The 56,627-nt window shown below is 35.5% G+C and carries 63 protein-coding genes and 1 pseudogene (1 of these 64 only partly in view); 46 read left to right on the top strand and 18 right to left on the bottom strand.

Annotated features, from left to right (window positions below; translation table 11 throughout):
- From cdr to NSS97_RS04210, 11 genes are all read left to right on the top strand, one after another.
- A protein-coding gene (cdr, locus tag NSS97_RS04160; RefSeq protein ID WP_107887855.1) for a CoA-disulfide reductase crosses the window boundary here: on the top strand, positions 1–869 show its 3' portion. The gene continues 796 nt to the left of window position 1, outside the view; the window shows 869 of its 1,665 coding nt (coding positions 797–1,665); the start codon falls outside the window, past its left edge; its stop codon occupies positions 867–869.
- 185 nt (positions 870–1,054) lie between these two features.
- Positions 1,055–1,318 (top strand): metal-sensitive transcriptional regulator, encoded by a 264-nt coding sequence (locus NSS97_RS04165; RefSeq protein ID WP_000456201.1) that lies wholly within the window; start codon positions 1,055–1,057, stop codon positions 1,316–1,318.
- Between the two features lie 88 nt (positions 1,319–1,406).
- The gene (locus NSS97_RS04170; RefSeq protein ID WP_044444623.1) at positions 1,407–1,967 is read left to right on the top strand and encodes a sulfurtransferase TusA family protein; all 561 of its coding nucleotides are present in this window, start codon (positions 1,407–1,409) and stop codon (positions 1,965–1,967) included.
- 38 nt (positions 1,968–2,005) lie between these two features.
- The gene (locus tag NSS97_RS04175) at positions 2,006–3,136 is read left to right on the top strand and encodes an MBL fold metallo-hydrolase (protein ID WP_107887857.1); all 1,131 of its coding nucleotides are present in this window, start codon (positions 2,006–2,008) and stop codon (positions 3,134–3,136) included.
- Between the two features lie 27 nt (positions 3,137–3,163).
- Positions 3,164–3,394: a sulfurtransferase TusA family protein gene (locus tag NSS97_RS04180; RefSeq protein ID WP_002087464.1), complete on the top strand. Its 231-nt coding sequence runs from the start codon at positions 3,164–3,166 to the stop codon at positions 3,392–3,394.
- A 24-nt stretch (positions 3,395–3,418) separates the two neighbouring features.
- Entirely contained in the window at positions 3,419–3,646 is a 228-nt protein-coding gene (locus NSS97_RS04185) for a sulfurtransferase TusA family protein (RefSeq protein WP_002087463.1), read from the top strand.
- A 66-nt stretch (positions 3,647–3,712) separates the two neighbouring features.
- Entirely contained in the window at positions 3,713–4,072 is a 360-nt protein-coding gene (locus NSS97_RS04190; protein ID WP_107887858.1) for a sulfurtransferase, read from the top strand.
- A 4-nt stretch (positions 4,073–4,076) separates the two neighbouring features.
- Positions 4,077–4,442, top strand: coding sequence for a rhodanese-like domain-containing protein (locus NSS97_RS04195; RefSeq protein ID WP_107887859.1), 366 nt, complete (start codon positions 4,077–4,079; stop codon positions 4,440–4,442).
- A gap of 14 nt (positions 4,443–4,456) precedes the next feature.
- Positions 4,457–4,753 carry a rhodanese-like domain-containing protein gene (locus NSS97_RS04200; RefSeq protein WP_107887860.1) on the top strand — a complete coding sequence of 99 codons (297 nt, stop codon included), beginning with the start codon at positions 4,457–4,459 and terminating at the stop codon, positions 4,751–4,753.
- A 72-nt stretch (positions 4,754–4,825) separates the two neighbouring features.
- Complete coding sequence (locus NSS97_RS04205) at positions 4,826–5,305, top strand: DsrE/DsrF/DrsH-like family protein (RefSeq protein WP_044444628.1); 480 nt, start codon at positions 4,826–4,828, stop codon at positions 5,303–5,305.
- Between the two features lie 33 nt (positions 5,306–5,338).
- The gene (locus tag NSS97_RS04210; protein ID WP_341111670.1) at positions 5,339–6,112 is read left to right on the top strand and encodes a sulfite exporter TauE/SafE family protein; all 774 of its coding nucleotides are present in this window, start codon (positions 5,339–5,341) and stop codon (positions 6,110–6,112) included.
- A 33-nt stretch (positions 6,113–6,145) separates the two neighbouring features.
- Here the strand turns inward: NSS97_RS04210 and NSS97_RS04215 are convergent, their stop codons facing one another.
- Together NSS97_RS04215 and NSS97_RS04220 are read right to left on the bottom strand one after the other, a co-directional pair.
- Positions 6,146–6,586: a hypothetical protein gene (locus tag NSS97_RS04215; RefSeq protein ID WP_002029912.1), complete on the bottom strand. Its 441-nt coding sequence runs from the start codon at positions 6,584–6,586 to the stop codon at positions 6,146–6,148.
- A gap of 149 nt (positions 6,587–6,735) precedes the next feature.
- Positions 6,736–7,938 carry an LCP family protein gene (locus NSS97_RS04220; RefSeq protein ID WP_131929390.1) on the bottom strand — a complete coding sequence of 401 codons (1,203 nt, stop codon included), beginning with the start codon at positions 7,936–7,938 and terminating at the stop codon, positions 6,736–6,738.
- Between the two features lie 314 nt (positions 7,939–8,252).
- Between NSS97_RS04220 and NSS97_RS04225 the strand changes: the two genes are divergently transcribed.
- Positions 8,253–9,251: a YhdH/YhfP family quinone oxidoreductase gene (locus NSS97_RS04225; protein WP_341111674.1), complete on the top strand. Its 999-nt coding sequence runs from the start codon at positions 8,253–8,255 to the stop codon at positions 9,249–9,251.
- Positions 9,252–9,285: 34 nt separating this feature from the next.
- On the opposite strand, the gene NSS97_RS04230 is transcribed toward NSS97_RS04225, so the two are convergent.
- The 3 genes from NSS97_RS04230 to NSS97_RS04240 form a co-directional block, all read right to left on the bottom strand.
- Positions 9,286–10,941: a Na/Pi symporter gene (locus NSS97_RS04230; protein WP_107887863.1), complete on the bottom strand. Its 1,656-nt coding sequence runs from the start codon at positions 10,939–10,941 to the stop codon at positions 9,286–9,288.
- A 511-nt stretch (positions 10,942–11,452) separates the two neighbouring features.
- Entirely contained in the window at positions 11,453–12,442 is a 990-nt protein-coding gene (locus tag NSS97_RS04235; RefSeq protein ID WP_044444632.1) for an NAD(P)-dependent alcohol dehydrogenase, read from the bottom strand.
- 183 nt (positions 12,443–12,625) lie between these two features.
- Positions 12,626–13,828, bottom strand: a complete 1,203-nt coding sequence (locus NSS97_RS04240) for an MFS transporter (RefSeq protein ID WP_002029919.1) — start codon at positions 13,826–13,828, stop codon at positions 12,626–12,628.
- A gap of 319 nt (positions 13,829–14,147) precedes the next feature.
- Between NSS97_RS04240 and NSS97_RS04245 the strand changes: the two genes are divergently transcribed.
- The 8 genes from NSS97_RS04245 (at position 14,148) to NSS97_RS04280 (ending at position 21,741) form a co-directional block, all read left to right on the top strand.
- Positions 14,148–15,236 carry a MupG family TIM beta-alpha barrel fold protein gene (locus NSS97_RS04245; RefSeq protein ID WP_107887864.1) on the top strand — a complete coding sequence of 363 codons (1,089 nt, stop codon included), beginning with the start codon at positions 14,148–14,150 and terminating at the stop codon, positions 15,234–15,236.
- A gap of 78 nt (positions 15,237–15,314) precedes the next feature.
- The gene (locus NSS97_RS04250; protein WP_341111680.1) at positions 15,315–17,255 is read left to right on the top strand and encodes a BglG family transcription antiterminator; all 1,941 of its coding nucleotides are present in this window, start codon (positions 15,315–15,317) and stop codon (positions 17,253–17,255) included.
- Positions 17,256–17,366: 111 nt separating this feature from the next.
- A complete protein-coding gene (locus tag NSS97_RS04255; protein WP_002125414.1) occupies positions 17,367–17,687 on the top strand; it encodes a PTS lactose/cellobiose transporter subunit IIA in 321 nt (106 codons plus the stop codon).
- 1 nt (position 17,688) lies between these two features.
- Positions 17,689–17,994 (top strand): PTS sugar transporter subunit IIB, encoded by a 306-nt coding sequence (locus NSS97_RS04260; protein WP_002087440.1) that lies wholly within the window; start codon positions 17,689–17,691, stop codon positions 17,992–17,994.
- Between the two features lie 76 nt (positions 17,995–18,070).
- A complete protein-coding gene (locus NSS97_RS04265) occupies positions 18,071–19,381 on the top strand; it encodes a PTS sugar transporter subunit IIC (RefSeq protein ID WP_001013048.1) in 1,311 nt (436 codons plus the stop codon).
- Positions 19,357–19,635 (top strand): hypothetical protein, encoded by a 279-nt coding sequence (locus NSS97_RS04270; RefSeq protein WP_002087437.1) that lies wholly within the window; start codon positions 19,357–19,359, stop codon positions 19,633–19,635. Before NSS97_RS04265 ends, NSS97_RS04270 begins: the two co-directional genes overlap by 25 nt.
- Positions 19,625–20,710 carry a DUF871 domain-containing protein gene (locus NSS97_RS04275; protein ID WP_044444637.1) on the top strand — a complete coding sequence of 362 codons (1,086 nt, stop codon included), beginning with the start codon at positions 19,625–19,627 and terminating at the stop codon, positions 20,708–20,710. The genes NSS97_RS04270 and NSS97_RS04275 overlap by 11 nt, the downstream gene beginning before the upstream one ends.
- A gap of 107 nt (positions 20,711–20,817) precedes the next feature.
- Positions 20,818–21,741: a HEAT repeat domain-containing protein gene (locus NSS97_RS04280; protein ID WP_107887866.1), complete on the top strand. Its 924-nt coding sequence runs from the start codon at positions 20,818–20,820 to the stop codon at positions 21,739–21,741.
- A 54-nt stretch (positions 21,742–21,795) separates the two neighbouring features.
- On the opposite strand, the gene entC is transcribed toward NSS97_RS04280, so the two are convergent.
- The 4 genes from entC to NSS97_RS04300 form a co-directional block, all read right to left on the bottom strand.
- Positions 21,796–23,232, bottom strand: a complete 1,437-nt coding sequence (entC, locus tag NSS97_RS04285; protein ID WP_107887867.1) for a cell wall-binding protein EntC — start codon at positions 23,230–23,232, stop codon at positions 21,796–21,798.
- A gap of 717 nt (positions 23,233–23,949) precedes the next feature.
- On the bottom strand, positions 23,950–25,101 hold the full coding sequence (locus tag NSS97_RS04290; protein WP_002029935.1) for an ABC transporter permease: 1,152 nt from the start codon (positions 25,099–25,101) through the stop codon (positions 23,950–23,952).
- Positions 25,102–25,127: 26 nt separating this feature from the next.
- The gene (locus NSS97_RS04295; protein WP_002087431.1) at positions 25,128–25,802 is read right to left on the bottom strand and encodes an ABC transporter ATP-binding protein; all 675 of its coding nucleotides are present in this window, start codon (positions 25,800–25,802) and stop codon (positions 25,128–25,130) included.
- Positions 25,799–26,902: an efflux RND transporter periplasmic adaptor subunit gene (locus NSS97_RS04300; protein WP_193652614.1), complete on the bottom strand. Its 1,104-nt coding sequence runs from the start codon at positions 26,900–26,902 to the stop codon at positions 25,799–25,801. The genes NSS97_RS04295 and NSS97_RS04300 overlap by 4 nt, the downstream gene beginning before the upstream one ends.
- Positions 26,903–27,232: 330 nt before the next feature.
- Between NSS97_RS04300 and NSS97_RS04305 the strand changes: the two genes are divergently transcribed.
- Positions 27,233–29,155, top strand: coding sequence for an ABC transporter permease (locus NSS97_RS04305; RefSeq protein ID WP_341111685.1), 1,923 nt, complete (start codon positions 27,233–27,235; stop codon positions 29,153–29,155).
- Between the two features lie 38 nt (positions 29,156–29,193).
- Here the strand turns inward: NSS97_RS04305 and brnQ2 are convergent, their stop codons facing one another.
- From brnQ2 to NSS97_RS04325, 4 genes are all read right to left on the bottom strand, one after another.
- Positions 29,194–30,510: a branched-chain amino acid transport system II carrier protein BrnQ2 gene (brnQ2, locus tag NSS97_RS04310; protein WP_002029943.1), complete on the bottom strand. Its 1,317-nt coding sequence runs from the start codon at positions 30,508–30,510 to the stop codon at positions 29,194–29,196.
- A gap of 219 nt (positions 30,511–30,729) precedes the next feature.
- Positions 30,730–31,299: a spore coat protein CotJC gene (cotJC, locus tag NSS97_RS04315; RefSeq protein ID WP_002140479.1), complete on the bottom strand. Its 570-nt coding sequence runs from the start codon at positions 31,297–31,299 to the stop codon at positions 30,730–30,732.
- Between the two features lie 12 nt (positions 31,300–31,311).
- Positions 31,312–31,575 (bottom strand): spore coat protein CotJB, encoded by a 264-nt coding sequence (locus NSS97_RS04320; protein WP_002140482.1) that lies wholly within the window; start codon positions 31,573–31,575, stop codon positions 31,312–31,314.
- Between the two features lie 8 nt (positions 31,576–31,583).
- The gene (locus tag NSS97_RS04325) at positions 31,584–31,799 is read right to left on the bottom strand and encodes a spore coat associated protein CotJA (protein WP_002140483.1); all 216 of its coding nucleotides are present in this window, start codon (positions 31,797–31,799) and stop codon (positions 31,584–31,586) included.
- Positions 31,800–31,908: 109 nt separating this feature from the next.
- Here NSS97_RS04325 and NSS97_RS04330 point away from each other — a divergent pair, with 109 nt between their 5' ends.
- From NSS97_RS04330 to NSS97_RS04355, 6 genes and pseudogenes are all read left to right on the top strand, one after another.
- A complete protein-coding gene (locus NSS97_RS04330; RefSeq protein WP_107887870.1) occupies positions 31,909–32,274 on the top strand; it encodes a VOC family protein in 366 nt (121 codons plus the stop codon).
- A gap of 20 nt (positions 32,275–32,294) precedes the next feature.
- A complete protein-coding gene (locus NSS97_RS04335; protein ID WP_043331297.1) occupies positions 32,295–33,074 on the top strand; it encodes a DUF2935 domain-containing protein in 780 nt (259 codons plus the stop codon).
- 312 nt (positions 33,075–33,386) lie between these two features.
- Positions 33,387–33,668 carry a YkvA family protein gene (locus NSS97_RS04340; protein ID WP_107887871.1) on the top strand — a complete coding sequence of 94 codons (282 nt, stop codon included), beginning with the start codon at positions 33,387–33,389 and terminating at the stop codon, positions 33,666–33,668.
- An 11-nt stretch (positions 33,669–33,679) separates the two neighbouring features.
- Complete coding sequence (locus tag NSS97_RS04345) at positions 33,680–34,285, top strand: DedA family protein (RefSeq protein WP_088035206.1); 606 nt, start codon at positions 33,680–33,682, stop codon at positions 34,283–34,285.
- Between the two features lie 110 nt (positions 34,286–34,395).
- Positions 34,396–34,764 (top strand): annotated as a pseudogene (locus NSS97_RS04350) (DUF3992 domain-containing protein).
- A 20-nt stretch (positions 34,765–34,784) separates the two neighbouring features.
- The gene (locus NSS97_RS04355; protein WP_107887872.1) at positions 34,785–35,129 is read left to right on the top strand and encodes an S-Ena type endospore appendage; all 345 of its coding nucleotides are present in this window, start codon (positions 34,785–34,787) and stop codon (positions 35,127–35,129) included.
- Positions 35,130–35,189: 60 nt separating this feature from the next.
- Here the strand turns inward: NSS97_RS04355 and NSS97_RS04360 are convergent, their stop codons facing one another.
- Positions 35,190–35,615: an S-Ena type endospore appendage gene (locus NSS97_RS04360; RefSeq protein WP_002087412.1), complete on the bottom strand. Its 426-nt coding sequence runs from the start codon at positions 35,613–35,615 to the stop codon at positions 35,190–35,192.
- Positions 35,616–35,969: 354 nt separating this feature from the next.
- Between NSS97_RS04360 and NSS97_RS04365 the strand changes: the two genes are divergently transcribed.
- Both NSS97_RS04365 and NSS97_RS04370 read left to right on the top strand, forming a co-directional pair.
- The gene (locus tag NSS97_RS04365; protein WP_341111689.1) at positions 35,970–38,432 is read left to right on the top strand and encodes an FN3 and LamG domain-containing metallophosphoesterase family protein; all 2,463 of its coding nucleotides are present in this window, start codon (positions 35,970–35,972) and stop codon (positions 38,430–38,432) included.
- Positions 38,433–38,512: 80 nt separating this feature from the next.
- Complete coding sequence (locus tag NSS97_RS04370; RefSeq protein ID WP_000391506.1) at positions 38,513–38,716, top strand: hypothetical protein; 204 nt, start codon at positions 38,513–38,515, stop codon at positions 38,714–38,716.
- Positions 38,717–38,848: 132 nt separating this feature from the next.
- On the opposite strand, the gene NSS97_RS04375 is transcribed toward NSS97_RS04370, so the two are convergent.
- Positions 38,849–40,252, bottom strand: a complete 1,404-nt coding sequence (locus tag NSS97_RS04375; protein ID WP_107887874.1) for an amino acid permease — start codon at positions 40,250–40,252, stop codon at positions 38,849–38,851.
- Positions 40,253–40,615: 363 nt separating this feature from the next.
- On the opposite strand from NSS97_RS04375, the gene NSS97_RS04380 reads away from it, so the two are divergent.
- From NSS97_RS04380 to NSS97_RS04425, 10 genes are all read left to right on the top strand, one after another.
- Positions 40,616–41,743 carry a cation:proton antiporter gene (locus tag NSS97_RS04380; protein WP_002010790.1) on the top strand — a complete coding sequence of 376 codons (1,128 nt, stop codon included), beginning with the start codon at positions 40,616–40,618 and terminating at the stop codon, positions 41,741–41,743.
- Between the two features lie 124 nt (positions 41,744–41,867).
- Positions 41,868–42,197 (top strand): outer surface protein, encoded by a 330-nt coding sequence (locus NSS97_RS04385; RefSeq protein ID WP_107887875.1) that lies wholly within the window; start codon positions 41,868–41,870, stop codon positions 42,195–42,197.
- A 17-nt stretch (positions 42,198–42,214) separates the two neighbouring features.
- The gene (locus NSS97_RS04390) at positions 42,215–43,078 is read left to right on the top strand and encodes an SIS domain-containing protein (protein ID WP_107887876.1); all 864 of its coding nucleotides are present in this window, start codon (positions 42,215–42,217) and stop codon (positions 43,076–43,078) included.
- Positions 43,079–43,233: 155 nt separating this feature from the next.
- Positions 43,234–44,118, top strand: a complete 885-nt coding sequence (gene murQ, locus NSS97_RS04395) for an N-acetylmuramic acid 6-phosphate etherase (protein WP_002166328.1) — start codon at positions 43,234–43,236, stop codon at positions 44,116–44,118.
- 23 nt (positions 44,119–44,141) lie between these two features.
- On the top strand, positions 44,142–45,506 hold the full coding sequence (locus NSS97_RS04400) for a PTS transporter subunit EIIC (RefSeq protein ID WP_107887877.1): 1,365 nt from the start codon (positions 44,142–44,144) through the stop codon (positions 45,504–45,506).
- Positions 45,507–45,557: 51 nt separating this feature from the next.
- A complete protein-coding gene (locus NSS97_RS04405) occupies positions 45,558–46,616 on the top strand; it encodes a MupG family TIM beta-alpha barrel fold protein (protein WP_107887878.1) in 1,059 nt (352 codons plus the stop codon).
- A 168-nt stretch (positions 46,617–46,784) separates the two neighbouring features.
- A complete protein-coding gene (locus NSS97_RS04410; protein ID WP_107887879.1) occupies positions 46,785–47,189 on the top strand; it encodes a DoxX family membrane protein in 405 nt (134 codons plus the stop codon).
- Positions 47,190–47,371: 182 nt separating this feature from the next.
- Positions 47,372–48,172: an MBL fold metallo-hydrolase gene (locus NSS97_RS04415; RefSeq protein ID WP_002125460.1), complete on the top strand. Its 801-nt coding sequence runs from the start codon at positions 47,372–47,374 to the stop codon at positions 48,170–48,172.
- Positions 48,172–48,576: a nuclear transport factor 2 family protein gene (locus tag NSS97_RS04420; RefSeq protein ID WP_193652626.1), complete on the top strand. Its 405-nt coding sequence runs from the start codon at positions 48,172–48,174 to the stop codon at positions 48,574–48,576. Before NSS97_RS04415 ends, NSS97_RS04420 begins: the two co-directional genes overlap by 1 nt.
- 88 nt (positions 48,577–48,664) lie before the next feature.
- A complete protein-coding gene (locus NSS97_RS04425; protein ID WP_002087394.1) occupies positions 48,665–49,147 on the top strand; it encodes a PRK06770 family protein in 483 nt (160 codons plus the stop codon).
- A 33-nt stretch (positions 49,148–49,180) separates the two neighbouring features.
- On the opposite strand, the gene NSS97_RS04430 is transcribed toward NSS97_RS04425, so the two are convergent.
- Complete coding sequence (locus NSS97_RS04430) at positions 49,181–50,092, bottom strand: DMT family transporter (protein WP_107887881.1); 912 nt, start codon at positions 50,090–50,092, stop codon at positions 49,181–49,183.
- A gap of 205 nt (positions 50,093–50,297) precedes the next feature.
- On the opposite strand from NSS97_RS04430, the gene NSS97_RS04435 reads away from it, so the two are divergent.
- Positions 50,298–50,792: an Lrp/AsnC family transcriptional regulator gene (locus NSS97_RS04435; protein WP_002063953.1), complete on the top strand. Its 495-nt coding sequence runs from the start codon at positions 50,298–50,300 to the stop codon at positions 50,790–50,792.
- 290 nt (positions 50,793–51,082) lie between these two features.
- Entirely contained in the window at positions 51,083–51,538 is a 456-nt protein-coding gene (locus tag NSS97_RS04440; protein ID WP_107887883.1) for an N-acetyltransferase, read from the top strand.
- Positions 51,539–51,616: 78 nt separating this feature from the next.
- Here the strand turns inward: NSS97_RS04440 and NSS97_RS04445 are convergent, their stop codons facing one another.
- Entirely contained in the window at positions 51,617–52,387 is a 771-nt protein-coding gene (locus NSS97_RS04445; protein WP_107887884.1) for an SDR family NAD(P)-dependent oxidoreductase, read from the bottom strand.
- Positions 52,388–52,527: 140 nt separating this feature from the next.
- On the opposite strand from NSS97_RS04445, the gene NSS97_RS04450 reads away from it, so the two are divergent.
- From NSS97_RS04450 to NSS97_RS04470, 5 genes are all read left to right on the top strand, one after another.
- Positions 52,528–52,887, top strand: a complete 360-nt coding sequence (locus NSS97_RS04450; protein ID WP_002087388.1) for a MerR family transcriptional regulator — start codon at positions 52,528–52,530, stop codon at positions 52,885–52,887.
- A gap of 493 nt (positions 52,888–53,380) precedes the next feature.
- The gene (locus NSS97_RS04455) at positions 53,381–53,737 is read left to right on the top strand and encodes a DMT family transporter (RefSeq protein ID WP_002010813.1); all 357 of its coding nucleotides are present in this window, start codon (positions 53,381–53,383) and stop codon (positions 53,735–53,737) included.
- Between the two features lie 2 nt (positions 53,738–53,739).
- Positions 53,740–54,054, top strand: a complete 315-nt coding sequence (locus tag NSS97_RS04460) for a DMT family transporter (protein ID WP_000539672.1) — start codon at positions 53,740–53,742, stop codon at positions 54,052–54,054.
- Between the two features lie 138 nt (positions 54,055–54,192).
- A complete protein-coding gene (locus NSS97_RS04465) occupies positions 54,193–54,771 on the top strand; it encodes a TetR family transcriptional regulator (RefSeq protein WP_002063960.1) in 579 nt (192 codons plus the stop codon).
- Positions 54,772–54,981: 210 nt separating this feature from the next.
- Positions 54,982–56,184 carry an MFS transporter gene (locus NSS97_RS04470; RefSeq protein WP_107887885.1) on the top strand — a complete coding sequence of 401 codons (1,203 nt, stop codon included), beginning with the start codon at positions 54,982–54,984 and terminating at the stop codon, positions 56,182–56,184.
- 53 nt (positions 56,185–56,237) lie between these two features.
- Here NSS97_RS04470 and NSS97_RS04475 read toward each other — a convergent pair whose 3' ends face one another.
- Positions 56,238–56,576 carry a winged helix-turn-helix transcriptional regulator gene (locus NSS97_RS04475; RefSeq protein WP_002188429.1) on the bottom strand — a complete coding sequence of 113 codons (339 nt, stop codon included), beginning with the start codon at positions 56,574–56,576 and terminating at the stop codon, positions 56,238–56,240.
- Positions 56,577–56,627: the final 51 nt, after the last annotated feature.

Here is a 56,627-nt window from a genome sequence, read left to right on the forward strand (position 1 = left end):
TAAAAGTAAATGAGAAATTTCAAACATCGGACCAACATATATATGCAATTGGTGATGCGATTGAGGTGAAAGATTTTGTTACAGAAACAGAAACAATGATTCCTTTAGCGTGGCCGGCTAATCGTCAAGGCCGCATGTTAGCAGATATTATTCATGGTCATACGGATTCTTTATATAAAGGTACGATGGGAACTTCAGTGGCTAAAGTTTTTGATTTAACAGTTGCTTCGACTGGAGTAAATGAAAAAATATTAAAACGATTAAATATACCCTATGAGGTAGTACATGTACAGGCCAATTCTCATGCTGGATACTATCCAAATGCTACGCCAGTACTAATAAAATTAATTTTTAATAAAGAGAGTGGAAAAATTTATGGGGCACAGGCTTTAGGACGTGACGGGGTAGATAAGCGTATCGATGTTATTGCAACGGCAATGAAGGCGAATTTAACTGTAATTGATTTACCGGATTTAGAATTATCATATGCACCACCGTATTCTTCCGCAAAAGATCCAGTAAACATGGTAGGGTATGCGGCAAGTAATATAGTAGATGGTTTTGTTGATACAGTACAATGGCATGAAATTGATCGTATTGTTGAAAATGATGGATATCTGATTGATGTTCGAGATCCTAATGAATTAAAGCAAGGAATGATCAAAGGTTCTATTAATATTCCATTAGATGAATTACGTGATCGCTTGGATGAAGTGCCATTAGATAAAGAAATATATATTACTTGTCAGCTTGGTATGAGGGGATATGTTGCAGCACGTATGTTAATGGAAAAAGGATATAGGGTAAAAAATGTAGATGGTGGCTTTAAATTATACGGAACAGTATTACCAGACCGGATTGTATATTGATATTTGTTCATCTTTCACTTCAAAATTTGGTGGAGGATGAACCCCCATGGATTAAGGTTTCACTTTTTGTTTTGCGAACATGTAAGATGAAAAATAAAAATAAGGGTTTACAAAATACCCTGTAGGGTATAATATATTGTCATAAGTTATAAATGGTGACATAATGGTAATGAGGTGATTATAGAATGGAATATAATCAAGATATGAAAAATAGATTGAAACGTATTGAAGGTCAAGTTCGTGGTGTGCTTCGCATGATGGAAGAGGGAAAAGATTGCCGAGATGTTATTACACAGTTAACTGCATCCCGTTCTGCACTTGATCGTACAATTGGACTCGTTGTTGGAACAAATTTAGAGCAATGTTTGCGCGAGCAGTTTGAGACAGGTAATGGCTCAAATGAAGAGTTAATTAAAGAAGCTGTTCAATTACTTGTAAAAAGCCGATAATCTGTCAAACGTATGTGTTGACAGATTTTCAAAAACATTCTATCATACCCCTACGGGTATATGTATAATGATTAGGGAGGAAATGATTATGAGTATAAAAGTGGATATGAGTTTAGATTGTAAAGGTTTGGCCTGTCCGATGCCGATTGTGAAGACGAAGAAGGCGATGGAAAGTCTCGCATCAGGGCAAGTGATTGAAGTTCAGGCAACAGATAAAGGGTCTACTGTAGATATACAAAGTTGGGCGAGTAAAGTAGGTCATCAATATATCGGTACGAAACACGAAGGCGATTTATTGATGCATTACGTTAGAAAAGCACATGAACATGAAATGAATGAAATAGTGAAATATCCTCATACAATTACGAATTCGGAATTGGAAGAGATATTATTAAGTGGTGAAGAGTGTATTATATTAGATGTTCGTGAAGCGGCGGAATTCGCTTTTGGTCATATTCCATCGGCTATTTCAGTTCCATTAGGCGAACTGGGCAGTGCAGCGTTAGATCAGACGAAGCAAATTTATGTTGTTTGTCGAACTGGTAACCGTAGTGATGTAGCTTGCCACATGTTGAAAGAGAAAGGTTATGCAAATGTGAAAAATGTCATTCCAGGCATGTTAGAGTGGCAAGGGAATGTGGAAAAATAAAATTTTTTAAACAAAAACATACCTATGGGGGTAATAAGATGAATGTTAAACCGTTACAAGCAAAAGATGTTGCAGAGAAAGTTTTATTCGGAGAGTTATTTATTTTAGATGTTCGTAATGAGGCGGATTATGAAGATTGGAAAATTGAAGGAAAAGAAGTTACTTCAATGAATGTGCCGTACTTTGATTTATTAGAGGGTGTAGATCATATTGTTAGTGAACTACCTAAAGATAAAGATGTTTTAGTAGTATGTGCAAAAGAAGGGTCTTCTATATTTGTGGCAGAGCAATTAACAGAGGCTGGATTAGAAAATATTTATTATTTATCTGGTGGTATGAAGGCTTGGAGTGAATATGTAAAGCCTATAAAGGTTGGAGATTTAAAAGATGGCGGAAGTATGTATCAGTTTAACCGTCTTGGAAAAGGTTGCTTATCATATATGGTCATTTCTAAAGGACAAGCTGCTGTTATTGATGCAGTACGAACAGTTGAGGCATATGAGGAATTTGCAAAAGAACAAGGTGCTGTAATTACAAATGTAATGGATACACACTTACATGCGGATCATATTTCAGGAGGTCGTAAGCTAGCTGAGAAAGTAAACGGGACGTATTGGTTACCGCCGAAAGATGCGGAAGAAGTTGTATTTTCTTATGAGCCACTTGTAGAGGGTGCTGTAATTACTGTTGGACAAACAAAGATTGATATTGAGGCAATCTATTCGCCTGGACATACAATTGGTAGTACTTCATTTATTGTAGATGATGAGTATTTATTATCAGGCGATATTTTATTTGTGGATTCAATTGGGCGTCCAGATCTTGCTGGAAAGGCTGAAGATTGGGTAAGTGATTTACGTAATACTTTATATAGCCGATATAAAGAGCTATCTCAAAGTTTAATTGTGTTACCGGCTCATTATTCAAAAATAAGTGAAATGGATGAAAATGGTGTTGTGAGCGCAAAGTTAAAAGATTTATTTGTGTATAATGCAGGGCTAAATATTGAGGATAAGGAAGAGTTTCGTAAAGTTGTAACGGAGAATTTACCACCTCAGCCAAATGCTTACGAAGAAATTCGTCAAACGAATATGGGTAAAATTCATCCGAGTGCAGATGAAGAGCGTGAAATGGAGATTGGTCCAAATCGTTGTGCAGTTCATGAATAATAAAATAAATGAAACATGGAGGAATAGATGATGAATGTAAAACAAGTATTAGATGCGAAAGGATTAGCATGTCCAATGCCGATTGTAAGAACGAAGAAGGCAATGGAAGCATTACAATCAGGGGAAGTGTTAGAAGTACACTTAACAGATAAAGGTGCGATTAAAGATATTCCAGCATGGTCACAAACAAGCGGTCATGAAGTGTTAAAGCATACAGAAGAAGACGGCGAATTAAAGTTCTGGATTAAGAAAGCTTAATTATAAAAATAGGAGGCATATAAGATGAAAGTGAAAGAAGTATTAGATGTAAAAGGATTAGCATGTCCAATGCCAATTGTAAAAACAAAGAAGGCAATGGAAGTATTACAATCAGGAGAAGTATTAGAAGTACACTTAACAGATAAAGGTGCAATTAAAGATATTCCAGCATGGTCACAAACAGGCGGTCATGAAGTGTTAAAACACACGGAAGAAGCTGGTGAATTAAAGTTCTGGATCAAGAAAGCATAGCAGTTCAATAATAAGTGGAAGATTACATCCTCTGCTTATTATTGAAAGTAAAGAGGATAATCATATATGTCTTATATAGTTATATCTCTAATAGTATTGATGCTGGGAAGTTTAGTAAAACGTTACATTCCGGTTTTAAACGTTGCATATATTTCGTTAGAACAAGTAAGGGAAATTGAAAGTGTTGTTGTAGATGTACGCAATTATACAGAGAGTCACAGTGATAACAATTCTAGAATTATGTGTATACCGTATGCGTATTTAAAACGGTATTATCATGAAATACCAAATAAGCCTTTGCATCTTATTGTTCATAATAAAGTGGATCGGAATTTAAGCGTTCGTTTTTTAAGAAAGAAAGGGTTCCATATTCAAAGTTATAGTATATATTTGGACGGGAAAAAAGCACAGAAGGAGTTTAAATAGCTTTATGGATGTAAAGACAATATTGAATGTAATCTTAATTGTACTTGTATCGTGGTTTATTATTTCTCGCCTCTTACCAGTTAGAGGAGTGAAAAATATTACAGGGAAAGAATTAAAACGTATGATGGAGCAAAAGAATAAACAATTTATCGATGTTCGTACAGTAGGTGAGTATAGAGGGAATCATATGAAAGGATTTCAAAATATCCCGTTAAATGAGTTAGCGAGTAAAGCAAATCAGTTAGATAAAAATAAGGAAGTAATCGTTATTTGCCAGAGCGGGATGAGAAGTAAGCAGGCTGCAAAAGTATTAAAAAAATTAGGATTTCAGCACGTTATCAATGTTTCAGGCGGTATGAATGGTTTGTGAGGAGGGAATTTAAAATGAAAGAAATGAAAGCAAAAGAATTAGAAGGAAAATTGTTACGTAAAGAAGCAGTAAATATTGTGGACGTACGTGAAGTAGAAGAAGTAGCTGAAGGGAAAATTCCAGAAGCGTGTAATATTCCACTAGGACTATTAGAGTTTCGTATGCATGAGTTGGATAAAAAGAAAGAGTATATTATCGTTTGTCGTTCTGGCGGAAGAAGTGCACGAGCAGTTCAATTTTTAGAGAGCTACGGTTTTCAAGCAATCAATATGGTAGGCGGTATGTTAGCGTGGGAAGGTAAAGTCGTATAGTACAGAGATAAATGATTTGAGCCTTTTTATAAATGATAAAATACCCCTATAGGTAATTAGGAGGAGAAAAACATGGAACAACAGAAGAAAACAACAATCGTTTTATTTAGCGGAGATTATGATAAAGCGATGGCTGCTTATATTATTGCAAATGGTGCAGCGGCGTACGATCATGAAGTGACTATTTTTCATACTTTCTGGGGTTTAAATGCTCTTAGGAAAGATGAGCATGTGAAAGTAAAGAAAACATTTATAGAGAAAGTGTTTGGAAAAATGATGCCGCGCGGCGCTGATAAGATGGGATTATCAAAAATGAATTTTGCCGGTATGGGACCAAAGATGATTAAAGGTATTATGAAAAAACATAATGCGATGCCTTTACCAGATTTAATCGATTTGGCGAAAGAACAGGGAATTAAACTTGTAGCTTGTCAAATGACAGTAGATTTATTAGGGTTAAAAGAGGAAGAGATTATGGATGGGGTAGAGTTTGCAGGAGTAGGAGCTTATTTAGCAGATGCTTCGGATGGGAATGTAAACTTATTCATTTAATTCACCTTCTTTTTAGAAGGGAGGGGATGTAAGATGAGCTTAGTCGTATTACTTTTTATAATTGGGTTTATAGGATCGTTTATATCAGGAATGGTTGGAATTGGTGGTGCAATTATTAATTATCCGATGATCTTATACATTCCGGTATTGCTAGGATTTGCTGGATATACATCACATGAAGTGAGCGGTATTACAGCGATTCAAGTATTCTTTGCAACTTTTGCAGGCGCGTGGGCGTATAGGAAAAGTAACGATATGGATAAAACTTTAGTTGTGTATATGGGAGCTAGTATATTGATAGGAAGCTTTGTAGGTAGCTTTAGTGCGAATCTATTAAATGAGCATGCTGTAAACGTTGTTTACACAGTACTAGCTACTATTGCGTCTATTATGATGTTTATACCGAAGCGAAGCAATCGTAAGGGGACAGAAGGAATTACGTACAATAAGTGGCTCGCTAGTTTGCTAGCTTTTATTGTAGGAAGTGTTTCCGGCATTATTGGGGCTGGTGGTGCATTTCTTTTAGTACCGATTATGCTAGTTGTTTTAAAACTACCGATACGTACAACAATAGCAACATCTATCGCTATTACTTTTATTTCCTCGATAGGAATTACTACTGGGAAAGTGATTACTGGACAAATAGTTGTTATTCCGGCTCTTATCGTTGCGATAGCAAGTTTATTTGCCGCTCCTCTTGGAGTGAGAGTAGGGAAGAGAGTGAATCAAAAAGTTTTGCAATACGTATTGTCTACTTTAATTGTAGGAACTGCGATAAAGATGTGGGTTGATATGATATCGAAATAAAAAGATGGTGCTCTTGTAGCACCATCTTTTTATTTACGCCCAAATAACTTTCATTAAGTTCTTATATTCATCGTTTGCCAGTTTATATAGCATTCTCGTATGTTCAAAGACAAGTGCGGGATTAAAGTTTGGTTCTGAGAATGCAAGAGATGTTGAAATATCAATTGCATTTTGTTTGTTTAGCGTGAATTTTGCAAATCGATAAGATGTGTTTAATTCATTGATGACATGTAAAATATCATTTGTTGATGTTGAATCAGGTACAAGAGCAACATTGAAGCAGTATATATCCACAGCAGGATGTTCGCTTTGGAAAGCAGCGATAAGTTGAATTTTTGCGCCAGCTTCTGTTTCTAATCCTACTGAAAAATGTACCGAACCATCATTTTCATCTATATTTTCTTCCATGTATATATCGTTTGATTTTAAGTACTCTTTAAAATCTGAAATGTTATGTTTTACTGCAGCTTTCATATGCGTAGGCCCCCTGATAATTGGAATAGATTACTATTATTTATTATAATTTAAAAATATTAAAAAAGATAGTTGGAAAGTTCTGATTTTTTTGTTTTGAAAGCATTAAAAAGAAGCAGTGCTCTACCTCCATAGAGCACTGCTTCACTTTATTCATTGTCATTAGACGATGTTTCTGTATCTTCACTGTTATTCTTATTTTGAGTTTCATCGTTACTTGATTCGCGTTCACTCGTATTTTCAGACTTAGATTCTTTTGTTTTCTCTGAGCTTGTTTTTTTCGAATCAGAATCAGATTTTGTATAGGCAGGTAGTCCAAGGTGACTACGAAGTTCGTTTGTAACATTAGCTAATTCTTTTTTATCTGGATTGTAGTAGTAAGTTCGACCACCACCAGCTGACTTACTACATGTATCATCACCTTTTGCCATGTAACAATCTTCACCTTGAAGTTGTAATTTCTCAATTTCCGAATCCGATCCATATTTATAGAATGAAAGCATGTCATCGAATGTTAAGTTTGTAACGAATTGTCCGTTAATATCATCAATTATGTTACCAACTTTTGTTACGGATCCAACGCTTGTTAGTTTCTTTAAAATGGCTTCAATAACGAGTTGCTGACGTTGACCACGCATCGCATCACTATCAACGTGTCGTGTTCTAGCAAGAGCAAGAGCTTCTTCACTATTTAACTTTTGAACACCTTTTTTTAAGTGAATTGCTTCGGCGTTATCATTACTATCTTGTTCAGTAAACTCAACTGGTACGTCAACTTCAATGCCGCCTAAATCATCAACGATTTTCATGAATGATTTAAAGTTGAATTTTACAAAGTAATCGACGGGAACATTCATTAATTTTTCAACTGCATCAATACTAGCTTGTGGTCCACCATCTTTTCCGTTTTTAGTAGAACCAAATGCATGAGCGTGTGTAATTTTATCTTTTTTCTTTTCTACTGGAATATAAGTATATGTGTCTCGTGGAATACTTAATAGTTTTACAGTTTTGCTATCTTTATTAAACGTTGCAAGTAATAGTGCATCCGTTCTTATAGCTTCACCATATTCTTTTCCGCGGACATCGCTTTCATCAACGCCCATTATTAAGACAGAGACGTTATTTGTAATAGGTTTTACAGCTTTAGCACGTAAATCAGACTTATCACCGCGTGCTAAATCGTGAGCGGCGTTTCGAACAGCAGAAGATGCTTTATTTACTAAAAACCATGTATAACCGCCACCTATTATTAAAACTAATAGAATAACGCTTATAATAATTTTTGTTTTTTTCTTACCTTTTTTCGGTTTATTGCGTGTATTTTCTTGCAAAGATGGGTTTTGCTCCATTTCTTGTACTCCTTCATTTGAATTGAAATACGACACTCATATCCACTTATTATAATGAAATTTAGCGAAAAAAAACATTACAAATCATTTACATTTCGTAAAAATTCAATTTATTTATAAAAAGTCAGATTTTCTATATTTTATTTTTAAGATGTAGAACAAGTATAATGTGTTTTAGTAGAAATGAAAATATGTAATGTGAGAAAGTGATAGAGAAGTAAGATTTGTTGAAATATAGCCAAGAAGATGTGATTAGCTGTATATGTACTTCTTATATAATAAAGAAAGATTTTACGGATGAAGGAGAGAGCATAATGAATCATACATCATTCCGAGCAATTGTCGTGAACGAAAAAGAAAATAATCAATTTGAAAGAAAGCTTGTTGAGAGAGAAGTCAATAGTTTACCTGAAGGAGACGTATTAATACGTGTTTATTATTCTTCATTAAATTATAAAGATGCCCTTTCAGCTACTGGTAATAAAGGTGTAACGAGAACATATCCTCATACACCAGGCATCGATGCAGCGGGAGAGGTTGTTAGTAGTAGGAATACCGCCTTTCAGGAAGGCGATCAAGTTATTGTAACTGGATATGATTTAGGTATGAATACTTCTGGTGGTTTCGGAGAATATATTCGCGTGCCATCATCTTGGGTTGTTCCTTTACCGAAAGAAATGTCTTTGAAGGAAAGTATGATGTACGGGACAGCCGGTTTTACAGCTGCCTTATCGGTATATAAGCTCATTAGAGCGGGAATTACGCCTAGTATGGGAGATGTTTTAGTAACGGGTGCTACGGGCGGAGTAGGCAGTGTAGCAGTTAGCATTTTAGCGAAGCTAGGATATGACGTAGTAGGATCAACTGGGAAAATGGAAGAGGAACAGATGCTGCTACGTTTAGGTGCAAAAAAGATGATTCATCGCGCGGAGTTGAGTGATGAATCAGGAAGACCGATGCTTAAAGGAATATACGCTGGGGTTGTCGATACCGTAGGCGGAAGCATGTTAGAAAGTTCTTTAAAGGTAGTTAAGTATGGAGGCTGTGTAACAACGTGTGGTAACGTAGCAGGGCATGAATTAAATACAACTGTATACCCATTCATATTACGAGGGATTAGCCTTTTAGGAATAGATTCAGTTCAATGTCCAGTAGATGTGAGAAGAGACGTGTGGGCATTGCTAGCAGGTGAGTGGAAAAATTCAGAGCTATTATCTTATACAGAAGAATGTACATTAAAAGAATTAGATGAGAAGTTTGCACTTATACTGCAAGGAAAGTTAAAAGGAAGAACGGTTGTAAAGATGAAATGAAAAAAGAGACGCTTACATTAGCGTCTCTTTCCTATTATAATGATTGTTTTAAATTTACTTTTCCTTGTTCGCCTAAAACACCATCAGCGATATTTACAGCGTGATCACCGATACGCTCTAAGTTACTTACCATATCAACGTAGATGATGCTTGCATCACCTGAACAGCTACGTTCGTTCAGACGTAATACGTGACGTTTACGTAGAACACGTTCCATTTGGTCAATTTTACGTTCTTTTGCAATAACCGTTTGTGCTAGTTCAGTATCGAAGTTTGTTAAAGCATTGATTGCATCTTGTAATGTTGAAATTGTTAATTCAAGCATTTCATTTAATTCAGCTAGTGCTTCATCTGATAGTGAAACGCGGTTTGAAATTTGGAAATCTACAAGTTCTACAAGGTTTTCTACATGATCACCGACACGTTCAATATCTCCAACAACACCTGCTAAAACTGAATGTTTTTCAGAGTCTGTAGGTGAAAGTGGTTTTTCTGATAGTAAAACTAAATACTCAATAATTTTTTTATCTAAATTGTTAATAGCTCCTTCTAATTGAGTAGCCATGTCAGCATGTTTTTTATCTTGTGTATTTAAAAATTGGTTTGCTTCTTTTAATCCATGTAATGAAAAATCAGCCATACGAATGATTTCTTTTTGAGCCTCTGTTAAAGCGATAGCTGGAGATTGCTCAATAAAGATTGGATTTAAATGTTGCGGTTTGAAGTTAATAGATGCATCTTCACCACGAATAATTTTTGTTACAATCCAGGCTAATACTGCAATGAATGGGAACTGAATGATTGTATTCGTTACGTTAAACGTCCCGTGTGCAAATGCAATTGTCATTTCTGGATTTAAGTTTAATGACGTTTGGAAATATTGAATTAAACTTGTAAATGGTATTAATATAATCGTAAAGATAATGGTACCGATAATATTAAAGATAACGTGAACTAATGCTGCACGTCTTGCTGCAATTGAAGTACCGATTGCTGCTAATACGGCTGTAATTGTCGTACCGATGTTATCACCGAACAATACAGGAAGAGCAGCTTGTAAATCGATTGCACCTTGACCGAATAGTTCTTGCAAAATACCGATTGTCGCACTTGAACTTTGTACAATTAAAGTGAAGACTGTACCAACAACAATTCCTAAAATTGGATTATCACTCATGCTAACCATTAACTCTTGGAATGACTCTAAAGAACGGAGAGGTTTCATACCTGCGCTCATTAATTCTAAACCGAAAAATAACATACCAAAACCGAATACGACTTGACCTACAGAATGTACTTTTTTATTTTTAAAGAAGAATAGTAAGATAGCCCCAACTGCCATAATTGGGAGAGCGTATTCTCCGATTTTAATCCCGATAATAAATGCAGTAACTGTCGTACCAATGTTCGCACCCATAATAACACCAATTGCTTGTCTTAATGTCATAAACCCGGCACTTACAAGTCCGACTGTTAAAGCGGTTGTTCCTGAACTTGATTGAATTAATACTGTAACTAACATACCTGCTAGTACACCCATAAGAGGATTTGTTGTAAAACGATCTAGAATATCGCGAAGACGATCTCCAGCTGCTTGTTGCAGTCCATCGCCCATGTATTTAATCCCGAATAAGAAAATACCTAATCCACCAATGAACTGGAAGATCATATCTTGAATATTGTATTCCACGCATTCCACTCCTTAAATTTCATGTACGATGTAATTATTAACTAAACCTTGAGGCACTGTAAACGGTTTATCAGTAAAATTTACACTAAATTTACAAAGGGATAAAAAGTTTACAAATCTTTAAAGAAACACCTGGATTTAATTGGTTTTTTAGATGATATATCTGATCGGTTTGTAAAGAAGTCACATTCATCACACTATTTGCGGATAGTAAAAATAGGAGAGGTAAACTATCCAAATTGGATGCGCTAAGTAAAGTGTCACCTTATTTATAATAATGGTTCTTTGCATATTTTTTGATTAAAGTTAGAAAAATATGTAGGGAAACGGGGGAGGTTTGAAATGGATTTATTTAATGAAAGTAAAAAACGATTAAATTATTTTAAACTGTTTTCTTTTGAGATGCTCACAACAATAAAAAAGAGCAATTCGCATATGAATTTGCTCTGCCTTTTTATGTTAAAAACTTTCGGTGCTTTGCATTTTAACAATTATGCAAAGTGTTTTTTCTTTATTTAGAATCGTCATTATGCTCCATAGTGATGACGACATTTCCCTTCTTATGTCCTTTTTCAACATATATGTGAGCTTCAATAATTTCCTCAAAAGTGTATTGCCTATCAATGACCACTTTTATTTTACCGTCCTCAACAAGTTCTTTAAGGAAATTTAATGCTTCGGAAGTTTCAGGTGCGTTTTGACTTAATATGAGTTTCACGCGACTTGTCAATTTAGTCCAGAACATTTGAGCACTTGGTAACGGTTCAACGATATTTATATAGGTACCATCTTCCTTTAACATTTTAATACACTCTGAAAAGGAGCTCCTGTTTACCGCTTCAAAGATAACATCATAAGTTTCGTCTGTAGTAGAAAAATTTTTTGTGGTGTAATCAATTACTTCGTCAGCTCCTAGAGATTTGACCAATTCTAAATTGGAGCTACTGCACACAGCTGTAACTGTTGCGCCGAAATACTTGGAAATTTGTACTGCATAACTTCCGACACTTCCAGAAGCTCCGTAAATAAGAATGTTTTGACCGCTTTGAACGTTAGCTTTCCTAAGGAAAAACAAAGCTGTACGTGCTCCAATTGGGATGGCTGCGGCTTCTTCATAGGATATATTGGAGGGCTTCATGCACACTGCTCCATCTTCAGGTAGACAAATATACTCAGCATAAGAACCAAAATTTACTTGGGTAGCTGCAAAAACTTGGTCTCCTTTTTTAAATCGTGTGACGTCTTTTCCTACCAATTCAACTTCACCAGCTAATTCCATTCCAAGTATTTGTTTTTTCGGTTGCTTAAAGCCAAGTGCGATTCGAGCGGGTAGCCAAACAGAAGAGGGGACCGTAAAACTTCGTGAGCGAATATCTCCTGCTGTTACGGTTGTCGCTTTTATTTTTACTAGTATTTCATTGTCCTTAGGAGCAGGTTTTTCTATCTCTTTCAGTTGAAGAACGTCGGGGAGACCGTATTTTGTATACACTATTGCTTTCATTAATATTTCCTCCAATTCGTTCTATATATTAATATCATACGAACAACATGAATAAATAGAACAGCGGTTCACTCTTCAATACAATGCAAAAAGCAGTGTGATTTTTTTAGGAATCCACTGCTTTTTACAAATGTGTATACATGATTTTTTGGTCTAAGTACTTCGAAAAAGAACCAATTAGCATTACCCAACGGCTTTTTCTTTTGTTTTATCCCCCTGTTTTTGCTTCCGTAAGCTTGTGATGTAAATGAAAAGAAAAGCGATAAGTAATAGAGAGGAATATCGATATACAGTTGCATAGTTTGTAAAGTGTGCAATGAATCCAAAAATAATCGCTCCAGCACCAATTCCAAGATCAAATGCTGAGAAGAATGTTGCTGTTGCTACTCCTCTCCGGTGCGGTGCTACTCGGTCAATCATCCATGCTTGTAGTGCCGGTTGAATTGCTCCGAAACCACTGCCGTAGCACGCTGCGGCAATAATTAAACTCGGAATTGTAGTTGTATACGACAGCAAGATAATACCTGTAAACGTAATAATAACTCCTGGAATGATGACGAATGTATGGCCTTTCGTATCATATAATCTTCCAGAAAACGGGCGAGTTACAGCGATTGCAAGTGCGTTAAATAAAAAGAAGAGACTGATATCAGCAATCCCGACTTCCGTAGCAAATAATGTGATAAAGCTCCCAATTCCCCCGTACATTAATGTAATACATAATATTAATAATGAAGGAAGTAAAGCTTTACGCTCAATAAATCCATCGAGAAAGGTACCAGATGTTTGCTGTGGTGGTTGCGGCGATTTTTTGATTTGAAGTAGTTTCGTTAATATTAATGAAACTATTGTGCATGAAAGTGCACATAAAAAAAGAATCGTGAAGTTATATGCTTGCATAAGCCAAAGTCCGATAAGCGGACCGAGCGCCATGGCGATAGTTCCAGAAAGACCGAAATACCCCATGCCTTCACCGCGGCGAGCTTGCGGAATTAAATCTGAAACGACAGTTCCGTATGTAGTCGTTGTAATACCAAAACCAGCTCCGTGTAAAATTCGAACGGCAAGCAATAGAAAAACGGTTGAAGCGAAAAGATAACTGCCCATAGCGAGTAAACAAATAGCGGTACCGATCATTAAAATGATTTTTTTGTTGAATTTCTGCAAGGCATTTCCAGTTAGTGGCCTAATAAAAAGTGCTGCAACGGTAAACATGCCGACAACGAATCCGATATTTGAACTTGTGCCCCCAATTTCTTTCACATAAACAGGTAAAGTTGGAATTAACATTTGAAATCCTAAAAACATACATAAGTTTGCTAGAATTAGCGCAATAAACTCTTTTGTCCATAACGGTTCTCGTTTTACGAGTACTGCCTCTCCCATATATTCATCCCCTATATAAAAGTTTTCTCTATTCTTTCGAGTATATGTATTGGTCAACGTAACAGTCAAGGAAGGTGCCTTGAAAACGTATAACAATTTTCGAGGCAAAAAAACTGACAAATTTGTGTAAAAGCTACACAACTATGAAAAAAAGATGTAAAGTATAGATGTATAGACTAGTAGTTGTTATGAATGATAGAAATTGTTTTTTCTTTAAAGAAAGCGGATTCAAATTGTAGTGGAAGAAAAGGGATACATACTTTTTCGCTACATATATTTGAAAAGGTTTACAATATGATGGAGAAAGAGGCGTGTACATATGAGACGATTAGGTATTTCTATTTATCCAGAACATTCGACAGTAGAGAAAGATAAAGAGTATGTAACATTAGCGAGTAAATACGGATTTACACGTGTATTCACATGTTTATTATCTGTAGATGGCGAAAAAGAGAAAATTATAGAAGAGTTTAAAGAAACGATCTCTCATGCAAATGCATTAGGGTTCCAAGTATTAGTTGATATTAGTCCGTCTGTCTTTACACAATTAGGTATTTCATATAATGATTTATCGTTCTTCCATGAGTTAGGAGCGTACGGTATCCGTTTAGATGTTGGATTCTCTGGTTTAGAAGAATCGATTATGACTTACAATCCATACGGCTTAAAAATTGAAATTAATATGAGTAACGGTACGAAATATGTAGATAACATTATGAGCCATAGACCAAATCGTGAAAATTTAATTGGTTGCCATAATTTTTATCCACATCGTTATTCAGGATTATCATACGATCATTTCATTAAATGCTCGAAACAATTTAAAGATTACGGTATGAGAACGGCTGCTTTTATTTCATCATTTGATGCAACATATGGACCTTGGCCAGTAACAGAAGGGTTATGTACGTTAGAGCAGCATCGCGAATTACCGATGACAACACAGGCGAAGCATTTGTTTGCAACAGAATTAATTGATGATGTTATTATTGCGAATGCTTATGCTTCAGAAGAAGAATTACAAGCACTAGGTGCGTTAAATAAAGAGAAACAAACATTTGATATAGAACTATACGATACAACAACAGATTTAGAAAGAATTATCGTATTAGAAGAACCTCATTTTTATCGCGGGGATGTATCTGAATATATGATTCGTTCTACACAGAGTCGTGTGAAATATAAAAAAGAAGAGTTTAAACCGCATAATACGCGTGAAATTAAGCGTGGCGATCTTTTAATTGATAATGAGAAATATGGCCAATATAAAGGTGAATTGCAAATTGCTTTAAAAGATATGGTGAATACAGGAAAAACAAATGTAGTTGGCCGAATTATAGAGGAAGAAATCTTCTTATTAGATTATTTACAAGCTTGGGATAAGTTTGGATTTATGCTAAAGAAATAATGAACGCGGGATAAAAGGGAAAAAACTACTGATTTCAGTGGCTTTTTCCCTTTTATATAAAGAGCGAGAGGAAGAGCTATGACAAAAGTGCATCAGCGATTAATTTCCATTTTAGAGGAGTTTTTAGAAGAGAAATCGATGCTAAATCGAGCTTTTTTAGCGAGCCGTTTACACGTATCAACGAAGACGATTCAAAAGGATATAAAATTATTAAATGATATATTGGAAGAAAACGGAGCGAAAATTGAATCACAAAGAGGGAATGGGTACGAACTAGAAATTATACAAACTAAGAAGTTTGAAGATTTTTGCGTAAATGTATTTCAAAAACAGACAGAAAAGATTCCAACTTCTTATGAAGAAAGAGTAGCTTATATTTTACACCGTATTTTAACGACAGATGGGTATGTGAAGCTTTCACAGCTAGCGGAAGAGATTTATGTGAGTAAATCTACTGTAAACTTAATTATGAAAGATGTTACGGATATTTGTAGTCGCTATGAGTTACAAATTGAAAAAAGACCATATTATGGTATATGTATTGTAGGAGAAGAATTTAATATTCGTTCTTGTTTATCACAATATGGTTTACCGCGTTATGACCATACTCCGTTTCATGAGAACTATGAGCAGACGGACACATATTTATCGTTACCCCATATTTCTCTCATCCGCTCAGTTATACTAAAGTATATCGAGGGAGGAACGATATATTTATCAGATATAGAAATTGATAATTTATCAATTCATATTGCGATTGCTTTAAAGAGGTGCAGGGATGGTCATTACATTCAAGCACTGCATGTAGAGGAATCTGAACTTATAATAAAGAAAGAATATAAAATTGCGAAACAAATTTTAGGGAATTTAGGGGAAGAGCTAAAACTTCAATTTCCAGAAGAAGAAATTTTATATGTGACGATGCATTTATTAAGTACTGCTGTTACAGCGAGAGATCGCTATGAAAATGTGGAAGAGTTATTAGGGAAAGACGTATATGCATTCATGCAGCATATTCTTTTCAAAGTAGCGGAAGAACGGAATCTTACTTTTTATTATGATGAAGAATTATTATTTGGTTTTGGTGTTCATTTAAAAACGTTATTAAATCGTTTGAAATATAAGTTAAATACGAGGAATCCTCTTTTGGCAGAAGTGAAAAAAAATTATCCATATGCTTTTGAAATTGCAGTTCTCGTTGGAGATATAATTGGTGAATATACGGGTGAATCCATTCCAGAGAGTGAGATTGGTTATATTGCCATTCACTTTGGCGGGGCGATGAGCCGCTTGCAGGAAAATAATCAAAAGAAAAGATGTTTATTAGTTTGTGCAACTGGTCAAGGGAGTGCACAACTACTGAAATATAAAATTTTATCACATTTCCGAGATAAACTAGAGATTGTAGGTATTACAGGGTACTATCAATTGAAAGTGGAAGATCTTTATAAAGATAAAATAGATTGTATTATTAGTACGATTCATATACCGAGTGGTTTGCCTGTTCCGGTTATAAAGGTAAACTCAATATTTGATGATAAAGAGATTAAATCGATTGGTCAGCAGTTATTTACGCATGTGGATAATAGTGTGAAGCAATATGTTAAGGAAGATTTGATCTTCTTAAATCGTAGTGCTTCTACGAAAGAAGAGGTTATCCAGTTTTTATGTGAGAAAGCTGCTGAGAAAAACTATGTACCCACAAACTTTTATGCTTCTGTTATGGAGAGAGAGAACACATCTCCTACAGCGGTTGGGAATTTAGTTGCGATTCCACATCCGATGCAGTTATTAAGTGAACAAACATTTTTGATGTTTTGTACACTTGATAAAGCTGTTGACTGGGGAGATAAGAAAGTACAAGTTATTATTTTATTTAGTGTGAAGCGCAATAATAATGAAGATTTACAAAAGCTTTATGATTTTTTATATGATATTATGTCTAGTCAGAATACGATAGAGAGATTAACTCAGGCTGAAATAATTGAAGATTTCCAAGAGATATTATTATCTTTATAAGAAAAGTATATAAAAACTTCCGTTACATAACGGAAGTTTTTTATGTTTAATTGTATGCGTTTTCATAATAAGATGAAAATATAGAAAAAACATATCTTGGAGGAATTTAAAATGACTGATATGCAAACTCCATTTGCGTTAATTTTACATGGTGGTAACGCGAGAAGCGCGGCACTTGAAGCAATTGCTTTTGCAAGACAAGGAGATTTTCAGAATGCGAGTGAAAAGATGGAACTTGCTAGTGAGGAAATATCATCCGCTCATCGTATTCAAACCGATTTAATTCAAGAGGAAGCAAGAGGCAATCATGCAGAAATAAGTTTATTATTAGTGCATGCACAAGATCATTTAATGAATGCCATTACAGTGAAAGAACTTGCTGAAGAATTTATTACTCTTCATAAACGAGTGGAAGAGAAAGTGACAGTATAATATGTACATTTTATTATGTTGTGCAGCAGGCATGTCAACGAGTATGGTTGTAAGAAAAATGCAAGAAGAGGCAAAGAAACAAGGGAAGGATTATAAAATTAAAGCAGTTGATTCGGAACTTGTGAAACTGGAAATAAAAAATGCTGATGTTGTTTTAATTGGACCACAGGTGAAGTATTTGTTTCCAGCGGTAGAGTTTCTTGCAAAGTCATACGATATACCAGTTGCAATTATAGAGCAGCGAGATTATGGTATGTGTGATGGTTTGAAAGTACTTAAGCAAGCTGAACAATTAGTTTTAGCGTAATTATATTTTTTTAAATATAAACATTATAATGTTATAACTTTTACTTTTGTCAGATTGAACATAGGGAGGGTTATCGATGAATGGTTTTATGAGTTTTATGGAACAGAAGATTATGCCAACAACGCAAAAGATTGCGGGGCAACGACATTTATTAGCAATTCGAAATGGAGTTATTTCTACATTACCGTTAACGATTGTCGGGTCATTTTTCGTTATCTTTTTAAACTTACCAATTGATGCATACATGGAGTGGATTGCACCGTTTCGTCATATTTTAGATATTCCATTCCGATTTACAGTAGGCTTAATGGCTTTATACGCAGCATTTGGGGTAGGGGCCTCACTCGCGAACTTTTATCAGCTCAATCAATTAAGTGCAGGATTATTATCTGTACTCGCCTTTTTACTAGCATCAGTTGAACCAATTCAAATAACAAAAGCTGTACCAGGTGTTATTGATGCAGGAAGATATATTTCAGTAGGGACATTAAGTGCTACGTCTTTATTTGGAGCTATTGTGACAGCATTAATTGCAGTAGAAATTTATCACTTTATGATTAAGCATAATATTTCGATTAAATTACCAGATAGTGTACCACCAGCAGTTGCAAATTCATTTGCAGCATTAATTCCAACTTTAGTAGTTATTCTTTTATTCTGGGGTATTCGTTACGGTTTGAAATTTGATGTAAATACAACGATCACATATTTAATTGCACCATTAAAATCAGTATTAGTAGGAAATAATTTATTCGGCGGTTTATTAACAGTATTCTTAATCGTGTTCTTCTGGTCGTTCGGTATACATGGCCCAGCGATTTTAGGACCAATCATCCGTCCGATGTGGGATTCAGCAATTCTTGAAAATATGGAAGTGTTCACGGCTACAGGAAATGCACATCAATTACCAAACTTATTTACAGAGCAATTTATTCAATGGTTCGTATGGATCGGTGGATCAGGCTCAACGTTAGCTTTAGTAATTATGTTTATGTTCTCTAAATCTAAGTTCTTAAAAGAGTTAGGTAGATTATCATTCGTACCAGGATTATTCAATATTAACGAGCCAATTATTTTCGGGGCACCAATTGTAATGAACCCGATCTTAATTATTCCATTCGTTATTACACCGTTAGTTACAACAACGGTATCATATTTCGCAGTTGTTTCAGGTATGATTCCGCTCATGATGGCGAAGCTGCCATTTACGATGTTAGCACCAATTGCAGCGATTATTAGTACGGACTGGACAATTATGGCTGGTGTACTTGTACTTGTTAACTTTGTTATCTCATTCGTTATTTACTATCCATTCTTCAAAATGTATGAGAAGCAACAATTAGCAGGAGAGGAGAAAACAGAATGCTCGGAGCAATTATCATCTTAATTACATTCGTGGCGGGGCAGTGTATTGCACATTATTCAAAGTGGGTACAAAGTAAATCGCTATTAGTTTTACTACTTGTGTCGATATTATTTATTGGATGTTCAATGGGAGCTTATGTGGCATTTAGTTTAGAATCACCGTACTTTATAATCGTACCAACGATTTTATGTGCAACATGTTTATCTGCAAAATATAGATTTACGAGCATGGCATTAATACAACGTGTGAAGGAGATGCAAAAGCATGGAGCGTAAATTAGGAATTTCACTTTATCCAGAGCATTCAACGAAAGAACAAGATATGGCATACATTTCGACAGCGGCACGCCACGGTTTTTCAAGAATATTTACATGTCTATTATCTGTGAATCGTCCGAAAGAAGAAATTGTAGCTGAATTTAAAGAAATTATTGGGCATGCAAAAGAGTATAATATGGAAGTTATTTTAGATGTAGCTCCGGCTGTATTCGATCAACTTGGTGTTAGTTATAGTGATCTATCATTCTTTGCAGAGTTAGGTGCAGATGGAATTCGTTTAGATGTAGGGTTTGACGGGTTAACAGAAGCGAAAATGACGAATAATCCATATGGCTTAAAAATTGAGCTGAATGTAAGTAATGATATTGCCTATTTAGAAAATATCCTTTCGCATCAAGCGAATAAATCAGCTTTAATTGGTTGCCACAATTTTTATCCGCAAAAATTTACTGGTCTTCCGTATGATTATTTCATTCGCTGTAGTGAACGCTTCAAAAAGCATGGTATTCGCAGTGCAGCCTTTATTACATCGCATGCAGCTGACATTGGTCCATGGGATATTAATGACGGATTATGTACGTTAGAACAACATCGTAACTTACCAATTGAAGTACAAGCGAAACATTTATGGGCAACAGGGCTTATTGATGATGTTATTATCGGAAATGCTTATGCGAGTGAAGAAGAGTTAGAGAAACTAGGAAACTTAAATCGTTACATGTTACAGCTAAAGGTACAATTTGTAGACGAAGCGACTGAAGTAGAGAAGAGAGCGACACTGCAAGAATTACACGTAAGACGCGGTGACATAACAGAGTATATGGTACGTTCTACAGAAGTACGTAAAAAGTACAAAGACTATGACTTCCCAGTGCGCGAAAGTGTACGACAGGAAAGAGGGCAAGTTGTAATTGGTAATAACCTATTCGGAAAGTATAAAGGTGAACTACAAATCATTCTGAAAGAAATGCCAATAGATGAACGGAAAAATATTGTCGGTACAATTGCAGAAGAAGAGTTATTCTTACTAGATTATGTAGGAGCTTGGACACAGTTTACTTGTGTGGAATAGGGAAGGTAAGAGAGGATGCTATAGCATCCTCTTTTTTCTGTTGAAATAGTAGTCTATCGTATATAGAATTCAAAGGGATAGATTTAACTTGGACGGGGGAGAAGGAGATGGAAGAGTATATAGATGATTTATTAAGGCGGATGGCGGATGAAGAAGCAGGTATTCGGCAATGTGCGTATGAAGAAGCGAGGCAGTTAAATGATGTATCGCTTTTTTCTTGTTTCCAAGAGAAAGTAATGGAAGCACGAAAAGTATATATAAAAACAAATCTTTATTTTTTAATTACACGACTTGCAATAAATACTAAAGAGATGTATATTGCAGATTATTTGATAGATCGGTTAGAAAGTGAAGAAAGCAGGATGGTGTTAGATAGCATGCTCATAGATTTAAGTAAATTATCTGAAGCAAGCAATGCACATAAAATTATTCCTTACATATATCATAAAAATAGTGGAGTTCGTTATTCTGCTGTCATCGCTTTAAAGTTGTGTAAATCGTTGGAAGCAGAAGATGCTTTATTGAAGTTACTTACAGTGGAAGAGAATCGAGATGATATTGTAAATATATGTGCCACTTTATATGAGATTGTAACAAAGCGATCAATCTTACCTTTAACAAAGCTTTTACATTGCGATAGTGCTTATGTTCGTTCAACTGTTATTGAGGTTTTAGCGAAAATAGGGGGAGCGGACTTACAAATAGTTTATATTGAAGCTTTAAAGGATAGAAATGTTATGGTGAAATACGAAGCTGTTCGAGCTATTTATGCATATGGAGATGAAATGGCGATTCAACCAATTAGCGAACGTGTAACTAAAGTTGTTTCTAGAAGACGTAAAAATGAAGTAGAGCCTACTGATGAATCAGAGATCGTCATTGCTCTTCGTTTCTTACATAAGTTTGCTACTCATGAAGAAGTTTTAAAGACGTTTGATAAAGTATATAAAAAACGAGGAAACTTGTTTATGTCAGAGAGAAAATGGATTCGGGATAATATTAGTTACTTTCAAGAGAAAGAAAGAGTGTAAGAATCATAAAAAAAGAGTTAGCCTCAATAATGAGACTAACTCTTTTTTTAATAATTAGTTTAAAATTTTCACTGTAACTGTTTTACGTCCCCAGTTACTTGATGTACCTTTATCTGGCATTAAAACATCGATTTTATTTCCTTTAATAGCTCCACCAGTATCACCAGCGATTGCTACTCCGTAACCTTCAACCCATACTTTTGAACCTAATGGAATGACACTTGGATCAACTGCAATTAGTTTCATGTTTGGATTAGCTGTTAAGTTATGACCCATAGCTGATTTTACTTGGTCTCCTGCTTTGTAACCATTTTCAAGTGGATCTGCTGTGTAAGCTGTTGCTACAACTCTTAATTCACGAGAAGAAGATGGTGCACTTGTTTCAGTTTCTTTCGCAACAGGTTGTTGTGTAGCTGGTTTTTGAGCTTTAGCCGCTTCACGAGCTTTAGCTGCCTCTTGAGCCTTAGCTGCTTCACGAGCTTCAGCTGCCTCTTGAGCTTTAGCCGCTTCACGAGCTTCAGCTGCTTCTTGAGCTTTAGCCGCTTCACGAGCCTTAGCTGCTTCTTGAGCTTTAGCCGCTTCACGAGCCTTAGCTGCTTCTTGAGCCTTAGCTTCTGCTTGAGCTTCAGCTTCTGCCTGAGCTTTAGCTGCTTCACGAGCTTTAGCTGCTTCTTGAGCCTTAGCTTCTGCTTGAGCTTTAGCTGCTTCAGTTGCTTCTTGAGCTTTAGCTGCTTCACGAGCTTTAGCCGCTTCTTGAGCCTTAGCTTCTGCTTGAGTTTCAGCTGCTTCACGAGCTTTAGTTGCTTCTTGAGCCTTAGCTTTTGCTTGAGTTTCAGCTACTTCCCCGGCTTTAACTGCTTCACGAACTTTAGCTGTATCTTGAACGTTAGTTACTTTTTCAGCTTTAACTACTGGCTGAACTTTAACTGGTGCTTTTCCTGTTAAGTAAGGAATGTGTACATAAGCTGTTTGGCCGTTATATTCAAATTGGATCCAATCATTTTGTACTTGGTGTGTTGTTTCGATTACATCATCTTTTTTCAATTTACCAAGAATCGCTGAATCTGTATTCGCTCCAGCACGTACGTTTAATACGTTTGCTGTTACGTAGTAAGTATCTTTTGTGTAGTCAGCGCTTATGAAAGCCTCTTTACCACTATTTAATTTAACTTTTGACCATCCGTTTTCTGTATGTAAAACGTTAACTTTATATCCATCTAATAACTTTCCGACAACTTGTGATTCAGTAGTTGGGTTTTCTCGTACATTTAGTACATCAGTCGTTACGATTGTTTCTGCTTTAGCAGATGTTGTGAAAATCCCAAGACCAAAAACCGCTGCTGTTGCTATACCCATAAATTTTTTCATAATAGCCTCCATTGCATTTGTTTTCGTTGACCTCATTATAGCAACCATTATTTTCTTATTTGCGGAAAACACAAAACTACAAAGCATTCGTAACGAGGCATTAATATTATGTAATAATTCCATTAATATCCTGATAGCGTTTTCTTTGCGTTTTTGAGGGGATTAGAACATACGATTCATAAAATCAATACTTTTTTAATTACTAATAGATTAATAATGTATCAATGGTATTACTTGAATGTTTCTATAACGTTACAAAAAAGGCGTATTTAACTGTTTGAATCGTAATGTAGTTATGAAAATATAATCTTCTTGTGTGTGAAGTCGTATATATAGGGGGGATTTTAATGAAATAGAGATGTAATTGTTACAAAATAAGTTGTAGTATGGAAAAAATTACGCCTTGAATTTGTTCTTTTACATATTATTTTTGCAATAATAGGATTGTAGGATGGTGGTAATGCGAAATGAAAGTTGCAAGGATAAAAAGATAATCGCAACATGAAACATATATAATAGAAGAAACATGATTTAAAGGGATGATATGGTTATGAATTGGTTCGCGAGTTGCAGTAGAATTATCCAGCTATTTGTGGGCAGTAAAACCCCCACCTCAAAATTCGGCTGAAGCAAAGAAGTTAGGTGGGAGATTAACTGCCCGTAAAAGCCCGATTGGTGAAGGCTAATAATCAGTGGGGGATGAACAAAATCCCCACTGATTATAGTTTCACTTTATATAATAGAAGTTAGAGGTTCTTATTTTTGTCAAAACGTCGATGAAATTACATTTGCCTTCAACAAAATAAAAAACGTAGGAGTGTAAACTCCTACGTTTTTTATTTACTCATATCGTAAACATTCAATTGGATCAAGTTTAGCAGCTTTGTTTGCTGGTAGTAAACCGAATGCAATACCGATTAGCATTGAGATACCTACTGAAAGAAGTCCAAGTTCTTTTGAGATAACGAGTGGCCATCCGGCAAAGATTGAGACGATCCAAGCGAAGAAAATACCAAGCATGAATCCGATGAAACCACCGAGTCCTGTTAAAATACAAGATTCAATTAAGAATTGTGTTAATACTTTACCGCGCGTTGCACCAAGTGCTTTACGAATACCGATCTCACGTGTACGTTCTGTTACAGATACAAGCATGATGTTCATTACACCGATACCACCAACAAGTAAGGAGATAGCGGCAATGCCACCGAATACCATTTTCATCATACCGATGGATTCGTCTAATTGCTTCGTAAATTCACCTAAGTCCTGTGCTTCGAATTTGTGCTCGAATTTAGGAGCTTTCATGTCGTTTAAAACAGAAACAGCTTGTTTTTCTACACTTTTACGTTCTGTTGGAGAGGTCATTGTTAATTTTACAGAGTCATACTCATTTACTCCTGAAATGACAGGCGCGTTTTCAAGAGATGTATAACCTTCAGGCATAGCCATTCCAAATTCGTTTTTCGTTTCGTATACACCGACTATTTTATACGGCTTTCCTTTTACATCTGTGTATAGATTTGATTCCCAACCACTAAATAATTTGTTGAAAGCTTCTTCATTTAATATAACAGCAGGAATTGCTTGGTTTAATTCGCTGTCGTTTAATTCACGACCGTGAACTAATTTTATTTTCGAATCTGTCATAAAGGCGCCTGTTCCACCTTTTAAATCAAGAGAGACATCTTTTGAACCAGAAGATGCTTTTACTTTCATACTTACATCTGGATAAACATCTTTAACGCCTGGTACAGTTTGAAGACGTTTTAGCATATCAGGTGTGATTTTGGCACTATCAGTTCCATAATCAGGGTTGTTGTAGTAAATCGTTACTTCAGTATCTTTTCCTTGGCCTAACTCTTTTTTAAACTTTGCATTTGTACCATCACCCATTGAAATGATAGTAATAATGGCGCTAATACCGATAATAATACCTAGCATTGTTAATATAGAACGCATTTTATGAGCAAAGATAGAGGAAAGGGCCATGCGTATATTTTCACTCGTGTTCAAAATTAACCTCTCCAATCTTGGACGATATTTCCGTCACGAATTACAATTTGACGTGCTGCCGCTTCCCCAATTTCACGATCGTGGGTAATCATAATGATTGTTGAGCCTTGTTTGTTTAATTCGTAAAAGAGATCCATAATTTGTGTACTTGTTTTCGTATCAAGTGCACCCGTCGGTTCATCTGCTAAGAGAAATTTCGGGTTATTTACGATTGCACGTGCGACTGCGACACGCTGCTTTTGTCCACCTGACAATTCATTTGGTAAGTGAGTAGCACGATCAGCTAAACTGACTTTTGTTAAAGCTGCTAATGAGCGCTCACGTCTTTCTTTTTTATCGACTCCAGCGTAAATAAGAGGTAGTTCTACATTTTGAAGTGCTGTAAGTCTCGGTAATAACATAAAGTTTTGGAATATAAATCCGATCTCTTTATTACGAACATGTGCAAGTTCTGTTTCAGACATGTTTGAAATGTTTTGACCAGCTAGTTCGTACGCACCTGTCGTTGGTTTATCTAAGCAACCGATAATGTTCATTAATGTTGATTTACCAGAACCAGATGGTCCCATAATAGAAGTGAATTCTCCTTGGTTTAGTGTTACATCAATTCCGTGTAATATTTGAACGGACTCTGCACCATTTTGGAAAGATTTCGTGATGCCTTTTAAGTTAATCATTGAGTGACAACCTCCATACCGTCTTTTAAGTCTTTTTCAGGTTTAGAGATAATTTCCTCTCCTTTTTTCACTCCAGAAACTTTTGCTTCGCTATCTGTCTCGAATTCAACAGTAACTGCTTGTTCTTTCGCTTTACCGTCTTTTACAATGAAGACAACACTTTTGTCACCTTTTTTCACAATGCTGCTTTTCGGAACAATTGTACCAGTTGCTTCGCCGGATTTACTTGTTACGTAAACATGGAAGCCGTTTTGTAATTCTTCACTATTATCTAATGTGACAGTGAATTGATAATTAGAAACAGTTTTATTTTCGTCCATGCTCTTTAATGGTGTAGAACCGATTTCTGTTACTTTTCCTGTCCAAGTTTTACCAGCGACAGTTTTTGATGAAACAGTTACTTCTTGCCCAACTTTCATACTAGCAAGTTCATATTCAGAAAGTTGACCTTTTACTTTAAATTGACCAGCGTGACGAAGTGTAATGCCACTCATACCTGTTTTTTCATCAGCAGTTTTTACGATATCATCAATTACACCGTCGGCTGGACTCGTTACAGAAAGTGTGTTTACTTTCTCTTTTGCTACTTTAATCATTTCATCAGCTTTTTCTACTTCAAACTTCTTCATTTCAAGTTGTGATTCTAATTGTTGTACTTCAATTTCTGATGCTTTTAATGCTTCAGCTGGAAGGCCTGCATTTTTATCTTTTTGTAATTTTTGTTTCGCTGCATCAATTTGTTTTTGGAACAATGTTACTTCTTTTTGTGCGATTTTCTTTTGCATTTCTGCTTCTGTTACACCTTGTTTAGCAGTAGGATCATTATATTTAAATAGAAGCTGACCTTTTTTCACTTCATCACCTTTTTTAACAGCTAATTCATACGTACCTTTTGTTGGATCGAATGAAATTGTTTCAATACCATTTGGAATAACTTCGCCGCCAAATTTTTGTGCATTTTCAATTTGTTTTTCCGTAATTTTATAACCGCTATATGCCATTGCTACTTCTGAACTACCGCCAGCAAATGCAAAATATGATCCAGCTGCAATTCCGATCGCTACTACACTAGTAATTAACACTTTATTTTTCTTCTTCATCTATTTATCACCTTTTCGTTCGTTTTAGTATCTACATTAAGTATAAAAGAGGTGAAGAATCTGACAAATCGTTTTAGCTTACAATAACCTTACAGTTTTGTAAGGTATCGATATGTAAATGTAAGGTGGAGGTTGTCCATAGTTTAAGCAGATGAATTGGTGCGTTATTTATATTTAAACATACGATGTGAAGAGCCTAGGAAACTAGGTTCTTTTATTTTGTTATATTACAATATCGTAAGAGAGGTGTAATGAAAATCGATAGGGAAGAAATACAATTTCGTATACACTTCATGTATAGAGAAACGCGAGAGCAGGTGAAGGTATACGATGGATTTTTTAGAAGTATCAAAGCGTAGTATAAAACGAAATATTAAAGATTATTTTCTATACTTTATTTCTTTAGTAGGCAGCATTATTATTTATTTTACATTCGTATCGATTAAACGAAATGAAAGTGTAGTAGCGCTTTTGAAAGAATCGGATAAAGTGGAAACGACATTTACGTTTGCACAAATTCTGTTGATTATCTTTTTAACGATTTTTATTTTTTATTGTAATAGCTTCTTTTTGCGAAAGAAGAAAAAAGAAATTGCGTTATACAGTTTATTAGGCATTCGTAAAGAGGAAATTGCTAAGTTACTCTTTTATGAAACATTACTAGTTGGTGCTGCTGCAAGTGTATTAGGTATTATTTCTGGTTTATTTATAGCGAATATATGTGCAGGGCTTCTTGTGAAGCTAATGGGAAGTGCGTTTACTTTTACATTTACGATTTCATTTTTGTCTATAGTAGAAGTTCTTATAACGATAGGTGCAATTTTCTTTATTGCATCATGGAAAAGTAAAAAGTTAATTTATGAGCATCGTTTAGTTGAATTATTATATGGTGAAAATCAAAAAGAAGAGGCACCTACTTATTCAAGTAAGAAGGCAAAACGAGCAATTATTTTATTAATTACAGGTTATATAATTGCGTTACTCACACAAGTTTTTGGGTTTGGAGCAATTTTTATTACAGGTCTAATTATTTTTGGGTGTATTGTAAAAGGTACGTTTTTACTATTCGAGCAGTATACAGTGAAATCACTCCATAAAATAAAGGGAGATAAACCGAAATATTGGAATGGAACGAACATTTTATCCATTTCTTCATTGTTCTTTAGAATAAAAGGGAACGTAAAGATGCTTGCGCTATTATCTTTATTAAGTGCAGTGACACTATGTACAATTGGAATTAGTTCTAGTATGTATTATGGAGCGCAGAAAACGGCGACATTAATGAATCCAGTTAGTTATGAGTATGTAACAACTGGAAAGGAATTAGATAAGAAAGTTAGAGAAGAAATTCAAAAACATGAGTTAGGAATAAAAAATGAAACGTCCGTAGCTTTACTTTCTATGCAAGGGAAGATAGATGGAGAACAAATATTAACTGGGTATTTAATAGGTAATGGTAATGTACAAGTTATAAAAGCGTCGGATTATAATAAAGTAGCTTCTATGTTAGGGAATAAAAAAGCTGTTCTGGGTTCTGAAAAAGAAGTTATTTTATTAGATCCGTATAAATCATATAACATCGAGAAAAATTCGCTTGATGGAAATAACGTGTCTTTAAAAGGGATGAAGAGCGGCGTAACAATTGTTGATCATCGTGAGGAAACAATTGTTAGTGCGAAACTGGCACCGGTTGGACTTGTTGTTCAAGATTCGTTATTTAATAAGTTGCAGCAAGGAAATGTTGTTTCAAAGGTAAGTGGATTTATCGTTGAAGGAAACGGTAGTAGAGAGCTAACGAAAGAGCTAGAGACTATTCTTTTTAAGGAAGCGAAATTCCAATCATTTGAACAGGCGAGTCAAGCTGAGTTGCAAGATGGTGCAGTGTTGTTATTTGCAAGTATATTTTTAGGGATTGTTTTTATTCTTGCTACTGGCTGTATTTTATACTTTAAACAAATAACAGAAGCGCTGGCAGAGCGACCAGCATACGGAATGTTAAAGAAAATCGGACTAACGAAAAGAGAAGCAACAGAGTCTGTAAGAAAACAAGTAGGAGCGATTTTCGTAGTACCATTACTGCTTGCGATTTGTCATACATTCTTTGCATTTTTAAGTTTGATGGGCTTTACAGGAATGTTTGAATATAGTCTTCCTTTACTAGGTAGTATAGGAGTGTATATCATGATTTACTTAGGCTACTATATGTTAACTGTTCGCTCATATACAAATACTGTATTCAGCGATAGAAAATAAAAAGAAGCAAGCATGGATTTCATACTTGCTTCTTTTTTTTATTTTGTAGAAACTTCACCTGCAGCTTCTGTTTGCGGAATACAGTATCCGATTATACCACCGATTATTGCTGGAACGATCCAGCCGATTCCTAAGTTATAAAAAGGAATTGTGTGTACGATATTAGCGATAAAACTTGGTATCATTCCCACATTATCAAGTGCATGAATACAGCTAATAATGAATGCTGCGATCATCGCTCCGATATAGACAGAAGGTTTACGTTTCGTATATTTATCGATAAATGATACGAAAATTAAAATGATTGTAATTGGATATAAAATAATTAATACGGGTAATGTAATTTTGATTAATAAACTTAATCCTAAGTTTGAAATAACGAAGCTAAAAATACAAACGTATAGTACAAGCTTCTTATATGAAACATTTGTTAATACTGTTGTGAAATAGTTGGCGAATGCACTTACAACACCGATTGCAGTCGTTAAACAAGCAGCTATAATTGCGATACTTAATAAAACATTACCGCTTGTCCCAAAGAATTGATACATAATAGTTGCTAATAGTTGACCGCCATTTTCAAATTGTCCTAAGTTTCCGTTTGAAGCGCCGATATAACCTAGTAAGAAGTAAACAATTGTTAAGAAAAGAGCCGCAATGCTTCCGCAAATAATTGTATATTTCGCAATGGATTTCTTATCTTGTATACCGTTTTGGCGAATTGCATTTACAACAATTGTTGATAATACGAGAGCTCCGATTGCATCTAATGTTAAAAAGCCTTCGAGAAATCCTTTGAAAAATGGGATTTCTTTATAGTCACCAACAGGTTCTGCGAACGATACTGGTGAAAGAATCGCCTTTGTTGCCATAATTGCAATAATTCCAAGCAAAATTGGCGTTAATATTTTTCCGATATGATCTACTAATTTGGATGGATTTAACGATAAGAAGTAGACGACTATAAAGAAAATCGCACTAAAAACTAACATAGAGTACCATTGATCTGGGAAAAGTGGTGCAATCCCAATTTCATAAGATACAGTTCCAGTTCGTGGAATAACAAATAGTGGGCCGATGGAAAGATAAATAATGATAGCGAATACTGCTGCGAATTTTGGGTGAACACGGCTCGCTAAAGTATTAAAACTACCACCAGCAAGGGCAACAGCGACGATAGCTAGTAAAGATAAACCGACATCTGTAATAATAAATCCTGTAATGGAAACCCACATATTTTCTCCGGAAGAAAGACCGAGAAGAGGCGGGAAAATCATATTACCAGCACCGAAGAAAACTGCGAATAGTAATAAACTAATCGAAAGTATTTGCGCTGGTTTTAAAGTTGTACGCATATAAAGAAAAGCCTCCTAATGAGCGTTTTTTGTCGAAAATTCAAATAATTTGTCGATTAACTGTTATTATTTTAAAGGTCTGATGACTAGAAAGCAAGAGGGAATTTTAAAAATATTTTAAAATAATGCGTAAAATTGAATAAATATACTATTTATATGTTAATGCAGGAAGAATTTCACTTTTAACGTAAAAAAACACATATCGCTAGGATATGTGTATTAAAAATAAATTTGCCTATCACGTTCTTCTTTTAAAATTTCTACAGCCTCTCGGAAACGTTGAGAATGGACAATTTCTCGTTCGCGTAAAAAGCGTAAGCTATCATTTATATCGGGATCGTCTGATAAATCAATTAGCCATTGATAAGTCGCTCGTGCTTTTTCTTCAGCTGCAATATCCTCGTATAAATCTGCGATAGGATCTCCTTTCGCTTGAATGTAAGTGGCAGTAAAAGGAACACCACCTGCATTATGGTAAAACAAGGCGCTATCATGATTCGCATAATGCGCGTCTAATCCGGCAGCTTTCATTTGTTCAGGTGTTGCATCTTTTGTTAATTTATAAATCATTGTAGCAATCATTTCTAAATGTGCGAACTCTTCTGTACCAATATCGGTTAGTAAGCCAACGACTTTATCAGGAATAGTATAACGCTGATTTAAGTAGCGCAGAGCAGCAGCTAGTTCGCCGTCCGCACCACCGTACTGTTCAACTAATAATCTTGCGAGTGCTGGATTACAAGTACTCACCTTAACAGGATACTGTAATTTTTTTTCATAAATCCACATAGTTTCTCTCCTTCATATTTGCCATGGCCACGGTCCTTTGCTCCATTCCCAGGGAGCGTTAGAATAACTATTTCCAAACTGCTGAAGTGGTCCGTATTTTTCTTCAATTTTTTGTTTTAATACTCTTCGTTTATAAGAAAAATCGTTGAATTGATTTATAGCTGCAGTATCGTCGGGATGCGTATCTAAATAGAGAGTAAGTTCAACTAATACAAAGTCTAATTCTTGAAGTTCTTCAATCCATTTGTAATATTCATCAGGCAATGTTTGTGTCACGTCTTGATTCACCGTCCTTTTTTGTAAGGATTTTCATAATAATCATAAAAGGCAGGCCATAAAGTCCCTTTTCTTAAAGCTTCTTTTGGTGTGAATTGGGGTAAATTAGTTGGTTGAAAGCCCATATATAAGTGCGGGGGAGTTGAGTAATATTTCTTTCCAATTGGAGGACAAGGATCGTTTGGACCATGATAAGGTATGAAGGATTTCATGAATTTATCCATGTTACACGCCTCCTTTATAAATGAAATATCCATTACTATGTATTGTATTCGTACATAATTGTCATTTATGACTCATATAAAAAACTAATAGAGACAGGGGGAGTTGAGGATGGAAGGCATTACAACATGCATCGTATTAGAATCAAAAAATTTAAAGGAAACATTGTATTTTTATGAAGGGATTTTAGGCTTTAAACCAAGCAAGGAGAGACCTCAACTACATGTAACAGGTGTTTGGTATGACGTTGGTTTAACGAGAATTTGTTTTGTGGTAAATCGGAATTTACGAGGGCGAGAGAAGGTTGCTAATTCTTCGTGTGAATTAATAACCTTTTCAATTTCTGATATGGAAAAAGTAAAGAGAAAATTACAGTTTTACAAAATATCTTTTGCGGAAGAACAGCATGCGGATGGGGTGGTAATTACTGTGTATGATCCAGATTGCTATAAGCTTCAAATTTCATCAGAGGCATGAGTAACCATAGGGGGGATAGTGTGGATAGAATGTATGAAGAAAGCGCACTGTTTGAACATAAATTTTGGCTCAAAGTTCTTGGGGATCATGCTCAGTTTTTACTAGATGCTTTAGCTCCACAGGAGAAAGAAGATATACAGAAAGCCACCTATTTTGTAGAAAAATTCACGAACTTTTTAAATGAAATTCATACTGTAAATTTTATTGCATTTTCAAAAGATGCAGAACAAGCTGCAGAGGAGATTCGAGCATTTAAATTAAATATTATACAAAAGCAATTGGAAGGTAAAATTGTGATTCATTTTACTCCGACTTTTATTAATCATATGGTAAATGAAGTGGAGGAATATATAACAGTATTAGAATACTTAGGGAGGGGAGAAGTCCCGCCCGTTTTTCATGAACTACACTATCATCTCGCGTGGTTAACGGATGCAGCAGGGCATGCTGGTTCTATTTCAGGCGGATTAGATGTTGTGGAAAAAAGATTGAAGGAGAAAAGTGATTTGTTTGCTAAACATTTTGAACAATTTTATTTAAAAGCAGTTGAAATGACAGGTTATTTACGGTCAGAACTGAAACATTTTCCAGCTTTGAAGAAGTTTACAAAAGACGTTTCACTAGAGCTAAAGTTATTCTCGCATTTCCTTCGAGAAGTAGAAGAATTAGAGTTGTCTGAGCAAATATTAAGTTCATTATCAGCCAGGATGGCGGATCATATGGCGAGGGAGGAGTGTTACTATTTATTGAAGTTAGCACAATCCTCAGGGTTAGAGATACCGAAATGTAATCCGCTTTAAAAATAGATTGTAGGGAAGATTAAGCAGACAAATTGTAACAGTGATAGAAGTATGTGAACAGGTTTCATTATGAAAAAAATATTGACAAGCTCCTCCAAATATCTTAATGTGATTGTATAAAATTGTGTATCTAAAGGGGAGTAACTTATTACAGTAAAGTCGTCATTACAGGGAGAAACCCTCGGCTTTATTGGCAACGTTTCGTTGTTAGTGAGACCTTTACCAGCAATGGTAAAGGCCCCTTATTGTCTTTTTAGGACCCTTACCATATTTGGTAGGGTCCTTTTTGTATACAAAGAGAGGAGCTAGAAAATGAAAAAACTTATTAGTAGATTAAGAGTTATATTTCATGTCCGCCGTTTTGTTCCATTTCTATTTGACTTTTTTACTTCAAAAGAGGTTTCCATAAAGAAGAAAATCTTATCTATTGCTTTTTTAGTTGGTTATGTAGCGATGCCGCTCGATTTAATTCCAGACTTCTTACCGTTTATCGGTATTTTAGATGATATTGGAATTGTGTTATTTATTTTAAATCGAATTGTAAAAATGGCGCCAGTGCAATTGCAAGAAAAGCATAACGTAAACGTAGGATAGGAGTTGAAAATATGGAGCAAATTATTTTAGATATAATCGAGTTTTTAAAGCAGTTTTCTTATTTTGGAGTCGTGTTAGCTTTAACTTTTGAGTTTATTCCAGCAGAGGTAGTTTTGCCTATGGTTGGATATTGGGTATACGAGGGTGATATGAATTTTTGGCTAGCTGTATTAGCTGGAACACTAGGGGGAACGACAGGACCATTAACGTTATACGCACTAGGTTATTACGGTGGTCGTCCTCTATTAATAAAATACGGGAAATACTTCTTTATTAAAGAAGAACAAATTCAAAAAGCAGATGATTTCTTTGAGAAATATGGGCCGGTTGTAGCATTTTTAGGACGCTTCATCCCGGGAGTTCGAACGCTTATTTCCGTTCCATGTGGTATGGCGAAAATGAACATATGGAAATTTAGCATATATACATTTGTAGCAATGTTCCCATTAACGACTTTGTATATTTATTTTGGAATGAAATTAGGTCCGCATTGGGAAAAAGCAGCGGGTGTTGTTGGACAATATATGTTACCTATATTAGTGGTCGTTCTTATTATTGTAGGTGGTATTTTAATCTATAAATTTATGAAAAAACGAAACAGATCGGAATCTATCTAGTCATTGGTAATGGAATTTGCATATTTTTTGAAAATAGATGAATAGTACAGGCAAAAGACTCTGAGGGACATACACATATAGGGAATATAAAAGAGAGAGGGGAAACAACTATGTCTTGTGAGTGCTCAGGGTCAGCATTAACTTGCTGTCCAGATAAAAATTATGTGCAAGATAAAGTGTGTAGTCCGTGGTCTGCTACTGTAGTTGCAACAGCAATTGATAATGTTCTTTATACAAATAATATTAACCAAAATGTAGTTGGTACTGGTTTTGTTAAATAGGATGTTGGTCCAGGTCCAATTACTGTAGAAGCGCTTGATTCTGCTGGGGCTACAATTGATACACAAACATTAAACCCAGGAACGAGTATCGCTTTTACGTATCGCCGCTTTGCTAGTATACAAGTTGTGTTACCTGCAACACCTGGTGGAACGTATCAGGGAGAATTTTGTATTACAACACGTTATCCACTTTCATAGTAGAATAGGAGAGGATCGAAATGGGAATGAGAAGTTCCGGTTTGTCTTGTTGTTCTAATAAAGCACTTGTGCAAGATCAAGTATGTACAGACTGGTCTATTACAGGTGCTGGTACTCAAATTGTATATACGAATAATATTACACAAGAAGTATATGGTTCAGGTTATGTGAAATATGATGTAGGCGCGAATCCTATTACAGTTGATTTTTTAGTCGGTGCTACAGTAGTTGATACAATTACTGTACAACCACAAAGTAGTGGTACTTTCACTGTACGATATTTTACTACTGTCCGAATTACTACGACAGGAACAACTGTTAATCAAGGCGAGTTTTGTATTACAGTACGTTATCCAATTTCATAAAAAAAGCATACCGTAAATGGTATGCTTTTTTTAAATTGAGGAAGTAATAAAATTGGTATTCTATAAGCAACATGTAAATTGGCAACAGTACTTGCCTTCTAAATATAGTGAAGGATTATTTTGTATATTAATAATACTAACGGATTTTAAATCTTTACCTGTGTAAGATATTGTATTGCCAGGAAACACAGTGAAAATATTGGTTACTGCTCCAATGATTTGAATTGTAATTGCTTCAGTGCTGCTAGTACTATTGTAAACCGAGACAGTACCTGATATAAGCAGTATCCCATCACTTTGCCACAGTATCATTGATTGTAGTGCATCTTTGGTAGAGGGAATGGTGTTGTTAGTTATGAGGAAATTCCCTGCAAATTCATTTGTTACTCGCTCACAACTTGGATTTGGAGGAGGGGGCGGTGGACAAGGGTCTGGACAAATGATAGATAAAGGAGCGAAACAGCCAATATTTTTTTTGTTCTTCAATACAACCCCTCCTTTTTAAGTTGTCTTTTACTACTATTAAATGTAGAAGCATGGCCGATGTGTTAAGAAAAGAAGAAAATTTTTAAAATTAAGATTGTCTAATAGGCTTACAGCTTAACTTATCATTAATGTTATAGAAAAGATTATATGTAAATAGACATGGGAAAAGAATGATCAGACTCTTTTAGACAAAAGGTGGTTGTATAACAATAGTACGAGTAATGTTGGACTTAACACTTAATTAACTGTATATTTACAAAAATCTAATAAAATTCATTTGTTATTTAAACGATATTAATATGTTTAAGATAAAATAGCCCTTGTAATGAATCAATTATTATGAGGAGGATTCACGTGGAAAGAACTGCTTTACGAAAAGTAAAAGGTCTTATTGGATTATTAATGGTGTTTGTATTGGCATTTGTATCATTACCGTGGAGTACGTCGGTTAAAGCGGAAGAGAAAAAGCAAGAAAAGGCACCAAGTGAGAAGAAGATAGTTTTTCCAGTTGTAAGTGATGTGCATATTAAAGATAGTGGAACAGATGATACGTTCCGCTGGAAAAGAGCGATTGAGCAATTTAATACGCTTGCACCGAAGCAGGATGCATTTGTTATTGTAGGTGATTTTACAGATTCGGGAACAGTGCAGCAATACGACCGTTTTATGCAAGTTTATAATGAAAATGCAAATAAAGATGCGGTACGAATGAATTCTCTTGGTAATCATGATTATTGGAACGGCTTATCTGTAGAGGGAGCACAGAAGCGTTTCTTAGAAAAGACAGGAATGGAATCGGTTTATTATCATAAGGTGGTAAAAGGGTATCATTTCCTTGTTATGTCTCCAGAGGATGGGACAACACATGGCTATTATTCGGACAAGCAAATTAATTGGTTAAAAGAAGAAATAGCAAAGGCACAAAAAGATGATCCAGAAAAACCGATTTTTGTATTTTTACATCAACATATTAAAGATACAGTGTACGGTAGCCAAGAATGGGGAACGAAAGATAGTGCGAAAATTAATGCAGTGTTAAAAGAGTACCCACAAGTCATTACATTTTCAGGTCATTCACATTATCCATTAGATGATCCAAGATCGATTCATCAAAAAGATTTTACATCAGTTGGAACATCTTCTGTAAGTTATATGGAAGTTGAAGGTGGTAAAGTACAAGGAAATATCCCGCCAGGAGCTAGTACATTAAGCCAAGGTTTATTAGTAGAAGTGGATGATAAAGAAGTAACGATTAATCGTCGTGACTTCCATACGAATTCTTGGACAGGTGAACCTTGGAAAATTAAATTACCATCAAAGAAAGAAACATTTACTCATGTAGAAGATCGTAATAAAGAAAAACCATACTTTGCAAAAGATGCAAAGCTTGCTGTATCAAATGTAACAGAAAATGCAGCAACAGTAACATTCCAGCAAGCGTTGGACAACCTTCTTGTTCACTCTTATCGTGTACAAGCTAGAGATAAGCAAACTGGAGAAATAAAGAATAAATTGTTAGCATTCTCAGAGTTTTATCGAGATCCAGTGCCGAAAGAACTGACATTTACACTTGCAGGACTAGATGGCGGGAAAACATATACACTTGAAGTTGTTGCGATTGATTCATTCGGCAATGAAAGTGTACAACCATTAACGGCAGAAATTACTACGAAAAAAGATAATATTGACCCGAATGTGAAAGTACCAAAGGCAGATGTTTTTGATGTAAACTTTGCAGATGGTACATTTAAAGACAGTTCATCATTTGGTACAAAAGGTGATGTTAAGGGCAATGTGACTATTGAATATGATAAAGCATTGAAAAAGAATGTTATGAAGTTAAACGGAAAAGCAAATACATTTGGATACCTTCCATTTTCAGCAGCACAAAAAGAAAAAGTAGCAAATTCATTTACGTTAGAAACTGTATTTTCAATGAATGAAATTCGTGGACAAGGTATTTTGCAAAATACAGAGAGCGGTGGAATTGGTTTTGAGTCTACAGGAAGTGGCTATGTAGAATTATGGGCTCATATTGGTGGAAGCTATAAACGTGTGGGTGTTCAATTAGAAGCAAACAAAACGTATCATTTAACAGGAACATATAACGGCAGTGAAGTAGCAATTTATGTAGATGGTAAAAAAGTAAATAGTCAGCCGGCTCAAGGGAAAGTATATCACCCGAACGTACCATTCGCACTTGGTGCAGATCCTGATAGCAACGGAAATGGCGGTATTCCGTTAAATGGACAAATTGCATTAGCAAAATTATATAGTAAAGCATTAAGTTCTTCAGAAGTAGTAGCGGCATATAACGAGTTTTCTACTCGTACAAAATTAGAGCAAGTAAATACGTTATATGAAGAAATCGGAAAAGTGAAAGAAGTATTGGCAGGTACTTATGAATTTGGTGAAAAGCCAGGTCAGTATTCACAAGCAGCTTTTAACGAATTACAAAGAAGCTATGACAATGCAAAGAAAGTGTTTGAGAATATAGCGAGTACAGGAGAACAAATTGTTCAAACGTATAATGAATTAAAAACAGCAAACCAAACATTTGTACAATCAAAGGTAGCAGAAGAACAGCCAAAAACACCGAAAGAAAAATTACAAGTGAATATTGAATCTGCAAAAGCAGTAGTGAAAAAAGCACAAGCTGCAAATGTAACGGACGGTTCAGTGAGATCATTGAGTCAAAAAATTACAGTTGCAGAAGCTGTATTAAAAGATGTGAAAGTAAAAGATGCACAGGTAGAAACGATGAATCGTACGTTAGAGTACGCTATTTCACTGGTTGAAAAAAGCATCAACAAATAAGGTATAAGAAAAAGAAGCTTATCATGATAGGCTTTTTTTTTGTTATACTAAAAGTAGTATAGAAAAAGGGAGCGAATAATTTGGAAGAGAAAAAGCTAAAAAGAATTCTTGAATATGTATGGATCGCCGTTGTGCTCCTTGTAGGATATTATTTATTAAAAGATAAAAGTATATGGATTCTATTTTTAATGACATTTTTATTAGCGGGATTAGGAACGCTATTTATTAACTTTTTCTTTGATAGTGTAAACGCGTGGAGAAAGAAAAAGAAAGAGACGAAGTAAGGGGAGATAAGTATGCAAAAGTTGCAGGTTATGTACTCACTTGCATCGGTATATTTATCATTTTACAAACGTTAACGAAAAAACATAATAGAACATGAAAATAGCTCGCCGTTTCATAGGCGAGCTATTTTGTTATGCTTCTTTCGTCTCATCATTTGTTTTTTCATTAGCTAGATGACTATGTTTTCTAGAGTAGAAGAAGTATACGCATAAACCGACTATAAGCCAAAATGAAAAGCTGATCCATGTCGTTTTGGACAAATTAGTCATTAAATATAAACAACAAAGAATAGCGACAACCGGTAGTGCAGGTACGAGTGGTGTGCGGAAGCCTCGTTTTAAATCAGGATGAGTTTTCCGTAAAATAAGTACAGCAAAGCAAACGAATGTGAAGGCTGTTAACGTACCGATGTTTACTAAATTCGCTAGTAAATGTAGGTCTAAAAGTCCTGCTAATAAAGCTGCAAATACTCCAGTAATCCATGTGTTTAATAAAGGGATTTTTACTTTTTTATTTACGCGTGATAAAGCTTTTGGGAGTAAGCCGTCTCGGCTCATTGCATAAGAAACACGAACTTGTCCATACATAACGACTAAAAGAACGGTTGTCATTCCTGTCATCGCACCAACTGCAAGTAGCCCCGCAATAGTATCTTCACCAACGAAATGTAGTGCAAATGCAACTGGATCAGAAACGTCTAATTGCGTATAAGGAACCATGCCTGTTAAAACGAAAGATACGATCATGTATAAAACTGTACAAATAAGAAGGGAACCGATAATACCAATTGGTAAATCACGCTGCGGTTTTTTCGTTTCTTCTGCCGCGGTTGCGATTGCATCAAAACCTAAAAAGGCGAAGAAGACAGTGGCAGCTCCGGTAATAATACCGTCGTACCCGAATGGAATGAACGGTGTCCAATTTTCAGGCTTTACATATTTTGCGCCTGCTACGATAAAGGCGATAATAACTGCTAATTTGATAAGGACCATAACATTATTAATGCGTGCGCTTTCGCGTATACCAAAACTTAAAAGACCAGTAATGAGAAGTAAAATACAAACAGCTGGTAAATCAATGAGACCACCTTTTCCTGTACCAGGGGCCGAGGCTATTATGGCGGGCAGATGGATGTTAAATCCTTGTAGTAAAGATTGTAAATAACCAGACCAACCGACAGCTACTGCTGCGACGGCAAGTAAATATTCGAGCATTAAACACCAACCAACGATAAAGGCGACAACTTCTCCGACAGTCATGTATGCATAAGTGTAAACACTGCCTGAGACTGGTATAGAAGAAGCGAATTCGGCATAACAAAAGGCTACACAAGCACAAGTAAATGCAGCAATAAGGAATGATAGCATAATACCAGGGCCAGAATGTTTTGCCGCTACGATACCTGTTAATACAAAAATCCCTGTCCCAATTACGGCGCCGATTCCTAAAAATGTTAAATCGAGTGCTGTTAATGTTCTATCTAGCTGTCGTGGTGATTCAGTACTAAGCGCTTTTTTTCGTAATAATGACTTCACTTTGGACTCTCCTCCCGTTTTTCATCTCCATAACTGCGAATAGTGTGAATCCATTGGAAAAGAGTACGTCAGTGAATAAAGGTACAGTTATGGTATGTAGTTTTTTGAAATTTCTGGATTAATTTTATTATAATTCAGAATATTTTGTCAAATAAAAATGTGACAAATAATATTCGAATGAATAGGGGAAACTACTTGCAGGAATGGACGAGGGTTAACAGAGTGACAAAAACACTCATTAAAGTTTCACTTTATCCCGCATTAACTGCCCGTAAATGCCCGATTGGTTTAACTAATAATCAGTGAGGATGGGGAAATTCCCCACTGATTAAAGTTTCACTTTATAAAGTAGGAGAAGATGTTATGTTATTTTATTTTGAACTTGTCGTCATTTTACTTTGTACGAAATTAGCTGGTGATATTAGCGTAAGACTCGGCCAGCCCTCTGTACTTGGTAAATTAATCGTTGGTATTATTATCGGTCCTGCTGTGCTAGGTATTATTAATAGTTCAGAACTTATTGATGAGCTTAGCGAAATCGGTGTTTTGCTACTTATGTTTATGGCAGGACTCGAAACTGATTTAGAAGAGTTAAATCGTAATTTAAAATCTGCATTCGCAGTAGCGATGGGAGGAATTATTTTCCCATTCCTTGGTGGGTATTTAGCAGGGCTTGCTTTTGGAATGTTACAGTCGCATGCGATCTTTTTAGGGTTATTACTTTGTGCCACATCGGTTAGTATTTCTGTTCAAACGCTAAGAGATTTAGGGAAAATGAATACGAGAGAAAGTACGACGATTTTAGGTGCAGCTGTATTTGATGATGTAATTGTCGTTATTTTATTAGCGTTTGTCATGAGTTTTTTAGGCACACAAGATGTAAATGTAACGCTAGTCATTGCAAAGAAAATCATCTTTTTTGTAAGTATTGTTTTCATCGCTTGGAAAGTTGTTCCGTGGATTATGAAAATGCTCGTACCACTTCGCGTAACAGAAGCGTTAATTAGTGCTGCACTTATTATTTGTTTCTCTTTTTCATATTACAGTGAAATGATGGGAATCGCAGGTATTATTGGGGCATTTGCAGCAGGAATTGCGATTTCGCAAACAGAGTATAAGCATGAAGTGGAACATAAAATTGAACCGATTGCTTACGCGATATTCGTACCGGTTTTCTTCGTAAGTATTGGAATGGAAATTACATTTCAAGGTATTGGAAGCCAACTTTGGTTCATTATCATTATGACGCTCATCGCAATTTTCACAAAGTTAATCGGATCAGGTTTAGGAGCAAGATTAACAGGGTTTAACTTACAATCTTCTATTAGTATTGGTGCGGGAATGGTGTCGCGCGGGGAAGTAGCGCTTATCATTGCAGCAAATGGACTTGCGGCGAATTTGTTAGCGAAAGAAAATTTCACAGCGATTGTCATTGTTGTTATATTGACGACAATTATTACGCCGCCGCTTTTGAAGAAGTATTTTGTATAGAGAGGAAGGGCTTATCTGATGTAGGTAAGCTCTTTTTTTATTGCAAAATGCAGTGGTCATGTAGCATGAATGGATTGTAATTATGATAAAATCTATGTATGTGATATGACAAGGAGAGGGAAGTGTGAAGATTACAAAGGGGAAAGTTATAGGTGTAATCATACTTATTGCACTATGTATACCATTTACTACATGGAAAGAGTCAAAAGTAAAAAATTTTCCAGTTTCTATTTTTTCTTCCTATGTAGAAGACGAAAATCCGAAAGACTATAAGTACACTGCTTTTGTACCTGACTTTGCAATTTGGATACATGGATGGGAAAAACAGCGATCTGAAGGTGAAATAACGTCATATAAAAAAGGGGATCGAACTGTAATTGTTCACCATCCACCTGGCAATGATGGTTTTTATCTATATGATACAAATGATATTAGAGAATATACGCAACCATAAGAAGTGGAGGTTAAATAGTGAAAGCTTCAACATTACTATTTAAAATTGAAAGTAATATGGATCAATTTTCACCAGCCGAAAAGAAGGTTGCCATGTACATAATGGAGAATGCAGAAATTGTTCCGAACTTAACGACGAAAGAAGTGTCAACGAATGCAGGCGCAAGTGAGGCAAGTGTTGTTCGCTTTTGTAAGTCGATTGGGATTGGGAGCTTTAAATCATTTAAAATCGCGCTCGTTCGTGAATTAACGATTGCTGATTATAATATTAATGATTTTTCAGTGATGAATACGGAAGATGGACCGTACGACTTGTTTAATAAAGTTACATATGTGAATAAAGCTGCAATTGAGGCGAGCGTCACGGCGATAGATAAGAAGGAACTTGAGAGAGCTGCAGATCGTATTGTAAATGCGGATAAAGTTATATTTTACGGAGTAGGTGGTTCAGCTACTCCAGCGATGGACGGGGCTTATAAATTTACACGACTCGGATTTACAGCGATGATGCTATCTGATTTTCATATGATGTTACCGCTTGTGACGAATTTAAAAGAAGATGATATATTTGTTGCGATTTCAACTTCTGGTCGTACGAAAGATGTACTTGAAATGGCGCAATATGCGAAGAAGCGAGGGGCTACAGTTATTGCGATAACGAAGCTAGACCAATCATCTCCGTTATATAAAGCGGCAGACATTCTCCTTTGTATGCCAGATGTAGAGCAAGACCATCGCATTGCGAGTATTGCTTCGAGAATGACGCAACTGAATATGATTGATGCTTTATATGTGATTACTTTCAATCGAATTGGTAATAAAGTATTAGATCAATTTATGGAGACGAGAGAAGAAGCATTACGGTTACGGAAATTGAAGTAGAAGAAAAGATGGGGAGACTCATCTTTTTTATTATCTTTGACACAAATATGTCATGTTGTGAAATTTTATTTCATAAAATAAGAAAGAGTTATTGATTTTTAGTTTCTTGAAGTTATAATGAAAGTGTGAAATATAATTTCAAAGAGGGTGACAATATGTTAGAAAATTTATCTACAGAACATCGCAATGAGAAGACGATGAATTTAGATGAGATGAGTATAAAAGAAGTGTTACAAAGTATGAATGAAGAAGATCGAACTGTTGCGTTAGCAGTTGAAAATGAAATAGAAGAAATTGAAAAGGTTGTACAAATTGTTACTAAGTCTTTTGAAGAAGAAGGCCGTTTAATTTATATTGGGGCTGGTACGAGTGGCCGTTTAGGCATTTTAGACGCAGTAGAATGTCCCCCGACATTTGGAACAGATGATAACATGGTTCAAGGATTTATAGCAGGTGGATTGAAAGCGTTTACTAAGGCGGTGGAAGGTGCCGAAGATCGTGAAGAGTTAGCAAAAGAAGATTTAAAAAGTATTGGATTAAACGAGAAAGATACGGTTATTGGAATTGCAGCAAGTGGTAGAACACCCTATGTAATTGGCGGATTGAAATATGCAAGTAGCGTGGGAGCAAGTACAGCTAGTATTTCCTGTAATAAAAATGCTGAAATAAGTAAATATGCAAAACTAAATGTGGAAGTGGAAACAGGCGCAGAAATATTAACAGGCTCAACACGGTTGAAGGCTGGCACAGCGCAAAAGTTAGTACTCAATATGATTTCTACAGCGTCTATGATTGGTGTAGGGAAAGTATATAAAAACTTAATGGTAGATGTTCAATCTACAAATGAAAAATTGGTAGAACGCTCAAAACGAATTATTGTTGAAGCGACAGGCGCTAGTTATGAAGTAGCTACAGAGTGTTATGAGAAAGCAGATCGAAATGTGAAAGCTGCAATCGTTATGATATTACTACAGTGTGAATATGGGGAAGCACTAGAAAAATTAAAAGGTGCGAAAGGATTTGTGAAGAAAGCACTTTAAACTTTGGGGAGGGGGATTCTATTATGAAGAAAGAAGAGAGAATGGCCAAAGAAATTTCAGAGCAGCTTGGGGGAGTAAAAAATATTCGTGGCATTGCTCATTGTATGACGAGGTTACGATTAACGCTTCATGATGAAAGTAAAGTGAACATGGACCTTTTAAAAAAGGTTGAAGGTGTTATGGGAGTGATTGAAGATGAAACGCTTCAAGTTGTTGTTGGACCAGGGACAGTAAATAAAGTAGCAGCTGAGATGGAAGGTTTAACGGGACTGCGAATTGGTGAGGTGGCAGATCACCACCTTGAAGATCTTGGGCAAGAGATGAAGTCAGAGATTAAGAAGAAAAATAATACACCAGTGAAAAACTTTTTAAGAAAAATAGGAAGTATTTTCATTCCGCTAATTCCGGGGCTTGTTGCGTCAGGAATTATAAATGGGGTTGCTAACTTTGCGAAAAACGCAGGTGCTGACCCGAATGCAACGTGGCTACAAATGCTACTACTTATTGGCGGCGGTATCTTTACATTCTTAGGAATTTTAGTCGGTTGGAATACAGCGAAAGAATTTGGCGGGACACCAGTTCTTGGGACAATTGCAGGTATTTTAATTTTCAACCCAGCGATGGCGAATGTAAAATTATTCGGTGAAGCGCTCGTACCCGGACGGGGCGGATTATTTGCAGTTATTTTTGCAGCATGGCTTATGGTTGTAGTTGAGAGACGAGTGCGAAAAGCTGTGCCAAATGCAGTTGATATTATCGTAACACCACTCATTACTGTATTAGCTGTAAGTATAGTAACGATGTTAGCGATTCAGCCAGTAGCAGGCTTCTTATCTGATGGTATTACAAGCGGTATTAATGCAATTTTAAATGTTGGCGGAGCATTTGCTGGAGCTGTGCTTGCCGGAACATTTTTACCTCTCGTAATGGTCGGATTACATCACGGTTTAACACCGATTCATATGGAATTTATTAATCAAACGCACGTAACGCCTTTATTACCAGTATTAGCAATGGCTGGCGCTGGGCAAGTAGGAGCAGCAATTGCGATTTATGTGAAAACAAAAAATAAACGCCTTCGTAATGTGATTAAAGGTGGATTACCAGTAGGATTTTTAGGAATTGGCGAACCGCTATTATACGGGGTTACATTGCCACTTGGGAAACCGTTTATTACTGCTTGTTTAGGAGCGGCTGTCGGTGGTGCATTCCAAGCTGTTATGAAAACGGCTTCACTCGGAATAGGTGTATCAGGATTATCATTAATTCCGTTAATTGCTGATAATAAATATTTATTATATTTCCTTGGATTAGTAGTTGCATATATTTTCGGATTCATCTTTACGTACTTCTTCGGCTTTAAAGAAGAAATGGCAGAAAACATATAGAGAAAGGGATTCCTTTCTCTTTTTTTTATATTAATAGAAGGAGAGATTTATATGATAGGAGTTTCAATTTATCTTTCAAAAGAGCGAGTAGAGAAACAAGAAGCATGGTTAAAACTAGCGAAAGAAAACGGATTTTCATCTGTTTTTACATCTCTTCACATTCCAGAAGATGATCCGAATACGTATAAGGAGTTAATTCAAATACTTGGGAAACAAGCTCTCGAAAATGAAATGGAATTAATGGTTGATGTCTCTCCAAAATCGTTAAACCATTTAGGGATGACGTATGAAAATGTGGAAGAGTTATTAGACTTTGGCATTACTGGTTTACGAATGGATTACGGTATTACGCCAAAAGAAATCGCACGTGTATCTCATAAGATGAAGGTAGCTTTAAATGCGAGTACGATTACAGAATCATTTTGGAAAGAGTTACTTGCGGAAAATATACGAATAGATCGAGTAGAAGCGTGGCATAATTTTTATCCGCGTCCAGAAACAGGACTAGCCAAATCATTCTTGCAAAAACAAAATAAATATTTACATGAGTGCGGAATAAAAACGATGGCGTTTATTCCGGGAGGTGGTGAAAAACGCGGTCCGTTATATGAGGGTTTACCAACTTTAGAAAAGCACCGCTATATGCGCCCGCTTGAAGCATATTTAGAGCTTGTGCAAGAGTGCGATGTTGATAAAGTGCTAATTGGAGATATAAGCGGGAGCCTAGAGAGTGTACAAGAAATCTCGAGTGCGAGTGGTGGGATTATTCCAGTGCGATATGAGTCATTTATAAATGCAGGTGAAGTATTAAAAGTGGTAGAGCAAGTGCATACAAATAGGTTAGATCCGGCTCGTGATGTAATTCGTTCTGTAGAATCGCGCGAAGAAAATAAAGTTGCATTACAACCGATGAATACAATTTCAAGAAAACGAGGCAGTATTACAATTGATAATGAATTGTACGGTAGATATGCTGGTGAAATGCAAATAGTTATAAATGATTTACCTGAAGATAGGAAAGTGAATGTTGTTGGAATGGTGATGGAAGAAGATGTGTCTTTATTGTCTTATATAGGTGCTGGGAAAAATTTTCAACTTTTTTCTAAGTAATAGAGCGAAAGCTTGAATTAGCACTATTTTATAAAAAACATTATCTGCAAAAAGGATAATGTTTTTTGGTTTCTTTAAAAAAGTATTTGACGAATGAAAAGAAATACCGTATTGTTTTGTCTTGTGAATAAATGTTCACTATAACAAAACAAAAAAGGAGAGTTCAGAATGAATCAATATATTGGGAATTTAATTATTCGTATCGTATTAGGAGTTACTTTTTTTGCACACGGTTTAGCAAAGTTTCAATCAGGTATAGATAACGTAGCAGGATGGTTTACAAGCATCGGTTTACCAGGTGGTCTTGCATACGGCGTAGCAACAGTTGAATTAGTTGGTGGTATATTATTGATTATCGGTTTAGGCGTGAGGTATGTAGGATTGTTATTCGCTCTTATTTTGGCTGGAGCTATCGTAAAGGTAAATGGAGCAGCAGGCTTATTAGGAGATGGAAAGAATCCGGGATATGAATTAGATCTTGCATTATTATCAATGAGTGCGTATTTATTCGTTGTAAAAGCAGAAGGATATGTAGATCGTTTCTTAAAAGAGAAAGTAATGAAAACGAAGTAAATTTCATTTTTTAAGTGTTGACTTGATGACTTGGTGTAACTATAATGATTACATCAAGTCGATTAGTAATAAAATGATTCATATATTTTTTTATTATAGTTGTAACTAAATTAGTTACAACTATAATAAAGCTTAAAGAATAAAGGAATATAAAAGAGTAAATAAAAAGTGGAGGAAATAACATGTCAAAATTACATTTAGAGGTTTTTACAGGATCTGAGCAAGCATTTCAAGTTACATCCACAATTGTATACGGAGAAAAAGATGCAATTCTTATTGATGCACAATTTTTATTAAGTGATGCGCACCGTTTAGCAGCTCAAATTATTGAAACAGGAAAGAATTTAACTCATATTTATGTGACTCATTTCCATCCAGATCACTATTTTGGATTAAATGTATTACATGAAGCATTTCCAGAAGCGAAGATTGTTGCATTACGGAATACTGTTGAAGATATTCGTAACACATTTGAGAAGAAAGTGGAACAGTGGAAACCATCTATTGGGCATAATGTTCCTCATCAACCAATTGTTCCAGAGGAATTAACAGAAGAGAAATTGATTTTAGAGGGAAATGATTTAATCATTAAAGGTGGTTTGCAAGGTGATACACCGAATAATAGTTATGTATGGATTCCATCATTAAAAGCCGTTGTTACAGGCGATATCGTTTATAACAATACTTTCGTATGGACGTTAGAAACAGATGCTGAAGCTCGTCATAAATGGTTAGAAACACTAAGTGAACTTGAAAATCTTCATCCTGAAATTGTTGTAGCGGGTCATCGTGATTATGACGTACCAAATACAGCAGACGCGATTAAACATACTCGTAAATATTTAGTTGCATTTGATGAAGTTCTTGCAGGAAATCCTTCAAGTGAAGAAATTCAAACGGCAATAAAGGAGCGGTTCCCGCACGTTAAAGCGTTAGAAATTGGACTTGTTTTAGCCGCAAACGCGTTTGGGGTGAAAAAATAATGAAGCAAAAAACAAATTTAGAAATTGTTCGAAGCACATATGAAGGACCATCTTCTTCAAATGCAAAACATTTAGCGGAAGCTCTCTCTGAAAAAGTAGAGTGGACAGAGGCAGCAGGTTTTCCGTACGGCGGAACGTATATAGGTACAGAAGCTATAATGGAAAATGTATTTAGTCGTTTAGGATCAGAATGGGATGATTATAAAGCGAGTGTAAAGACGTACCATGAAGTAAACGGAAAAGATGTAATTATTGCTGAAGGTGTTTATTCAGGAGTTTATAAAGAGACGGGAAAATCATTTGAGGCGGAATTTGTTCATGTATGGCAGCTTAAAAATGGAAAAATCGTGAAATTTAAGCAATATGTGGACAGTTACATTGTACGAGAAGCGATGAGGGCTTAAAATAAAATAAGGAAACAAATGGAATCGACTATGTGCAGGCGATTCCATTTGTTTATGTAATTATTAGGGGGAATGGGGAGTACATAATATGAAAAAATGGATAATAGGGACAATTACAATGATTGTAATTGCGGTAGGAGCTGTATTCGGTGTTACTAAACTTCTTAATTATATAGAGGAGGAGGAGAAGAGCCTTAAAGTACAAAAAGTAATGGATCAACAGGAGAAGAAAGTAAAGGAAGAGAAGCCACAAGTTAGTGAAGATGAAATTATTTCTACAATGCATAGGATGGTACATCAAAAAGTGAAATCCTCTGAGAAATGGGGATTTATCGAAATGACAAATAAGGAAATTAGTAGTGCGAAGAACGCAGTAGAAAGCAGTACTAATTTTAAATATAAATCAAAGCTACTTTCTACTTTAGAGCGCTGGGAGAAAGGGGATTTTTCACAGACGGTTGAGGAGCATAATTTTTTGTGGGAAATTCAAGGTGGTGATACCGGAAAGGCAACAGAACGTTTATCGCCAGAAGAAGAAAAACAGTATGTGAAAGAAATGAAAGGTAAATAAAAACATCGCCACTCTGGTGGCGATGCTTTTTCATTAAGAATGCTTTCGTACTAAAGCTCTAGTCGTCTGAGGAGAAACAGTTTTAAAATGAGAGAATAAATAGCACCCTGTAACGACGATAATTGTCCCGAAAATTTGAATCCATGTTAGTTCTTCTCCAAGGAAAATAAATGCTAAAATAGCTGTGAAAATTGGATTGAAATTTAGAAAAATCCCCGATGTAGTAGCGCCTAATTTCTGTACACCAATATTCCAAAACACCATACAAAGTACTGTTGAAATGAGTCCTGTATATAAAAGTGATGTAATGAAAGAAGAATTAATATTGGAAACAGTGAAGCTTCCTATGTTAAATGGTAGTAATAAAATAACGCCGAAAATACCAGAATATAATGTTGCCATGAGTGGTGTAGTTGTTTTTGTAGCCCATTTACTACAAACAGAATAGATTCCCCAAATACAAACAGCCGCAATCATCCATAAATCTCCGCTATTAAAATGTAGTGAAAATAAAAGAGCGAAATTTCCTTTTAAAAGAACGAGGATGACCCCAAAAAATGAAAGAATCATAGAAAGAATTTGAAGCGTATTTACTTTTTCTTTTAGAAACAGCACAGAAAATAATGCAATTGAAATAGCGTTCAATGTAGAAATAAGACCTACATTCGTTGCGGATGTTTTTTCTAGTGCTAAAAATTGAAAAATGTTGAAAAGAGCGACGCCTGTAATTCCCATAATTACTAACGGGATTATAGCAGCACGCGGTGGAATAATTTTCTTCTCTTTAAACCATACGAGTGGTAATAAACAAACAATCGCAATCATCCATCTTAAACTTGTCAGTGTCATCGGAGACGCATGATCGACAAGTGATTTCCCAACGACAAAATTTCCTCCCCATAATAAGCTTGTTAATAATAGTAAAAAGACGTAAAAATAAGGCATACTAAAAACCCCTTTGTTGAAATAAGAATGAACTGTAAATAATTTTAGCATTTTTCTTTATTTTCTAATATATTCTTTTGTATAATGGTAAAAACTCGATAAAATGTTTCGTTAGAAATCTATTTTGCAGAAAAACATTCAGTTTTATATAAGTTATGAGATGTTTCTTCGAATAATCATCGGTAAGAAAAAAGGAGGAATTTTGATGGAGTCATCTGTTATTAAAGTGTTAGATGATTTAGATGTACAAATTTTAGATATATTGCAGAAGGAGTCACAAGTAAGTAATGCAGAACTAGCACGCCGCGTTAATTTATCACCAGCTGCTATGCATGCAAGAATAAAAAGATTAGACGGGGAAGGATTCATTGATAAGCAAGTAGCAATTTTAAATCAAGAAAAGCTTGGATTTGATTTATTATGTTTCATTTTTATGAGCACGAATATTCATCAGTATGAAAAGCTTGAAGTGTTAGAACGAGAATTAGAATCTATGCCTGAAGTGTTAGAATGTCACTGTTTAACAGGAGAGTATGATTATTTATTAAAAGTTGCAAATCGTGATCGTAAGGAACTGGAGCATTTTATTAGAAAGCTGAATAAGCTTGGTATTACACGTATACAGACGAGTTTAGCACTTCGTGAAATTAAATATTCGACGGTATTGCCGATACGAAATGAGGAATCAAGCATTGATTAAGTTGCTTGGTTTTTTGTTTGTGTAAAGTGAAACTTTAATCAGTGGGGGTTTTGTTCATCCACCACTGATTATTAGTTGAACCAATCGGGCGTTTAGGGGCAGTTGATCTCCCGCCTACATTCTTTGCTTCAGCCGAATTTTGAGGTGGGAGTCTTACTGCCCGTTAATGCGGGATAAAATTCAGAAAAGTGATTGACGGAGAGAAAAGAGAGATGTATTATCATATGAAACTATGAATTAAAATTCATGTAATGTTATAAAAATTAACACTGGGGGCAAGGGGATATAATATGAAAATCTTTAATGCGGTTACAAGTGATGTGAAAGAAATTTATAATCTCATTGAAATGTACGCGAAAGAGGGAGTTGTTTTGCCACGTTCTCTCTTGTCTCTTTATCAATATTTACAATGTTTATATGTCATGAAAGAAGAAGAGAATGTTATTGGAGTTGCTGGTTTACATGTGTTAGGAGAGGATCTTGCAGAAGTACGATCGTTAGTAGTTTCGCATACATATGCAGGAAAAGGGATAGGGCGTATGTTAGTGAATCATGTAATGAATGAGGCAGCAAAAATAAAAGTGAATAGAGTAATTTCTTTAACATATGAAACGGATTTTTTTCAAAAGTGTGGATTTGATTTTGTGAATAAAGAATCATTAACAGAGAAAGTATGGATTGATTGTAGACATTGTCCAAAAGTTGATTATTGTGATGAGGTGGCGATGATACGGTATGTTGGGTGAAATTTTTAGAGAGAAAAAAGGCCCACTATTATTTAAGAAATAGTGGGTATCTATATTTTATTCAGAAATGAGATGTTGTTAAGAATTTGAATTCGTTTTTCTCACGGCAAAATTATAAAGTGGATCTCTAAGTTCATAGTTATACGTAGAACCATCGACAAGTCCTACAACTTTATCGCTATCATAAAGGTCGAGCATAAATTGTGCCATTTGTTTTGCAGTGTGGAATTTCGGTACAACATTAGCGTATTGGAACTCATCAATATTAAATGAACGTTTCGCAAATTCTGTTTCAGTTGCACCAGGAGCTAAAACTTTTGCTTGTAGTTTTGCACCTTGTTCTTTCAGTTCGTGAGATAATCCTTCTGTAAATGCACTTACATAAAATTTCGTAGCGCAATACGTAACAGCATTGGCAACAATCGTGTATCCACCGCCTGATGAAACGTTAATAAGCTGTGTTCCTTCGGTCATTGAATAATCTCGAACGAAAAGGGAAGATAGTATTGTTAGTGCTTCTATATTTACATGCAACATCGTTTCTATCTTGTTTAAATTTTGTTCAGCAATTGAGGCGAAATTACCAAAACCTGCGTTGTTAATCCACGTTTCAATTTGAAAACTTTGTAGACTTTCATAAAATTTATAAACTTCTTCAGTGACGGATAAATCAGTTCTTCGAATGACAACATCCAATTCCGGATGCATTTCGTTAATTTTCAATTTTAATTCTTCTAATTCTGCTTGTCTTCGAGCTACAAGTATTAAGTTTTTTCCGCGAGATGCAAAGGCTAAAGCGGATTCATAGCCAATTCCTGAACTAGCACCAGTAATAACAGTATATTTCATATAAAAGCCTCCTAAATTCAAATTAATTTATCATGGTTAGATTGTATTTGTTAGAGTATACTCTAAGTCAAATGTTTTTTATAATTTGGATAAGGCAGTAAAATATATGAGAGTAAATGGCGTGCGGAGGGAGAATGGTTATGTACACAATTAGCGAGGTAGCTAAATTATTAGGAGTGAGCACACATACATTACGTTATTATGAAAAGGAGAACATATTAATTGCAAATCGCGATGCAAATGGGAATAGATTGTATGAAGAGTCACATATAAAGTGGTTGCAGTTTGTAATGAAATTAAAACAAACGCAAATGCCGATAGCGAAAATAAGAGAATACGCTAGATTATATTTAGAAGGAGAGCATACAACCGAAGCTCGTTTACAACTGTTAGAAAATCATAAAAAATCTATTCGAACTCAAAGAGAAAACTTAGAAATTACAGAGAAGATGCTCGAAAATAAAATTATTGCATACAAAGACTCGTTGAAAAGTAAATAGCGTACAAAATATTTCGTTCTTTGTTGCATGATGAAAAGGGAGTACAGGTCTTTGTTTTGGAATTTATCTATGAGTATTTTATTATAATGTGCCGATAAATTAAAAAAGAGCAGTTAGCTAAAAGCAACTGCTCGATTCAAAGGGATCTCCAAGGGGGGAATGGAGAAAATATTATGTTACTACCATTATTGACAGATTATTAAGAAATATTCATGTGGATTTAAGAAATTTAAAATATTTTTTGGTTAATAGAATCCGGGTGTTGACACTTTATCAATTGGTCATGTAGAATGTTTATGAATGACATTCAGTCATTTTTTTCTGTGAAAGGGTGTAGATAAGCAACTTTTATATGTAGTTAGCTTAATAACGGAACAAATATAAGGATAAATGAGGATGATATTGGTTTTTTAAATAGTAGTTAGAGTGAGGTTATATTTTTTAAATTAAAAATGACTGACGGTCAGTCAGTAAATAATAGAAGGTGAGAGATATGAAAAATAAAGCTTGGTTATATGTCATATTAACATGTATTTTTGAAGTCTTTTGGGTGTTTGGTTTTAATACAGCTCATACTTGGTGGCATTGGGTCATTATTGTAGGAGTTATCGCTGTTGATTTTTACTTCCTATCGAAAGCGTGCGAACATCTTGCAACAGGGACTGTATATGCTGTGTTTGCCGGAGCTGGTACGGTAGGTACTTTCCTAATGGATGTATTCCTTTTCGGCGGCAGTTTCAGTGTAGGAAAACTATTCTTTATCGTGATGGTCGTAGCGGGCGTTATCGGTTTAAAATTGGCTGATAATAAAGAAGAAACCGCGGAAGAAACTATGGAAGGAGCTGCTTAAAAATGGGTTGGTTTTTCGTATTTTGTGCTGCAATTAGTGAAATAGTCGGTGTGATAGGCCTTAAAATGTATAGTAAAGATAAGACGTTAGCAAATGGAGCGATTTATATAGGTGGATTTGCAACTTCCTTTGCATTCTTATACACATCTTTCTTGTTCTTACAAGTAAGTGTAGCTTATGCGGTTTGGATTGGCATTGGAACAGCAGGAGCTGTTTTATTAAATATGTTTCTGTTTGGTGAATCAAAAAGTAAGGCACGTTTGATTAGTGTAGCTCTTATCGTATGTGGAGTTACGGGATTAAAGGCTCTTTCATAAGAAAAGGATATTAAAGTTAAATCTCCTAACGATTTGTTGGGAGATTTTTATTATGAAAAGTGCACTATAATTGACAGTACAGCTAGTTATTTTATAAAATGAGTGACAGTCATTCAATACGCGTGTGAAAGGGTTTAGATGATGAATAAAAAAGAAAAAATTGTCTATGCAGCTATTGAAGTGTTTCAGGAAAAGGGCGTTGAAAAAACGAAGATTTCTGATATCGTGAAATTGGCTGGCATTGCACAAGGAACGTTCTATTTATATTTTCCTTCTAAGTTATCTGTTATGCCTGCAATAGCAGAAGTGATGGTTGAGAAGATGATACTTGCAGTGAAAGAAAAAGTACAGAACGATTCACCTTTTTCAAGTAAAGTTGAGCAAGTAATAGATGCAGTATTTACCTTTATAGCTGAATATCGTGAAATACAAGCATTAATGTATGCGGGCCTTGCATCAACTGAACATATAAAAGAATGGGAAGCTGTATATGAGCCTCTTTATATATGGCTAAGTGACTTTTTAAGTGAGGCAAAAGAATCAGGTGAAATTCGTGATTCGGTTCACGCAGAGCGAACAGCGAAGTTATTCATCGCTCTTGTTGAATCAGCAGCGGAACAAGTTTATTTATATGATCATAAAGATGATGAGCAAGTCGAGCTACAAAAGGCAGAAGTACTAGATTTTTTAACACATGCACTACATATAAAGAAGTAGTAAGATGAACCTGTCTGAAAAGGTAGGTTCATTTCTGCGGGAAACTGAATGATAGTCATTCACCCTGTGTTTATGTATGTGTGGAAGGATAGAGTGAAATTCTAATGAGTGGGGACATCTTTACTCAGTATGAGCCCACAAATAGCAGGATAAAGAAAAAGCTTCTTGGGCATTATTTTTGAGAGGAACTACGGGAAGAGGTGTTAAAAATTGAAGAAACCGATAAAAGAACAAAAGATGGTATTGATCATTCTTTTGAGTAATATATTTATCGCTTTTTTAGGGATTGGATTAATCATTCCGGTTATGCCATCCTTTATGAATGATATGAATTTAACAGGAAAGACGATGGGTTATCTCGTTGCAGTGTTTGCAATGGCGCAGCTTATTACTTCACCTATTACGGGTCGTTGGGTCGACATTTACGGTAGGAAGAAAATGATAATCATTGGATTATTTATTTTTGGTGTTTCAGAGCTTCTTTTTGGATTAGGTACAGATGTGTGGATGCTTTATGCAGCGAGGGTGTTAGGCGGAATTAGTGCCGCGTTTATTATGCCGGGTGTTACGGCATATGTTGCTGATATTACTTCTATTCAAGAACGTCCAAAGGCGATGGGCTATCTTTCAGCAGCTATCAGCACCGGATTTATTATAGGGCCTGGAATCGGCGGGTTTATTGCAGAATACGGTATACGTGTGCCGTTCTTTGTGGCAGCAGTGATTGCCTTTATAGCATGCGTGATTTCTATATTTATTTTGAAAGAGCCGTTAACGAAAGAAGAACTTGCAGAGATTTCTGCTAATACGAAAGAATCCAGCTTTATCGGAGATTTAAAGAAATCATTAAATCCAATGTATGCAATCGCATTTATTATTGTATTTGTACTCGCATTCGGTTTATCAGCATATGAAACTGTTTTTAGTTTGTTTTCTGATCATAAATTTGGTTTTACACCGAAAGATATTGCTGCAATTATTACGATTAGCTCCATCTTTGGGGTAGTTGTGCAAGTATTTATGTTTGGCAAATTGGTTGACATGTTCGGTGAGAAAGTATTAATTCAAATATGTTTAATTGTAGGTGCAGTATTAGCATTCGTCTCAACTGTAGTCTTTAATTATTGGATTGTACTTCTCGTTACTTGCTTTATTTTCCTAGCATTTGATTTGCTTCGTCCAGCTTTAACGACATTTTTATCAAAAGCAGCTGGAAAAGAGCAAGGATTCGTTGCTGGTATGAACTCAACGTATACGAGCTTAGGAAATATCGCAGGACCAGCGATGGGCGGAATATTATTTGATATAAACATTAATTATCCATATGCATTTTCAGGTGTTGTTTTAATCGTTGGTCTCGGCATTACATTTATGTGGAGAGAGAAACAGCTAGCTCAAAGTTTTGCGAAGTAATGTAGTGAATAACGAAAAGCCTCTTACTATTTTTATGGTAAGGGGCTTTTCGTTTATAAACTTAATCCAAACCGCTTTAATTCAATAAATATCCCCTCTAATTGCTTTCCTTTATCCGTTAACGTGTACTCTACGCGAGGCGGAACTTCTGGGTATACTTTTCGCGTTATAATCCCTTGCGTTTCCAATTCTTTTAGGCGAAGCGATAAAGTTTTCGGACTAATCCCATCCATGGATTTTTGTAAATCACTAAATCGTAACGTTCCTTCGATAAGAAGGTCTCGAATAATTAAAAACGTCCATTTTGTACTAATTACGTCAAGCGTTTTAGCGATAGGACAAGGTATACCAGGTAAACCTTTCGTTAATACAACTGGATCTATATTGCTCATGGAAATAGCCTCCATAAAAAATTTTTGAATGAATTTGCCTTATCGTATCAC

It is taken from the genome of Bacillus sp. FSL R12-0074 (assembly GCF_038005725.1).
GTDB lineage: Bacteria > Bacillota > Bacilli > Bacillales > Bacillaceae_G > Bacillus_A > Bacillus_A mycoides.

What these genes read in the sequence shown, in the direction of transcription:
- NSS97_RS04430 (WP_107887881.1), bottom strand. Translation starts at nt 50,092, where the DNA reads ATGCCTTATTTTTACGTCTTTTTACTATTATTAACAAGCTTATTATGG.
- NSS97_RS04405 (WP_107887878.1), top strand. Translation starts at nt 45,558, where the DNA reads ATGATAGGAGTTTCAATTTATCTTTCAAAAGAGCGAGTAGAGAAACAA.
- NSS97_RS04460 (WP_000539672.1), top strand. Translation starts at nt 53,740, where the DNA reads ATGGGTTGGTTTTTCGTATTTTGTGCTGCAATTAGTGAAATAGTCGGT.
- NSS97_RS04275 (WP_044444637.1), top strand. Translation starts at nt 19,625, where the DNA reads ATGGAGCGTAAATTAGGAATTTCACTTTATCCAGAGCATTCAACGAAA.
- NSS97_RS04245 (WP_107887864.1), top strand. Translation starts at nt 14,148, where the DNA reads ATGAGACGATTAGGTATTTCTATTTATCCAGAACATTCGACAGTAGAG.
- NSS97_RS04270 (WP_002087437.1), top strand. Translation starts at nt 19,357, where the DNA reads ATGCTCGGAGCAATTATCATCTTAATTACATTCGTGGCGGGGCAGTGT.
- NSS97_RS04210 (WP_341111670.1), top strand. Translation starts at nt 5,339, where the DNA reads ATGAGCTTAGTCGTATTACTTTTTATAATTGGGTTTATAGGATCGTTT.
- NSS97_RS04400 (WP_107887877.1), top strand. Translation starts at nt 44,142, where the DNA reads ATGAAGAAAGAAGAGAGAATGGCCAAAGAAATTTCAGAGCAGCTTGGG.
- NSS97_RS04175 (WP_107887857.1), top strand. Translation starts at nt 2,006, where the DNA reads ATGAATGTTAAACCGTTACAAGCAAAAGATGTTGCAGAGAAAGTTTTA.
- NSS97_RS04165 (WP_000456201.1), top strand. Translation starts at nt 1,055, where the DNA reads ATGGAATATAATCAAGATATGAAAAATAGATTGAAACGTATTGAAGGT.
- NSS97_RS04295 (WP_002087431.1), bottom strand. Translation starts at nt 25,802, where the DNA reads ATGATTAACTTAAAAGGCATCACGAAATCTTTCCAAAATGGTGCAGAG.
- NSS97_RS04255 (WP_002125414.1), top strand. Translation starts at nt 17,367, where the DNA reads ATGACTGATATGCAAACTCCATTTGCGTTAATTTTACATGGTGGTAAC.
- NSS97_RS04225 (WP_341111674.1), top strand. Translation starts at nt 8,253, where the DNA reads ATGAATCATACATCATTCCGAGCAATTGTCGTGAACGAAAAAGAAAAT.
- NSS97_RS04355 (WP_107887872.1), top strand. Translation starts at nt 34,785, where the DNA reads ATGGGAATGAGAAGTTCCGGTTTGTCTTGTTGTTCTAATAAAGCACTT.
- NSS97_RS04170 (WP_044444623.1), top strand. Translation starts at nt 1,407, where the DNA reads ATGAGTATAAAAGTGGATATGAGTTTAGATTGTAAAGGTTTGGCCTGT.
- NSS97_RS04415 (WP_002125460.1), top strand. Translation starts at nt 47,372, where the DNA reads ATGTCAAAATTACATTTAGAGGTTTTTACAGGATCTGAGCAAGCATTT.
- NSS97_RS04290 (WP_002029935.1), bottom strand. Translation starts at nt 25,101, where the DNA reads ATGGCCCTTTCCTCTATCTTTGCTCATAAAATGCGTTCTATATTAACA.
- murQ (WP_002166328.1), top strand. Translation starts at nt 43,234, where the DNA reads ATGTTAGAAAATTTATCTACAGAACATCGCAATGAGAAGACGATGAAT.
- NSS97_RS04330 (WP_107887870.1), top strand. Translation starts at nt 31,909, where the DNA reads ATGGAAGGCATTACAACATGCATCGTATTAGAATCAAAAAATTTAAAG.
- NSS97_RS04215 (WP_002029912.1), bottom strand. Translation starts at nt 6,586, where the DNA reads ATGAAAGCTGCAGTAAAACATAACATTTCAGATTTTAAAGAGTACTTA.
- NSS97_RS04195 (WP_107887859.1), top strand. Translation starts at nt 4,077, where the DNA reads ATGGATGTAAAGACAATATTGAATGTAATCTTAATTGTACTTGTATCG.
- NSS97_RS04300 (WP_193652614.1), bottom strand. Translation starts at nt 26,902, where the DNA reads ATGAAGAAGAAAAATAAAGTGTTAATTACTAGTGTAGTAGCGATCGGA.
- brnQ2 (WP_002029943.1), bottom strand. Translation starts at nt 30,510, where the DNA reads ATGCGTACAACTTTAAAACCAGCGCAAATACTTTCGATTAGTTTATTA.
- NSS97_RS04340 (WP_107887871.1), top strand. Translation starts at nt 33,387, where the DNA reads ATGAAAAAACTTATTAGTAGATTAAGAGTTATATTTCATGTCCGCCGT.
- NSS97_RS04420 (WP_193652626.1), top strand. Translation starts at nt 48,172, where the DNA reads ATGAAGCAAAAAACAAATTTAGAAATTGTTCGAAGCACATATGAAGGA.
- NSS97_RS04235 (WP_044444632.1), bottom strand. Translation starts at nt 12,442, where the DNA reads ATGAAAGCAATAGTGTATACAAAATACGGTCTCCCCGACGTTCTTCAA.
- NSS97_RS04200 (WP_107887860.1), top strand. Translation starts at nt 4,457, where the DNA reads ATGAAAGAAATGAAAGCAAAAGAATTAGAAGGAAAATTGTTACGTAAA.
- NSS97_RS04450 (WP_002087388.1), top strand. Translation starts at nt 52,528, where the DNA reads ATGTACACAATTAGCGAGGTAGCTAAATTATTAGGAGTGAGCACACAT.
- NSS97_RS04185 (WP_002087463.1), top strand. Translation starts at nt 3,419, where the DNA reads ATGAAAGTGAAAGAAGTATTAGATGTAAAAGGATTAGCATGTCCAATG.
- NSS97_RS04190 (WP_107887858.1), top strand. Translation starts at nt 3,713, where the DNA reads ATGTCTTATATAGTTATATCTCTAATAGTATTGATGCTGGGAAGTTTA.
- NSS97_RS04240 (WP_002029919.1), bottom strand. Translation starts at nt 13,828, where the DNA reads ATGGGAGAGGCAGTACTCGTAAAACGAGAACCGTTATGGACAAAAGAG.
- NSS97_RS04465 (WP_002063960.1), top strand. Translation starts at nt 54,193, where the DNA reads ATGATGAATAAAAAAGAAAAAATTGTCTATGCAGCTATTGAAGTGTTT.
- NSS97_RS04305 (WP_341111685.1), top strand. Translation starts at nt 27,233, where the DNA reads ATGGATTTTTTAGAAGTATCAAAGCGTAGTATAAAACGAAATATTAAA.
- NSS97_RS04205 (WP_044444628.1), top strand. Translation starts at nt 4,826, where the DNA reads ATGGAACAACAGAAGAAAACAACAATCGTTTTATTTAGCGGAGATTAT.
- NSS97_RS04445 (WP_107887884.1), bottom strand. Translation starts at nt 52,387, where the DNA reads ATGAAATATACTGTTATTACTGGTGCTAGTTCAGGAATTGGCTATGAA.
- NSS97_RS04380 (WP_002010790.1), top strand. Translation starts at nt 40,616, where the DNA reads ATGTTATTTTATTTTGAACTTGTCGTCATTTTACTTTGTACGAAATTA.
- NSS97_RS04280 (WP_107887866.1), top strand. Translation starts at nt 20,818, where the DNA reads ATGGAAGAGTATATAGATGATTTATTAAGGCGGATGGCGGATGAAGAA.
- NSS97_RS04425 (WP_002087394.1), top strand. Translation starts at nt 48,665, where the DNA reads ATGAAAAAATGGATAATAGGGACAATTACAATGATTGTAATTGCGGTA.
- NSS97_RS04325 (WP_002140483.1), bottom strand. Translation starts at nt 31,799, where the DNA reads ATGGATAAATTCATGAAATCCTTCATACCTTATCATGGTCCAAACGAT.
- entC (WP_107887867.1), bottom strand. Translation starts at nt 23,232, where the DNA reads ATGGAATTATTACATAATATTAATGCCTCGTTACGAATGCTTTGTAGT.
- NSS97_RS04220 (WP_131929390.1), bottom strand. Translation starts at nt 7,938, where the DNA reads ATGGAGCAAAACCCATCTTTGCAAGAAAATACACGCAATAAACCGAAA.
- NSS97_RS04250 (WP_341111680.1), top strand. Translation starts at nt 15,315, where the DNA reads ATGACAAAAGTGCATCAGCGATTAATTTCCATTTTAGAGGAGTTTTTA.
- NSS97_RS04345 (WP_088035206.1), top strand. Translation starts at nt 33,680, where the DNA reads ATGGAGCAAATTATTTTAGATATAATCGAGTTTTTAAAGCAGTTTTCT.
- NSS97_RS04410 (WP_107887879.1), top strand. Translation starts at nt 46,785, where the DNA reads ATGAATCAATATATTGGGAATTTAATTATTCGTATCGTATTAGGAGTT.
- NSS97_RS04180 (WP_002087464.1), top strand. Translation starts at nt 3,164, where the DNA reads ATGATGAATGTAAAACAAGTATTAGATGCGAAAGGATTAGCATGTCCA.
- NSS97_RS04260 (WP_002087440.1), top strand. Translation starts at nt 17,689, where the DNA reads ATGTACATTTTATTATGTTGTGCAGCAGGCATGTCAACGAGTATGGTT.
- NSS97_RS04455 (WP_002010813.1), top strand. Translation starts at nt 53,381, where the DNA reads ATGAAAAATAAAGCTTGGTTATATGTCATATTAACATGTATTTTTGAA.
- cotJC (WP_002140479.1), bottom strand. Translation starts at nt 31,299, where the DNA reads ATGTGGATTTATGAAAAAAAATTACAGTATCCTGTTAAGGTGAGTACT.
- NSS97_RS04475 (WP_002188429.1), bottom strand. Translation starts at nt 56,576, where the DNA reads ATGAGCAATATAGATCCAGTTGTATTAACGAAAGGTTTACCTGGTATA.
- NSS97_RS04440 (WP_107887883.1), top strand. Translation starts at nt 51,083, where the DNA reads ATGAAAATCTTTAATGCGGTTACAAGTGATGTGAAAGAAATTTATAAT.
- NSS97_RS04265 (WP_001013048.1), top strand. Translation starts at nt 18,071, where the DNA reads ATGAATGGTTTTATGAGTTTTATGGAACAGAAGATTATGCCAACAACG.
- NSS97_RS04435 (WP_002063953.1), top strand. Translation starts at nt 50,298, where the DNA reads ATGGAGTCATCTGTTATTAAAGTGTTAGATGATTTAGATGTACAAATT.